Source organism: Mesorhizobium sp. ESP7-2 (genome assembly GCF_020164715.1).
In the GTDB taxonomy this organism is placed as follows: Bacteria; Pseudomonadota; Alphaproteobacteria; order Rhizobiales; family Rhizobiaceae; genus Mesorhizobium.
Map to the genome: position 1 here is coordinate 1 of NZ_JAIUGQ010000048.1, position 45,270 is coordinate 45,270.

The 45,270-nt window shown below is 62.0% G+C and carries 41 protein-coding genes and 4 pseudogenes; 36 read left to right on the top strand and 9 right to left on the bottom strand.

The features are described 5' to 3' along the window. Positions 1–145: 145 nt before the first annotated feature. Entirely contained in the window at positions 146–1,456 is a 1,311-nt protein-coding gene (locus LB543_RS29575) for a tyrosine-type recombinase/integrase (protein WP_140762967.1), read from the bottom strand. Between the two features lie 689 nt (positions 1,457–2,145). Here LB543_RS29575 and LB543_RS29580 point away from each other — a divergent pair. Beyond that, positions 2,146–3,249 (top strand): ArdC family protein, encoded by a 1,104-nt coding sequence (locus LB543_RS29580; RefSeq protein ID WP_224616666.1) that lies wholly within the window; start codon positions 2,146–2,148, stop codon positions 3,247–3,249. 397 nt (positions 3,250–3,646) lie between these two features. On the opposite strand, the gene LB543_RS29585 is transcribed toward LB543_RS29580, so the two are convergent. Next, positions 3,647–3,796, bottom strand: a complete 150-nt coding sequence (locus tag LB543_RS29585; protein ID WP_181178824.1) for a hypothetical protein — start codon at positions 3,794–3,796, stop codon at positions 3,647–3,649. Here LB543_RS29585 and LB543_RS29590 point away from each other — a divergent pair. The 12 genes and pseudogenes from LB543_RS29590 (at position 3,795) to LB543_RS29645 (ending at position 12,663) form a co-directional block, all read left to right on the top strand. Next, on the top strand, positions 3,795–4,121 hold the full coding sequence (locus LB543_RS29590; protein ID WP_140811804.1) for a DUF736 domain-containing protein: 327 nt from the start codon (positions 3,795–3,797) through the stop codon (positions 4,119–4,121). The two genes, LB543_RS29585 and LB543_RS29590, sit on opposite strands and share 2 nt — an antisense overlap. 186 nt (positions 4,122–4,307) lie before the next feature. Further along, a complete protein-coding gene (locus tag LB543_RS29595) occupies positions 4,308–4,568 on the top strand; it encodes a DNA -binding domain-containing protein (protein ID WP_181182966.1) in 261 nt (86 codons plus the stop codon). 140 nt (positions 4,569–4,708) lie between these two features. Beyond that, on the top strand, positions 4,709–5,050 hold the full coding sequence (locus tag LB543_RS29600; RefSeq protein WP_224616667.1) for a transcriptional regulator domain-containing protein: 342 nt from the start codon (positions 4,709–4,711) through the stop codon (positions 5,048–5,050). Further along, complete coding sequence (locus LB543_RS29605) at positions 4,932–5,474, top strand: DUF2285 domain-containing protein (RefSeq protein ID WP_140811806.1); 543 nt, start codon at positions 4,932–4,934, stop codon at positions 5,472–5,474. The genes LB543_RS29600 and LB543_RS29605 overlap by 119 nt, the downstream gene beginning before the upstream one ends. A gap of 129 nt (positions 5,475–5,603) precedes the next feature. Next, positions 5,604–5,885: a helix-turn-helix transcriptional regulator gene (locus LB543_RS29610; protein ID WP_140811807.1), complete on the top strand. Its 282-nt coding sequence runs from the start codon at positions 5,604–5,606 to the stop codon at positions 5,883–5,885. A gap of 97 nt (positions 5,886–5,982) precedes the next feature. Continuing rightward, on the top strand, positions 5,983–6,501 hold the full coding sequence (locus LB543_RS29615) for a DUF2840 domain-containing protein (RefSeq protein WP_140811808.1): 519 nt from the start codon (positions 5,983–5,985) through the stop codon (positions 6,499–6,501). Continuing rightward, the gene (locus tag LB543_RS29620) at positions 6,498–7,043 is read left to right on the top strand and encodes a S26 family signal peptidase (RefSeq protein WP_140811809.1); all 546 of its coding nucleotides are present in this window, start codon (positions 6,498–6,500) and stop codon (positions 7,041–7,043) included. Before LB543_RS29615 ends, LB543_RS29620 begins: the two co-directional genes overlap by 4 nt. Positions 7,044–7,111: 68 nt before the next feature. After that, positions 7,112–7,447 (top strand): DUF736 domain-containing protein, encoded by a 336-nt coding sequence (locus tag LB543_RS29625; protein ID WP_140765246.1) that lies wholly within the window; start codon positions 7,112–7,114, stop codon positions 7,445–7,447. Between the two features lie 45 nt (positions 7,448–7,492). Then, positions 7,493–8,224 carry a lytic transglycosylase domain-containing protein gene (locus tag LB543_RS29630; protein WP_411908797.1) on the top strand — a complete coding sequence of 244 codons (732 nt, stop codon included), beginning with the start codon at positions 7,493–7,495 and terminating at the stop codon, positions 8,222–8,224. 243 nt (positions 8,225–8,467) lie between these two features. Next, positions 8,468–10,208 (top strand): annotated as a pseudogene (locus LB543_RS29635) (relaxase/mobilization nuclease domain-containing protein). Between the two features lie 23 nt (positions 10,209–10,231). After that, the gene (locus LB543_RS29640; RefSeq protein ID WP_140811811.1) at positions 10,232–12,217 is read left to right on the top strand and encodes a conjugal transfer protein TraG; all 1,986 of its coding nucleotides are present in this window, start codon (positions 10,232–10,234) and stop codon (positions 12,215–12,217) included. 5 nt (positions 12,218–12,222) lie between these two features. Continuing rightward, a complete protein-coding gene (locus LB543_RS29645; RefSeq protein WP_140811812.1) occupies positions 12,223–12,663 on the top strand; it encodes a CopG family transcriptional regulator in 441 nt (146 codons plus the stop codon). Between the two features lie 205 nt (positions 12,664–12,868). Here the strand turns inward: LB543_RS29645 and LB543_RS29650 are convergent, their stop codons facing one another. Continuing rightward, positions 12,869–13,897, bottom strand: coding sequence for a HipA domain-containing protein (locus LB543_RS29650; protein WP_224616668.1), 1,029 nt, complete (start codon positions 13,895–13,897; stop codon positions 12,869–12,871). Positions 13,898–14,488: 591 nt separating this feature from the next. On the opposite strand from LB543_RS29650, the gene LB543_RS29655 reads away from it, so the two are divergent. Continuing rightward, positions 14,489–15,277 (top strand): DeoR/GlpR family DNA-binding transcription regulator, encoded by a 789-nt coding sequence (locus LB543_RS29655; protein ID WP_140811815.1) that lies wholly within the window; start codon positions 14,489–14,491, stop codon positions 15,275–15,277. A gap of 84 nt (positions 15,278–15,361) precedes the next feature. Continuing rightward, positions 15,362–17,836 (top strand): FAD-dependent oxidoreductase, encoded by a 2,475-nt coding sequence (locus LB543_RS29660; RefSeq protein ID WP_140811816.1) that lies wholly within the window; start codon positions 15,362–15,364, stop codon positions 17,834–17,836. Between the two features lie 48 nt (positions 17,837–17,884). On the opposite strand, the gene LB543_RS29665 is transcribed toward LB543_RS29660, so the two are convergent. Beyond that, on the bottom strand, positions 17,885–18,754 hold the full coding sequence (locus LB543_RS29665; RefSeq protein ID WP_140811817.1) for a LysR substrate-binding domain-containing protein: 870 nt from the start codon (positions 18,752–18,754) through the stop codon (positions 17,885–17,887). 258 nt (positions 18,755–19,012) lie between these two features. Between LB543_RS29665 and LB543_RS29670 the strand changes: the two genes are divergently transcribed. From LB543_RS29670 to LB543_RS29715, 11 genes and pseudogenes are all read left to right on the top strand, one after another. Further along, positions 19,013–20,212 (top strand): 2-aminoethylphosphonate--pyruvate transaminase, encoded by a 1,200-nt coding sequence (locus LB543_RS29670; protein WP_140811818.1) that lies wholly within the window; start codon positions 19,013–19,015, stop codon positions 20,210–20,212. Positions 20,213–20,236: 24 nt separating this feature from the next. Further along, positions 20,237–21,493: a phosphonoacetate hydrolase gene (gene phnA, locus LB543_RS29675; protein ID WP_140811819.1), complete on the top strand. Its 1,257-nt coding sequence runs from the start codon at positions 20,237–20,239 to the stop codon at positions 21,491–21,493. Positions 21,494–21,678: 185 nt separating this feature from the next. Continuing rightward, a complete protein-coding gene (gene phnY / locus LB543_RS29680; protein WP_140811820.1) occupies positions 21,679–23,136 on the top strand; it encodes a phosphonoacetaldehyde dehydrogenase in 1,458 nt (485 codons plus the stop codon). 71 nt (positions 23,137–23,207) lie between these two features. Next, positions 23,208–24,566: an aspartate aminotransferase family protein gene (locus tag LB543_RS29685; RefSeq protein ID WP_140811821.1), complete on the top strand. Its 1,359-nt coding sequence runs from the start codon at positions 23,208–23,210 to the stop codon at positions 24,564–24,566. Between the two features lie 2 nt (positions 24,567–24,568). Continuing rightward, positions 24,569–25,579, top strand: a complete 1,011-nt coding sequence (locus LB543_RS29690) for a C-terminal binding protein (protein ID WP_224616669.1) — start codon at positions 24,569–24,571, stop codon at positions 25,577–25,579. Positions 25,580–25,840: 261 nt separating this feature from the next. Continuing rightward, positions 25,841–26,869, top strand: a complete 1,029-nt coding sequence (locus tag LB543_RS29695; protein ID WP_140811823.1) for a 2-aminoethylphosphonate ABC transporter substrate-binding protein — start codon at positions 25,841–25,843, stop codon at positions 26,867–26,869. Between the two features lie 32 nt (positions 26,870–26,901). Further along, on the top strand, positions 26,902–28,047 hold the full coding sequence (locus LB543_RS29700; protein ID WP_140811824.1) for an ABC transporter ATP-binding protein: 1,146 nt from the start codon (positions 26,902–26,904) through the stop codon (positions 28,045–28,047). Next, a complete protein-coding gene (locus LB543_RS29705) occupies positions 28,040–28,900 on the top strand; it encodes a 2-aminoethylphosphonate ABC transporter permease subunit (protein ID WP_140811825.1) in 861 nt (286 codons plus the stop codon). Before LB543_RS29700 ends, LB543_RS29705 begins: the two co-directional genes overlap by 8 nt. A 3-nt stretch (positions 28,901–28,903) precedes the next feature. Continuing rightward, positions 28,904–29,701 carry an ABC transporter permease subunit gene (locus LB543_RS29710; protein WP_140811826.1) on the top strand — a complete coding sequence of 266 codons (798 nt, stop codon included), beginning with the start codon at positions 28,904–28,906 and terminating at the stop codon, positions 29,699–29,701. 193 nt (positions 29,702–29,894) lie between these two features. Further along, a complete protein-coding gene (locus tag LB543_RS33960) occupies positions 29,895–30,023 on the top strand; it encodes a hypothetical protein (protein WP_263498875.1) in 129 nt (42 codons plus the stop codon). Between the two features lie 91 nt (positions 30,024–30,114). Further along, positions 30,115–30,912, top strand: a pseudogene (locus LB543_RS29715) (Tn3 family transposase); the annotation flags it as partial. Between the two features lie 20 nt (positions 30,913–30,932). Here the strand turns inward: LB543_RS29715 and LB543_RS29720 are convergent. Both LB543_RS29720 and LB543_RS29725 read right to left on the bottom strand, forming a co-directional pair. Then, complete coding sequence (locus LB543_RS29720) at positions 30,933–31,382, bottom strand: YidB family protein (RefSeq protein WP_318013020.1); 450 nt, start codon at positions 31,380–31,382, stop codon at positions 30,933–30,935. Positions 31,383–31,621: 239 nt separating this feature from the next. Then, a pseudogene (locus LB543_RS29725) lies at positions 31,622–32,507 on the bottom strand (MBL fold metallo-hydrolase). Between the two features lie 306 nt (positions 32,508–32,813). Between LB543_RS29725 and LB543_RS29730 the strand changes: the two are divergent. Next, positions 32,814–33,983, top strand: a complete 1,170-nt coding sequence (locus LB543_RS29730; RefSeq protein ID WP_224616670.1) for a beta-glucosidase — start codon at positions 32,814–32,816, stop codon at positions 33,981–33,983. Between the two features lie 82 nt (positions 33,984–34,065). Here the strand turns inward: LB543_RS29730 and glf are convergent, their stop codons facing one another. Together glf and LB543_RS29740 are read right to left on the bottom strand one after the other, a co-directional pair. Continuing rightward, entirely contained in the window at positions 34,066–35,226 is a 1,161-nt protein-coding gene (gene glf / locus LB543_RS29735) for a UDP-galactopyranose mutase (protein ID WP_140811828.1), read from the bottom strand. Positions 35,227–35,228: 2 nt separating this feature from the next. Beyond that, positions 35,229–36,401, bottom strand: coding sequence for a glycosyltransferase (locus LB543_RS29740; RefSeq protein WP_140811829.1), 1,173 nt, complete (start codon positions 36,399–36,401; stop codon positions 35,229–35,231). Between the two features lie 277 nt (positions 36,402–36,678). On the opposite strand from LB543_RS29740, the gene LB543_RS29745 reads away from it, so the two are divergent. The 7 genes and pseudogenes from LB543_RS29745 to LB543_RS29775 all read left to right on the top strand — a co-directional run bounded on the left by LB543_RS29745 (position 36,679) and on the right by LB543_RS29775 (position 40,411). Continuing rightward, positions 36,679–37,665: a hypothetical protein gene (locus tag LB543_RS29745; RefSeq protein WP_224616671.1), complete on the top strand. Its 987-nt coding sequence runs from the start codon at positions 36,679–36,681 to the stop codon at positions 37,663–37,665. 176 nt (positions 37,666–37,841) lie between these two features. Further along, positions 37,842–37,937: pseudogene (locus LB543_RS29750) on the top strand (catalase); the annotation flags it as partial. A 50-nt stretch (positions 37,938–37,987) separates the two neighbouring features. Continuing rightward, entirely contained in the window at positions 37,988–38,197 is a 210-nt protein-coding gene (locus LB543_RS29755; RefSeq protein ID WP_181182968.1) for a hypothetical protein, read from the top strand. Between the two features lie 127 nt (positions 38,198–38,324). Then, the gene (locus LB543_RS29760; protein WP_140811830.1) at positions 38,325–38,570 is read left to right on the top strand and encodes a hypothetical protein; all 246 of its coding nucleotides are present in this window, start codon (positions 38,325–38,327) and stop codon (positions 38,568–38,570) included. A gap of 7 nt (positions 38,571–38,577) precedes the next feature. Beyond that, positions 38,578–39,189, top strand: coding sequence for a hypothetical protein (locus LB543_RS29765; protein ID WP_140811831.1), 612 nt, complete (start codon positions 38,578–38,580; stop codon positions 39,187–39,189). Then, the gene (locus LB543_RS29770) at positions 39,186–39,578 is read left to right on the top strand and encodes a phage holin family protein (RefSeq protein ID WP_140762585.1); all 393 of its coding nucleotides are present in this window, start codon (positions 39,186–39,188) and stop codon (positions 39,576–39,578) included. The genes LB543_RS29765 and LB543_RS29770 overlap by 4 nt, the downstream gene beginning before the upstream one ends. After that, positions 39,575–40,411, top strand: coding sequence for a DUF3618 domain-containing protein (locus tag LB543_RS29775; RefSeq protein ID WP_140811832.1), 837 nt, complete (start codon positions 39,575–39,577; stop codon positions 40,409–40,411). Before LB543_RS29770 ends, LB543_RS29775 begins: the two co-directional genes overlap by 4 nt. Before the next feature lie 47 nt (positions 40,412–40,458). Here the strand turns inward: LB543_RS29775 and LB543_RS29780 are convergent, their stop codons facing one another. Further along, positions 40,459–41,541: a sensor histidine kinase gene (locus tag LB543_RS29780; RefSeq protein WP_140762590.1), complete on the bottom strand. Its 1,083-nt coding sequence runs from the start codon at positions 41,539–41,541 to the stop codon at positions 40,459–40,461. A gap of 358 nt (positions 41,542–41,899) precedes the next feature. Here LB543_RS29780 and LB543_RS29785 point away from each other — a divergent pair, with 358 nt between their 5' ends. Next, entirely contained in the window at positions 41,900–43,831 is a 1,932-nt protein-coding gene (locus LB543_RS29785; protein ID WP_411908798.1) for an AI-2E family transporter, read from the top strand. Positions 43,832–44,044: 213 nt separating this feature from the next. Then, positions 44,045–45,196 carry an alpha/beta hydrolase family esterase gene (locus tag LB543_RS29790; RefSeq protein ID WP_140811834.1) on the top strand — a complete coding sequence of 384 codons (1,152 nt, stop codon included), beginning with the start codon at positions 44,045–44,047 and terminating at the stop codon, positions 45,194–45,196. Positions 45,197–45,270 lie beyond the last annotated feature (74 nt).

Here is a 45,270-nt window from a genome sequence, read left to right on the forward strand (position 1 = left end):
AGTCGGGATGCGCTAACACATTGTTTTTTCTGGTCGGAGTGGCAGGATTTGAACCTGCGACCCCCTCGTCCCGAACGGGCGGGTTGACCAGCAAAAGCCCGGATTTCCGCCATTTCTGATGGCGTCCGAAGGCCAATGTTCACGTTTATTTCCGGTATATCTGTGGGGTAACTGTGGGGTAGGCGGAAACGTTCTCCTTCTGTGCTGTGAGCATTCTGCCTGTGGTTTTGGGCAGGTTTCGCAACCGCGACTTGGAGACGATTGCCTCGGCGGCTTGGGCCTGAAAATCGGGGTGATGATGGCCATAAGTCTGAATGAGCACTTGAACGCTCATGCCGAGGTATCCGGCCGCCGCCCAGGGGTCGGAACCCTGCTGCATTAGCCAGGTAGCCGCCGTGTGGCGGAACACGTGCGGGGTGATATCGGTGCGGAAGACGCACCGGACGCTACCGTGCGGTGTCGCAACCTCCTCGTACCAGCCCAGTCCGGCCGCCTCGACCACCGCGCGGAAGGCCTTCTTGATCGACTGCACCGGTTTGCCATTCCACTCGACCACATAGTCATGGGCGACCATGCGGCCAATGCTGGCGCTTTTTCCGCGGCCCTTGGTTTTGATCTCCAGCGGTGTGCTCGCCCAGCGGCGCACATGTGCCAAGAGGCGATCAGGCAGCCTGACGGGCGGTTGACGCTTTTTGGTCTCGCGGCGACCGCTGGCGCGGCGGTAGAAAACGCCGCGTTCGATGTCGACATGTCCCGCGCCTTCTGTTCTCCGGACGGCTGCGCCGCAGATCGCGGCGGAGCGCGTGCCAGTGTAGAGAGCGACCAGGATGAAGCGCGCGACGTGGCGTGCGGTGCGACGATCGCTTGGCCTTCCCTTCCACGACTGGCGCATGCGCCACGCGGCGCGAAGCAGGGCGGCTGCCTCGTCACGGGTCAGCCAGCGGTCGCGCGGTGCTGCTTTCGCGGGCAGCACAATTGCTGGCGCAGAACTTACATAGCCCTCCCGATGATAATTGTTCAGCGCCGCTCTCAAATCCTCCAGCTGACGCCTGGCGGCAGCGCCGTTGCCGTGTGCCTTGGCGTAATCGCGGCACATCTTGCCATCGATGTCACCGATTTTTGTGTCGCCAAACCACGTTAGCACAACGATCAGCCGGTCGGCGGTTTCTTTCGGCTTGGCGTGCGACGGCGCGACGTCGGTAAGGTATACACTTACGGCGTCAGCTACCGGGACCGTGGCGGGATCACGACCGCGCTCGCGGGCCGGCCGATATTTTTCCGTGATGTGACTGGCGAGCCGCTTTTCAGCGCGTTCGCGGTCGCCAGTGCCGCCACAAGCGCTGATGAAGGTTGCGCCATCGCGGATGAACCAGCCGGCTGCGTTGCGCAGCTTTCCGTCCGCCCTTCTGCTTTCGGCACGCCAGACGAGGCGCGCCCCTTTCGACGTCCGCGGCATAGCTCTCTCATTTTTGCGATCGCCGCCAAAGTGACGTATTCCTTGCCTGCGATCAACTCTGTCTGAAGACGGCCAGCATCTCGTTCTTTTCGCAGACCTGCCGCCCCCATAGAGCCGTCCGGAAAGGCGATATCGGCAGCTATGTTGAGCCGTAGCGGCGTATCGTCGTCCAACTGCTCTTGGATCGTCATGGCTTGCCTTTCCGCACGCGCAGAAGAATTAAGCTGCGCGCAACTGTTGAGGACTATGCCTCTGCGATGGATCCGACACCGATCAGTAAGCCGCTCGATCGCGCGATCTGGCCGGCAGTCGACCCCGACCATTGGACAATCGCTCTCGACCCTTTGGCGAAGGGACCGGTCCGAGACGACTTCTCACCGCGAGGCGATTATCTGACCGGAAATGTAAGGGCATGAGAGCGATCTGTGAACGGGATCAAATCGCTCGTGCGGTGATTGGGACCCTCTGGCGTTAAAAACGGCGGGATCCACCATGATGTGCGGGCAGTCTCGCGATGCGACGAGTGCCGGCACTCAGGCCTCCGGCCTCATGAGGTGCCTCGGGGGTGGGCTCCCCTCCTGCTGGGGATTCCCGATCTTCGAAAATCGAGAGTGAGAGTGCGAGCGGTTTTTTCGTGACGGGTAGAGAGCCGGAGGAGAGGCCTCCGACGCCCGTCGCGGAGAACCGCGATGTCCTATCAAAGCAATCGAGCCCGCGTCGTTGCCGACCGGACCAACCTCTATGACGACATCACCAACAAGATTATCGCCGAGTTGGAGGCAGGTCGTTTCCCTTGGGTCCAGCCGTGGGGGACCGCCGCCGCGAAGGCGCCGCTGTGTTTGCCGAAGAACGCCAGCACCGGCAGAGCCTATAGTGGGATCAACGTGCTCATCCTCTGGGGCGCCGTCATCGAGCGCGCCTATCGGACGCAAAGCTGGCTGACCTTCCGACAGGCACAAGTGCTCGGTGGGAATGTCCGGAAAGGCGAGCATGGCACCACTATCGTCTATGCGGATCGCTTTATCCCGAACGATGAGAAGAAGCGCGCTGGCGAGACCGGCGAGGATGCCAGGGCGGTTCCATTCCTCAGGCGCTTCACTGTCTTCAACATCGAGCAATGTGAAGGTTTGTCCGAGGAAGTGGAAGTTTTGCCGCCACTCCCGGACGCCGGATTGATCGAGCCTCGGCTCAAGGCGCTGATCAAAGGCACCGGCATCGAATTCCGTATCGGCGGGAACAATGCCTTTTATGTGCCGGCAAGAGACTACGTTCAGGTGCCGCCCCCGCAAGCCTATTTCGAGCCGATCAACTGGCATCGCACAGCGCTGCATGAGCTTGGTCATGCCACAGGTCATGCCTCACGCCTCGCCCGCGATTTCTCCGGCTCCTTTGGGACGAAGAAATATGCGTTCGAGGAACTCGTTGCCGAGATCAACGCAGCTTTCTGCTGCGCCGCGCTCGGCATCGTGCCCACGGTACGGCATGCTGACTACATCGGCTCCTGGCTCGAGGTGCTGCGCGAAGACAATCGCGCCATCGTGCGCGCCGCCAGCCAGGCCAGCAAGGCGGCCGACTGGCTTCTCGGCCATTTGACCGAGGATACCGTGCTGCCGAGATTCCGTCGGCTTCGCCACCGAGGATTTTTCGGCGCTGCGCTATGTCCGCGACCAGTTCCAGGCGACCGGCCTCTACGAGGAGTTCGACCTGCTCGCCGATCCCGACGAGCCGCGCGACCTGTTCGGCATGCTGCTCAGAGCAGCGATGCAGCCGGCGGCTTGAGCAGCGTCCTATAGGCAAGGTCAATCGCTCGCTCGGTGGTAGGGCCAGCTTCGTCGATTTATTGCCGCTCAAGCCGCCCATCGTCATCTCCTAATGCCCGCTTGGTCAAAGAGCGGCTTGATCGCAACGGGCGACGAGATCGCAGAGATTGCGGCGAGGCGCTCGGCGCGTCACTGGCAAATCCGACTAGGAGGCGTGGAAGCTTCCCGTGGTTGATGCCGATTGCGCTCACGTGGCTTTCTCTCTGAAGTCGGACCCAAGGCAGCCTTATCTCCTCGCCCAATCCTGTCGTTACGAGCAACACCGATAGCGGTCTCTTCGATTGGTGTTTCTGGTCTGAAGGACGGCTTCGCCTCGGTCGCCTGTGACGCAACGGCACATCGCGACTTTCTTCCCCTGCCGGCTGCGCCGTCATTCCTCGCGCAACAACAAAGTCGCTCCCGTGCCGTCCTCCGCTTCGCTTCGGCCCTTGGTGCGCCGGCGATCGCCTTCGGCCTTGCGACCACCATCGAGACCGCAATGGTGCGGCTCGAAGCAGACAGGATCAAGGAGAACTATCATGGCTACCATCGGCACCTTCAAGAAGTCCGGCAACAACGAGTTCACCGGCGAAATCATCACCCTCAGCGTCCAGGCCCGAGGCGTCCGCATTGTCCCCGAAACCCGCGCCAACGGCGAAAACGCCCCCAGCCACCGCGTCTTCGTCGGCCGTGCCGAGATAGGCGCCGCCTGGTCCAAGCAGTCCAACGAGGGCCGCGACTATCTCGGCCTCAAGCTCGACGATCCGAGCTTCACCGCCCCGATCTTCGCCAACCTCTTCAATGACGAGGACGGTGAGGGCTTCAGCCTGATCTGGTCCCGCCCAAGCCGCCGCAACGCGGAATAGGGACCCCCATCAGAGGTTCCGCCCGGACCGTCCGGGCGGAACCTCACCCGCCAAATCAAAGCCGCGGAGACCCGGGCGGCGGCGATGCCGGCATAGCATCGTGTGATGCTCTCGTAGCGGCTCCGCAGCCACAGTGACATCTGTAAGAATTGTGTTTTACGTCTCGCCGGTGGGGGAGTGCACATCATGATTGAGCCGTTCGACGACACCGCGCCAACGGGCGACGAACTCACCGACTACGATCGCCGCCACATCAAGCTCTACATGCGCTTGTTTGACGCCGACTCCGACGGCGCCGATTGGCGCGAGGTGGTCAGGATCCTCTTCGGGATCGATCCGAAAGAGGAGCCGCGGCGCGCGCGACAGGTTCATGACAGCCATCTGGCGCGGGCGCGCTGGATGACCAGAACCGGCTACCGCCATCTCCTGCGCAAGACCGACACCTAAGGGAACACCGACACCTAGGGAACATTGTCGCCCGGGTGATGCTGAAAAAGCATCACGCGATGCCTCTCCAGAGTCTTCCGCTAATCGCAATCGCCCGGAATCGATTCAGGCACGACTTGCAGCCTGATGAGGACCGCACGATGAAGCCGGATACGTCGCGTTGGCGGGACAACACCAGCTACGACTTCTTCGACAGCTTACCAGTCGAAGGGCTGGCCTGGGAGTGTCTGCGCCGTTGGAATTCGTATCAACGGTTCTACGTGGCGCTGGCCCGTTCGGGAGCAGAGACGCAGCCGTTTCCAACAGAAGCGCAGAAACGCTGGGGGTTGCGATTTCGCAGCTCGCCCCGACCTGTCCGCATTGATGCAAGACGTTCTGTGGTCGCCTCTTGCCGACCCCGCGGTGCTGGCCCTGGTGCCTTCACCGGATTTCCTGTCATCCGACCCTCCCATGGCGCTCACAGGGATCAGTGCTCGCCATGACAGTCCGCAGGGGTCGCACGCCATCCATGACAGTTGCATCGCAACACAGCTTCTCCTCTTTCCAGGCGGCGAAGCGAGTTGTCCCCGCGCGGCTTTGATACCGCTGGATTCCGAGACCTTGGGGCGGGTCGAGGCTCTGGTCCGTTTCTGGCGCGGCTATAGCAGGCGGCCTGTGCCACGCGATACGCGAATGACTGTTCAGCAGAGGCGCCGTCTGCGCTTGATGATGCGGGCCGCCGACGGTAGCACGAACGGCGCCAGCTATCGTGAAATCGCGAGCGCTTTCTATGGGATGGGGCGTGTTGCCTCCAATCCCTGGAAAACCTCGTCGCTTCGCAGCGCCGTGATCGGTCTGGTCAAGGGCGGAAAAGCCATGATCGCCGGCGGCTATCTGCAATTGCTGCGCCATCGCAAGCGCTCCTAGCGCTCTCGGGGGTGGGAATATTGCGCCCCCCGATCTTCCCCATCCCCTGCGAAGCCGCCCTTCCGCCACAGTGGTCGCCGCCCACCGCTGAACACCAGCGGTTCTCAAAACCCTACGGAGGCTCGATACATGCGACCAGACCTAGCCGTTTTGCCGCCGCGCTTTCTGCGCACCAAGGAAGCTGCCGACTTCCTCAGCCTGTCGTCCCGCATGCTTGAGAAACACCGTACTTACGGCACCGGTCCTGGCTATCGCAAGCTCGGCGGCCGTGTCGTCTACGCCGTGGACGATCTCCAGGCCTGGGCTGAGCGCGGCGCGGTGATCTCCACTTCGGACCCACGCGGATCTGTGCTTCCGGCCAAGCGCCATCCATCAGCGGCGCCAACGCCTGCCGGACGGTTTGGGCGCTGACCTGAGCCGGCGCGAAGGCGCCGCGGGTCCACCACGCCGGCATCACTTCAGCAACCGCATCACGCGGCTCTTCCCCGCGAAATCAGGAGACAGCCAAATGGGCCCTGTCGTCGACTTCCGTTCAGGCCGATCGGTGATCAGCGCGATCGACGAAGACGGCTTGACCCACGTCGAATTGACGTGGGTCAAGAAGAAGATCGAGTACTGGATCCGCTTCGGTTCGGTCGCCCAGGAGAAGATTCTCGACCGCCACCGGCGCATTGTCTCGTTTCATTCTGGCACCGTTTTTGCCTTCGTTCGCTGGGCCGCGAACGACTTCGGTAGGATCATTTCCCGCATCGACATCGTGCGCGCTGTTGCCGAAGGCGAAGCACACCAGACGCTGCCTTTCGTGCGACCTGGCGGCGACATCCTGCTCAGGTCTGAGGGCTGGCCCAGGGTGGAGCGGGTGTTGCAGATGATCGATGGCATCGAGCAACTCGGCATCGATCCGGAAGCGGTCTCGACTGATCACTGGCGCCATGTCCACAACCGATTGACTGCGGGACAGGAGCCACGCGCCTATACGTTGGATCTTCACCGCGCCCACTTGCTCCGGCGGCGGGTCCAGCCATGACGCGGCCCGCAATCTTCCTCGCGACGGTGCTGGCGACGACGGCCATGCTCTGTCCCGCGTTCACCGCGGTGTCGCCAAGGCTCATCTGGAACGCTTCAGCCAGCACGCCAATCGGCCTGTACATGATCGAAGGCGGGGTGCCGCTTTCGGCGAACGATCTCGTTGCCGTTGAGCCGCCCGAACCGCTCGCAACATTGCTTGCCGACCGTGGCTATTTGCCGAAGGGCGTGCCGCTCATCAAGCACATCCTTGCGGTTTCAGGCCAAACCGTGTGCCGGAAAGAGCTGGTCATTTCAGTCGATGGCACCGACGTCGGTATGGCGCTCAAACGCGATCGCGCCGGTCGCGATCTGCCGGATTGGCATGGCTGCCGGCGCATTCCCGTCGGCGCCGTTTTCCTGATGAACAGCCATGTCCGCGACAGCTTCGACGGACGCTATTTCGGCCTCCTTCCCACCGATCACATCATCGGCCGCGCGGTTCCGCTGTGGACGGACGAGCAGAACGACGGCCGCTTCCAATGGCGTGCGCCAGCGCGGTGAGCGCGCCACTGGCGGTGCCCTCGGTGCCGTCTGATCGTCGCCGCGACAACAAAGACAGGAGACAAGAAATGCCACAGATCGGCGAGTTCATCAGCCATCAGACCGGGTATTCGGGACGAATCCGCACGCTCAGCCTGAACCTCGAGATTGCGATCGTCGCGGCCGAAGCGAACGAGACAGACAATGCGCCCGACTATCGTGTGCACGCCGGTGGCGAAGACGGCATCGCAATCGGCGCCGGTTGGAAACACTCCAGCGAAAAGGCGGGAGAGTTCATATCGCTGCAGATAGACGACCCGACTTTCGCGCAGCCCATCCGCGCCTATCTGTTCCAAAACGGCGCTGACAAAAAATCTTGGTCTTTGCAGTGGTCGCGTCTGCGTGACCGCGTCGAGAAGGACTAGGCGATGTTGGCGCGCCGTCGGCCGACGAGCCAATTGCGAACGCCTGTGTTGACTCGCGCTATCCGACGTTCAGCTCTGTTAGTTCTTGCCGGGCTCTGCTTCAACTGCGTCGTTCCCGCAATTGCACCGGCGCACAGCCCGCCAGTCGCCACGTCGACGGCGCGCGGTCCCTACGAGACCCACATAGCGGAAGCGGCGCGCCGCTTCCGCCTTCCAGCGGCCTGGATCCGTGCCGTGCTTGGCGCCGAGAGCGCCGGCGATCAACGCGCCACATCGCGCAAGGGTGCCATGGGTCTGATGCAGATTGTGCCCAACACCTGGTCCGACCTGCGCGCACGGTATCGCCTTGGCCGCGATCACTACGATCCGCACGACAACATCATCGCGGGCTCGGCCTATATCCGCGAGTTGGTTGATCGCTATGGATCGCCCGGCTGGATTGCTGCGTATAATGCCGGCCCAGGCCGCTACGAGGCGTCGCTGCGGGGCAGGTGGCTGCCTCGCGAGACGCGTGCTTACGTTGCCGTCGTTGCATCCGCCATACTCAACGACGGTGCACCGAAAGCTCTCAGTCCGGCAGCCACAGCGCAGCACGGCTGGAAGGACGCTCCGCTCTTCGCCGTGCAGCCTGTCAGCAAGCCGGACGATGGTTCGATGCAGCTGGAGCGTTCCCGCAATGATCCTTCGAAGGCTGTGCCTACAGAAGGATTGGCTGACGCTACGCCGCGATCGACCGGTCTGTTCGCGCCGCAAGCGAGCGAAAGGTCCGCGCAGTGAGCTTCCTCAACGCGCTTCGCACCATTTTGTGCTCCAGAGTGCCATGGCGCGCGGGGAGGGAAGATGCAGGCAACACGACCGAGGGATGGCAAGATAAAAGCCCGCACATTGTGCACCGGCCGGTCGGTTGTTTTTGGGGGATTTTCAAGTGCCATGCGCACATTGCGACCGTTCGGCGCAATGTGCATCGAACGCCCAACACTTTGTATCCTCATCCTCTTTTCCACGTTGCAGGATAGCGGCATGGCCGATGAGCGCGAGCTTCGCATTCGACCCGGACGCATTCGTTCCAACCGCGGTCAAGCTGCGAGACCGTTCATCGCACAGGCACTGGCTGCGGCGAAGAAGGCCGGTGGAAGCATCTCCCGCAGCGGTCAAATCAGTCCTGGCAATCGATCTCGCTTCGGCCGAGGCCGGATCGCCAACGTCCAGGCCAACCGTTTGTTGACCGGCCGCTCGCGCGTGACAGTCATCAAGACCCGGGTGGTTCGTCACTCCGCACGCTCCGTGCCGCTGACCGCGCATCTCAGCTACGCTGCGGCGCGAGGGCGTGACCCGTGAGAGGGAACAGCCCCGCATGTTCGGCCCCGAGACCGATGACGCGAACGTCAAGGAATTTGCCGAGCGCTGCGATGGCGATCGCCACCATTTCCGCTTCATCGTCTCGCCGGAGGACGCCACGGAAATGGCTGATCTCAAATCCTTCAGCCGCGACCTGATGAGGCAGATGGAGAAGGATCTCGGCTCGAAGCTCGATTGGGTCGCGGCAGACCACTGGAACACCGACAATCCCCATATCCATGTCATCTTGCGTGGCCGCGCCGATGACGGGCGGGATCTGGTAATCTCACGCGACTATATCAAGGAAGGCATGCGCGCGCGCGCTGCCGATCTCGTTACGCAGGAACTTGGGCCGCGTTCCGATCTCGACATCCGCCGCAATTTGCAGCGGCAGATCGAAGCCGAACGCTGGACCCAGCTTGACCGGCAGCTGCTCCGCGACCTTTCCCACACCGGCTTCATCGATCTTGCCCCATATGCTCATAGGCCACCCGACGAGTATCACGTGCAGAAGATCGGCCGCCTGCGCAAGCTCCAAGCCCTTGGACTTGCCGATCAGCTCGCGCCAGGCCAATGGGTGATTGACGAACGGGCCGAGACGACTTTGCGTGAGCTCGGCGAGCGCGGCGACATCATAAAGCGAATGCATCGCGCGTTGACCGAGCGCGGGATCGAGCGTGGTTCGGGCAATTATGTTTTGGCCGCCGAAAGCCTCGATACACCCATTGTCGGTAGGCTGCTCGATCGCGGTCTCGACGACGAGTTGAGCGGCACTGCTTATGCCGTGGTCGACAGCGTTGACGGACGCACGCACCACATCAGACTTGGCGATCTGGAGGCAACCGGCGACGGGCCGCCGGGGTCGATCGTCGAACTGCGCACGTTCGAGGATGCGAGAGGCCAGCGGCGGGTCGCGCTCGCCGTCCGCTCCGATCTTGGTGTGCAAGAACAAATCACGGCAACAGGAGCAACCTGGCTCGATCGCCAGGCCATCGCGCGCGAGCCTGCCGCCTTGAGCGCAGCCGGCTTCGGCGCCGAGGTTCATCAAGCCATGGAACAGCGGGCCGATTACCTGGCCGGCGAAGGCTTTGCGAAACGTCTCGGCGGGCGCGTCGTTTTCAGCCGCGACCTGATCGAGACGCTGCGCCGCAGGGAACTCGAACGGGTTGGTGAGAAACTTGCAGCCGAGACCGGCCAGCCCTTCAATCGCGCCGCCGGCGGTGACTATGTAGCGGGCGCCTATCGCCAGCGGATCGTCCTGGCCTCGGGCCGCTTCGCCATGCTCGACGACGGCCTCGGCTTCCAGCTCGTGCCGTGGACGCCCTCGCTCGAAAAGCATCTCGGCCAGCATGTCTCCGGTGTCGCTCGCGATGACGGCGGCATCGACTGGAACTTTGGTCGCAAAAGGGGACTCGGCCTCTAACGCATCCAAGAAAGGACCCTGCCATGTCCGCCACGAAAATCCTTTGGGGCCAGATACTCACTGTCTGCTTGATAGTGCTGTTGACGATCTGGACGGCGACGCAATGGACGGCATGGAGGCTGGGCTTCCAGGCCCAACTCGGTCCGCCCTGGTTCGAGCTCGCCGGTTGGCCCGTGTACTATCCACCCGCTCTGTTCTGGTGGTGGTATTTCTACGATGCCTACGCCGCTGACATCTTCGTGGAAGGCGGGTTGATTGCCGTGTCCGGCGGCTTCCTTTCGATCATTGTCGCGATCGCCATGTCGGTGTGGCGCGCACGCGAAGCCAAGAATGTCCAGACCTATGGTTCGGCGCGGTGGGCGGACAGGAAGGAGGTGGAGACTGCAGGGCTGCTCGGCGCCGACGGGGTGGTGCTCGGGCGCTATGACCGCCACTACCTCCGCCACGATGGGCCCGAGCATGTGCTGTGCTTCGCTCCGACCCGGTCGGGGAAGGGTGTCGGCCTAGTGGTGCCTTCGCTGCTAACCTGGCCGGGGTCGGCGATCGTCCACGACATCAAGGGTGAGAACTGGCAACTCACCGCCGGCTTCCGCGCCGTGCACGGTCGTGTGCTGCTTTTCGATCCGACCAATTCGAGATCGTCGGCCTACAATCCTCTCCTGGAAGTTCGCCGCGGCGAATGGGAGGTTCGCGACGTCCAGAACATTGCCGACATTCTGGTTGATCCGGAAGGCAGCCTTGAGAAGCGCAACCACTGGGAAAAGACCAGCCACGCGCTTTTGGTCGGCGCGATCCTTCACGTTCTTTACGCCGAGAAGGACAAGACCCTGGCCGGTGTCGCCGCCTTCCTCTCTGATCCGAAACGCCCGATTGAGACTACGCTGGCGGCAATGATGAAGACGCCTCTCGGCGAGGCGGGTCCACATCCGGTCATTGCGAGTGCGGCGCGCGAACTACTCAACAAATCCGACAACGAACGCTCCGGCGTGCTTTCCACCGCGATGTCCTTCCTCGGTCTCTACCGTGACCCTGTCGTGGCAGAGGTGACCCGGCGCTGCGACTGGCGGATCAGCGACATCGTGGGCGGCAAACAACCGGCAACGCTCTATCTTGTCGTGCCTCCCTCGGACATCAATCGGACCAAGCCGCTCATTCGTCTTATCCTCAACCAGATCGGGCGTCGCCTGACCGAGGACCTGCATACGAAGACCAGCCGTCACCGGTTGCTGCTCATGCTGGACGAGTTTCCGGCACTTGGCCGCCTCGACTTCTTCGAGTCGGCCTTGGCCTTCATGGCAGGCTACGGGCTGAAGAGCTTCCTCATCGCGCAGTCGCTGAACCAGATCGAGAAGGCCTACGGCCCGAACAACTCGATCCTCGACAACTGCCATGTTCGTGTGAGCTTTGCCACCAACGATGAACGGACAGCCAAGCGTGTGTCCGACGCGCTCGGTACGGCAACCGAAATGCGGGCGATGAAGAACTATGCCGGCCATCGGCTGTCGCCCTGGCTCGGACATCTCATGGTGTCGCGGCAGGAGACGGCCCGCCAGTTGCTGACCCCTGGAGAGATCATGCAGCTTGCCCCGACCGACGAGATCGTGATGGTGGCGGGCACTCCGCCGATCCGGGCGAAGAAGGCACGTTACTACGAAGATCCCCGTTTTCGGGACCGCGTCTTGCCGCCACCCGAACTGGCCCGATCCGAAAAGGGCGATCTTGACGACTGGACCCGATTGCCGGCCCCAACCAGCACAGAGGTTGCCGAAAGTGCAGGAACGCCCCCGCAGGACGACGGAGATCCAACGGAGTCCGAGCGGCGACTGCAACCCGAACTCAATCGTTCGCGTCCAGTAGAAAAAATGGCTCCGATCGACAATGAGTTCGAGGTCGAGCCGCCCGACGACAGCGACGAAGACGAAGCTGTCCGCAATCGACGCCTGGCTCGCCTCATGCAGGGCGTGGCGCGGCAGGTTTCGCTCGATCCCGATGACGGCATGGATTTGTAGGCGCCATGACCAGTCGAAAGAAGAAAGTGCAGATCTCTGTCTATCTCGATCAGGCGGTCATGGGGATGCTTGCGGACTACGCGGCGCGGCGTGAACAGTCCCAGTCCATGATTGCGGAGGCCGCCATCGCGTCATTCCTGTCGCCGGATGCCGATGAGCGTCGCGAGGCGGCGATCGTCAAGCGCCTCGACCAGGTCGACAGGCGGGTCGCCCGGCAGGAGCGCGATATCGGCATCGCGGTCGAGACACTCGCCGTGTTCGTCCGCTTCTGGCTCGCGACCACGCCAGCCTTGCCGGAACCCGCCGCCCAGGCGGCCCGCGCCAAGGTGGCCGAACGCTACGAAGCCTTCGTCACGGCCTTGGGCAGGCGCCTGGCGAAGGGCCCGAAACTGCGCCAGGAGATTTCGGAGGACGTCAATCCGATCGACGATAATGGCATGCAATGAAGGGCGATGGGTGTCTTCGTCATCATCATGGCGGCCGGCACCGCGAAGGGCAACGTCGGCGACGATGCCGATGATGATGATCAGCACAACGATGAGCAAAGCTCGCAGCCGTGACGCCTTTGGTCATCGTCACGCCATCAACGATGATTGTATCTACGTGGATTGAGGCGTTCGGTCGCTTTGCATTTCTTCTTTGCCGACTTGATCAACTTGCGTCAGCAAGCAAAAGCGCTCGCTTGCCTATTGCCGACCTGACTGACCCGACAAGCTGTTCGGGAAAGCCGCGCCGCAATTTGGAGATCACGGCCTCGGTCTGCTTCTCCGCGTTTGCGGCAATGTCTTCGAAAATCCTGCGCATGACGGGCGTCCCCACGCCCGCAACGTCAGCGGTCTGCATGAAGTGGCGGGGCATAATCTCATGCACCGAATAGTGCCGGCTCTTGCCGACTGACATTGCCAGCTTGAATTTCTTGCGGGGAATCTGTCCGGCATCAAGGCTGGGCTGCGCTGTCAGTACGTCGTAGAGGGGCGTCATGCGAAACCGTCCGCCAGGGCTGAGAAAGATACTGAAGTTCTTGGCATGGCCGTCGGTTGCGCCAATCAGCCAGAATATTATGCAAGCGCGCAAGAAGACGGCGATGTCGTCTTCAGGCGTGTCACTGCCCTTCAGAAGCTCGACAATCTGAGCGATGCCAGGACCGCCCTCGGACTGATATTTGCGCGTGGGCGGCACTGATAGCGCTTGGCAGATATCCTCCTGCGGCAGGCGCAGGAGGCGGCCGTCACGGGCCCACAGCCTGTCGAAGCGCTCGACGATCAGCGTGCGGCGCTCCCCGAAATCAGCGATCTCTGCCCGGGCCGCAGGAACGCCGAACGCCTCGAGCAGCTTGAGGCACAGATACTCGTTCTCAACGCTATTGGATAGGTCGATGCCGTTGGGCAACCGGCCGATCTGCGGTTTCAGGATGTGGGTGGTCGCGGCCGTGCCTATCGGCTTGAACCAGCGTCCGTCAGTGTGCAAGAGCGCCGTCTTTTCCTGGGCACCTGCGATCGAGATGCGGAAATCCTCGTCCTCGCCAAGACCGAGAGGAGCGGCAGCGAGGTTCTTGATCATCTCGGCGATCTCTCTGTTGCTGACCGGCTTGCCATCGCTGCTGCCGGTATTGCCGGGATCGATGCCATCGGGCAGAAACTGCAGCGCGCCGACGCAGTCATGACCGACGGCGGCGAGCATGCTGTAGGCGTCAGTGCCTTCCGCGCCGACTGCGATCGGGGAAGAATTGACCGTCCCTCAATGACGAATGACAGCGAGGCTGGGTGCGGAAAGACTCATCGCCATCGCGCCAAAATTGCGCCAAGGGCGCCGGTGATGTGATCTTTTCGCTGCTCAGTGAAGACGCCGTTTCCGGATCGCTGCTGCCGGGCAGTAAACGACCCCCCTTCCAACCATATACAATGGCCGACCGTCGCCGACTGGCCCGGAGCTGTTGACGACGAAACACAAAAGCCGCCACTCCAGGTTCGCCCTTTGTACCTCGAAAGTCGCATAAAAAGGCAGTGTGGAATTCTGACGTTCAGTCGGAAGCCTCGCCATCACGGTGTCATCGAAGCCCTGGTGACGTCGGTCCGATAACGATCGCCTGCTTGTTACCGAATACCATCGTTGCGGCCGAAACACGACCAGGCTATTGCTTAGGGAGCCGATCCAGCAGTGCGCGGACGTGTATGGCATTGTGATGGAACATTCGGCAGCATCCGCCCCGAAGGTAACTCGCGCGCAACGCCACATCTTGCAACATGGCCGTCCCTCCGTCAAAGTGGCGCCATGTCGGTATCGCAATCTGCAGCGGGGCGCGCACTTGCGCCGCGCCGCCACGATGAAATCCTGAGACGTCTCGCTGCAGTCGGCTCGGTCGGGATCACCGATCTTGCCAATTTCTTCCACGTGTCGCGGGAGACGATCCGCCGCGACCTGAAACATCTGGCCGATCGAGGTCAGCTCGACATCGTCCATGGCGGGGCCACGCTGTTCGAGGCGACCGAACCGGCGCTCAACGAACGCAGCCAGGAGAATGCGGCCGGCAAGGCCGTGATTGGTCGGACCGCGGCCGGCCTTGTCGAGGATGGCATGGTGGTCTTCCTCGATTCAGGCACCACCACACTCGCCGTTGCGCACGCGCTGCACCGCCGGCAAAGCCTGACGATCTGCACGACCAGCTTGTCGATCGCGCTGCATATGTGTCGCCAGCCCAATGTGCGCGTTCATATGCTGGGCGGTGAGATCGACCCGGCCGAAGAAGCGGCCATCGGTATCGATGCGCTGGAGGCGATCAGCCGCTTTCGTGTTGACGTAGCATTTCTTGGTGGCGGCGGGCTGTCGCCTGACGGCGAGGTCACCGACTTCACGCGCAACGGCGCCGAGCAGCGCTCGCGCATGGTGGCCACGGCCAGTAAGGCTTATTTCGTGCTCGACAATTCGAAATTCGGGCGTCTGACGCCGCTGCGCATTCCACGCTTCGAACTGGCGGCAGGCGTCATCGTTGATGTACCGCCGCCCTCCTCCACCATCGAGGCGCTGGAGCGCAAAGGGCCAAAGCTCATAGTCGGCACTTAATGTGATTATTTGTTGCATTTTGTGTTGATATCTGTGCCACTTTCGTTATGTTGACCCCCATCACCTTTGGGAGATCGTTTCATCGTGGCGCAGGAATTCCCGATTCAGGCTCGAATCGTCATCGTCGGCGGCGGCATCATCGGTTGTTCGGTCGCCTATCATCTGACCAAACTGGGCTGGAGCGATGTGGTGCTGCTCGAGCAGGGGCAGCTCAGCGGCGGCACCACCTGGCACGCGGCTGGTCTTGTCGGCCAGCTGCGCAGCCATTCCAACATGACCAGCCTGATCCGATATTCCACGCAGCTCTACAGCGAACTGGAGGCCGAGACCGGTCTTGCCACGGGCTGGAAGAATTGCGGCTCGTTGTCGGTGGCGCGCACCGCCGACCGCATGACGGTGTTAAAGCGCACGGCCGCGTCGGCGCGTGCCCAAGGGGTCGAGATCGATGTCATTTCGCCCCGCGAAGCCGCCGAGCTGTGGCCGGTCATGGCTGTCGACGACCTCGTCGGCGCCGTCTGGCTGCCCGGAGACGGCAAGGCCAATCCGACCGATCTCACGCAATCGCTTGCCAAAGGCGCGCGCCATGGTGGCGCCAAGATATTCGAGCGGGTCAAGGTCACCGGCATCAGTGTCAGGAACGCCGTCGCCTGCGGTGTCGAGACCGACCATGGCGACGTCGCCGCCGAGATCGTCGTCAATTGCGCCGGCCAATGGGCGCGCAAGGTCGGGCTGATGTGCGGCGTCTCGGTGCCGCTGCATTCGGCCGAGCACATGTACATCGTCACCGGCCGGATCGAAGGCGTGCATCCGGATCTGCCCGTCATGCGCGACCCCGATGGCTTCATCTACTTCAAGGAAGAGGTTGGCGGCCTGGTCATGGGCGGCTTTGAGCCGCATGCCAAGCCGTGGGGCATGAAGGGCATTCCGGAGAATTTCGAATTCGCGCTGCTGCCCGACGATTGGGACCAGTTCGAGATCTTAATGGAAAACGCGCTGGTGCGCGTGCCGCAACTGGCGCAGGCCGAAGTCAAGAAATTCTATAACGGTCCCGAGAGCTTCACGCCCGACAATAATTTCCTCCTCGGCGAGGCGCCGGAGTTGAAGAATTTCTATGTCGGCGCCGGGTTCAATTCGATGGGCATTGCCAGTGCCGGGGGCGCCGGCAAGGCGCTGGCCGAGTGGATCGTCAACGGCGCGCCGACCATGGATTTATGGCCGGTCGACATCAGGCGCTTTGCCTCGTTCAACAACAATCCACGCTGGCTGCATGACCGCGTCGAAGAGACGCTCGGCCTGCACTACGCCATGCCATGGCCGAACCGCGAATTGGACACCGCGCGGCCCTTCCGCCGCTCTCCGCTTTACGACCGGCTTGCCGCTAAGGGTGCCTGCTTCGGCTCCAAGATGGGGTGGGAGCGCGCCAATTGGTTCGCGGCACCAGGAGAGAAGGCCGCGAACGACTATGCCTTCGGCCGCCAGAATTGGCACGAGGCGGTGCGGCGCGAGATGAAGGCGACGCGTGAAGCCGTCGCTGTCTTCGACCAGACCTCCTTCGCCAAGCTTCTTGTCCAGGGCCGCGACGCCTGCGCCGTGCTGAACCGCATATGCGCCGGCGACATCGATGTGCCGGTCGGCACGTCGGTCTACACGGGCGTGCTCAACGTGCGCGGCGGTTACGAAAGCGATCTCACCGTGATGCGGCTTGGCGCGGAAAAGTTCCTCATCGTCACCGGTTCCGCGCAGGCAGTCCACGACGCCGACTGGATCGTCAAGAACATCCCGGCGGGCGCGCATGCCGTCCTGACCGACGTCACCTCCGCCTATGCCGTGCTCGCCTTGATGGGGCCGCGTTCGCGCGACCTCTTGGGCAAACTTTCATCGGCGGATCTTTCCAACACCGGCTTCCCCTTCGCCACCATTCGCGAAATCGATATCGGCTACGCCACCGCCTATGCCAACCGCATGACCTATGTCGGTGAGCTCGGCTGGGAACTGATCGTGCCGACCGAATTCGCCGTCGGCGTCTACGAGGCGCTGCATGAGGCCGGCCGTGAATTCGGCTTGGCTGACGCCGGCTATTACGCGCTCGACGCCTTGCGCATCGAAAAGGGTTTTCGCGCCTGGGGTCGCGAACTGACGCCTGACATCAACCCCTGGCAGGCGGGGCTTGGCTTTGCCGTCGCGATGGACAAGCCGGGCGGTTTCATCGGGCGTGATGCGCTCGCCGCCGCGAAGTCCTCGGCACCGACCAGGCGCATCGTGCTGTTCACAACAGACGATGCCGAGCCGATGCTGTGGGGCGGCGAATTGATCCTGCGCGACGGCAAACCGGTCGGCGAGGTCCGCTCGGCCGCTTATGGCCATACGCTCGGCCGTTCGGTGGCGCTCGGGCTGATCGAGCACGAAGCGGGCGTCGACGCCTCGTTCCTGAGCAGCGGTCATTTTGAGATCGATCTGGCCGGCGTGCGCCACACCGCCACGGCGCATCTGCGCAGCCCCTACGATCCGAAGTCGGAGCGGGCGAAAGCCGATGCGGTGGAGATCAAGGTCGCGGCCTAAAGTGATCCCGAAAAATGGGAACCGGTTTTCGGACGAGATCATGCTCAACTAATCCGCCGACATCGAGCGCGCCATGTCGAGAAAGGCGCGCACGAGCTTGCCGCCGCTGCGCTCGCGCAGGCAGATCAGCGCCTCGTCCATCAAGGTCTCGGGCGCATCGATGGTGATCGGGACGAGCCGCGAATCCTGGCCGAATTCGGCCGCCGAGACAAAGCCGATGCCGGCGCCGGAGGCGACGATCTCGCGCACGGCCTCGCGGCCCTCGGCCTCGATGACCGGCCTGAGCTCGATCTTCGACGCAGCGGCGAGGTCTTCCAGCTTCTGGCGCGTCTTCGAGCCACGCTCGCGCATGACCAGTGATTCCTGCGCCAGCTGTTTGAGCGTCAGCGATTTCTTCCCCGACAGCGGATGGTCGATCGAGGTGAAGGCGATGATCGGCGTCGAGTTCAGTTTCAGCACCTCGAAATCGCGCCCCGCAGGCACTTCGCCCAGCACGCCAATGTCGGCATCGTAGCTGTAGAGGCTGCTGATCACAGTCTCGGTGTTGCCGGCGCGCACCGAAACCTGCACGCCAGGATAGCGGGCCCGGAAGCTGCCGAGGATGTGAAGCAGATGGTGCGCTGCATCGGCCACGATGCGCAGCGTACCGGAACGCAGGGCGCGTGACTCGGTCAGGAGCTCGAGCGCCTGCTGCTCGGTATCGAACATGCGGTGGGTTATTTCGAGCAGTTTCTGGCCGGAATGGGTCAGCGTAACCTGCTTCTTGTTCCGGTTGAAAAGCAGGACGTCATACTCTTCCTCGAGCTTGCGCACCTGGTCCGATATCGCCGGCTGGGTCAGGAACAGCGCTTCGGCCGCCCGCGAAAACCCACCGGAGATCGCCACCTGATGAAAAGCTCGCAGCTGAACGTAGCGCATCCTGTGTGCCTTTCGGGTCGCGAAGTCGCCTGCACTTTATCATAAGCCTTGGTAGTCAAAAGGCCGGAATAAACGATTCCCCTGATGCCTGGGATGAACTTCCTATGTTCACAACCGCGTCATGAGCAGCATGCAGCCTAAGCCCATACGCTCAGCGTCTATCGTTCCAATCGATACATCGATACAAAATAGCGATTTTACAAATATGTCGTCTGGGCCAACAATGGCGCCACATCAAAAGACCTGTCGGAGGACATCATGCTCGCCGAGACGAAATTTGCCGCGGAGCCGCTGGCCAGGCCGGCCCTGGGAGAGCCTTATCTTTTGACCCCCGGGCCGCTCACCACGGCCTATTCGGTCAAGCAGGCGATGCTGCGCGATTGGGGATCGTGGGACGGCGACTTCCGCGCCATGACATCAGACATGCGCCGCCGCCTGCTGGCGCTGACCGGCGACGGGAAAGGCGAGTTCGACTGCGTGCCGATGCAAGGCAGCGGCTCGTTCTGCGTCGAGGCGATGCTGGGCTCGTTCGTGCCCAGGGATGGCAAGGTACTGGTGCTAGCCAACGGCGCCTACGGGCTGCGTGCCGCACAGACCATGCAGTATCTTGGCCGCGACTATACGCTGATCGACAAGGGCGACTACTTGCCGCCGCGCGGTGACGAGGTGGCGGCCGCCCTCGAGGCCGATCCTGCGATCACGCATGTCATCGCCATTCATTGCGAGACCAGCTCCGGCATTTTGAACCCGGTCGCAGAGATCGCCGAGGCCGTCCATGCCAAGGGTCGCAAGCTGCTCGTCGATTCCATGAGCGCGTTCGGCGCCGTCGCGCTCGACGTCAACGAGATCCGCTACGAGGCAATGGTCTCGTCCGCCAATAAATGCATCGAGGGCGTGCCAGGCTTCGGCTTCATCATCGCCCGCAAGAGCGAGTTGGAAGCCGCCAAGGGGCGCAGCCACTCGCTGTCGCTCGACGTCCACGCGCAATGGGCGCACATGAACAAGACCGGCCAGTGGCGCTACACGCCGCCGACGCATGTCGTCGCCGCCTTCCTTGAAGCCTTGCGCCAGCACGAGGCCGAAGGCGGCGTCGCCGGCCGCGGTGCCCGTTATGTCAGGAACCGCGACGTCATGGTGGCGGGCATGCGCGAACTCGGCTTCGAGACGCTGCTTCGGGACCGCTGGCTGTCGCCGATCATCGTCACCTTCTTCAACCCCGCTCACACTAACTTCGCCTTCGATCGCTTCTATGAGTTGATGAAGGACAAGGGCTTCATCATCTATCCCGGCAAGCTGACGGTCGTGGATTCCTTCCGCGTCGGCTGCATCGGCCAGATGGACGAGCATGTCATGCGCCGCGTCGTCGAGGCGGCAGCGCAATCGCTTGATGAAATGGGCGTCGACACCGCCGCTCCACCCGCCGCGGCAATCGCCGAGCGTGCCAAACTCGCCGCCTGAAGCGGCCGATTTCGAGGATACCAGATGAACCAGATGTCTCCGATCAACGTCGCGGTCAACGGCCGCACCTACGCCTGGCCGCGCGTGCCGGCCATCGCCATCTGCCTTGATGGCTGCGAGCCGGCCTATCTCAACGAGGCGATCAAAGCCGGGTTGATGCCGGCCCTGGTCAGGATCAAGGAGAAGGGCACGGTGCGCTTTGCTCACTCGGTCATTCCGAGCTTCACCAATCCCAACAACCTGTCGATCGCCACCGGTCGCCCGCCATCGGTGCACGGCATCTGCGGCAACTATCTCTACGAGCGCGAGACCGGCAAGGAAGTGATGATGAACGACCCGCGCTTCCTGCGCGCGCCGACCATTTTTCAGGCCTTCTACGATGCCGGCGCCAAGGTCGCCGTGGTCACCGCCAAGGACAAGCTGCGTGCGCTGCTCGGCAAGGGCCTCGCCTTCGGCGAGGGCCGCGCGCTATGCTTCTCGGCCGAAAAGTCGGACACCACCACCGTGGCCGAGCACGGCATCGACAATGCCTCGAAGCATTTCGGCCTGCCGGTGCCGGAGGTCTATTCGGCCGAATTGTCGGAATTCGTCTTCGCCGCCGGCGTCCAGCTGCTCAAGGAATTCCGCCCCGACGTCATGTACCTGACGACGACCGATTATGTGCAGCACAAATACGCACCGGGTGTGCCCCAGGCCAACGCCTTCTACGAGATGTTCGACAAGTACCTGACCGAGCTCGATGCGCTGGGCGCCGCGATCGTCGTCACCGCCGACCATGGCATGAAACCCAAGCACAAGGCGGACGGTTCGCCCGACGTTGTTTATGTCCAGGACTTGCTCGACGAATGGCTGGGCAAGGACGCCGCGCGCGTCATACTGCCGATCACCGACCCCTATGTCGTGCACCATGGCGCGCTCGGCTCCTTTGCCACCGCCTATCTGCCTGATGGCGCCGACCAGGCCGACATCATGGCACGGTTGGCCAAGATCGACGGCATCATGCTAGTCGTCGACAGCCCTGATGCCTGCGAGCGTTTCGAGCTGCCGGCCGACCGCATCGGCGACATCGTGCTGATTTCGACCAAGAACAAGACGATCGGCACCAGCGAACACCGCCATGATCTCGCGGCGCTGAACGAGCCGCTGCGCTCGCATGGCGGACTGACCGAGCAGGAAGTGCCGTTCATAGTCAACCGCGTGCTGCCGGACCTGCCGAACGAACCCACGCTGCGCAACTTCGACGCTTTCTACTACGCGACCATGGCGGCGGCGGTGGCTTAGGCTGGGCCAGATGTCGACCCCCACTCCATCGAGCTTCGAGTTCGACAGCCTTGGCTCCCTTCCTCTCCCTCCGGAGGGGGGAGGTGGCGCCGCAAAGCGACGGAGTGGGTGAAGCCATTGCCGAGGCGCGATGCCGCTGCCTCCGAAAAATCAACACGGCCCTCTGAGCGCCCGGAAACACCGACATGACCAAGCTTGACCCTGCCATCAAAGTTCGCCACGAGCCGATGCGCATTGCCGGCAAGAAAGTCGATGCCGACAGCGTGGTCGAGGTTCGTTACCCCTGGAACGACACCGTCATCGGCACAGTTCCGGCCGGCCGTGCCGAGCATGCCCGCCAGGCGTTCGAGATCGCCGCCGGCTACAAGTCGAAGCTGACGCGCTACGAGCGCCAGCAGATCCTGTTCCGCACAGCGGAAGCGCTGGCGTCGCGCCGGGAAGAAATATCCGATCTGATTACGCTCGAGCTCGGCATCTCCAAGACCGACTCGCTCTACGAAGTCGGCCGCGCCTATGACGTGTTCACGCTTTCGGCGCAGATGTGCATCCAGGATGATGGCCAGATATTCTCCTGCGACCTCACTCCGCATGGCAAGGCGCGCAAGATCTTCACCACGCGCGAGCCCTTGAAGGCGATTTCGGCGATCACGCCGTTCAACCATCCCCTCAACATGGTCTCGCACAAGGTGGCCCCTGCCATCGCCACCAACAATTGCGTTGTGGTGAAGCCGACCGAACTGACGCCGATGACGGCATTGCTGTTGGCCGACATCCTTTACGAAGCCGGCCTGCCGCCGGAAATGCTGTCTGTTGTGACCGGCTGGCCGGCCGATATCGGCAACGAGATGATCACAAACGACAACATCGATCTCATCACCTTCACCGGCGGCGTGCCGGTTGGCAAGATGATCGCGCGCACCGCCGGCTACAAGCGTCAGGTACTGGAACTCGGCGGCAACGATCCGCTGATCATCCTCAACGATCTCTCCGACGAGGATCTGGCCAGGGCCGCCGATCTCGCCGTGGCGGGTGCTACCAAAAACTCCGGCCAGCGCTGCACGGCGGTCAAGCGCATCCTGGTCCAGGAGAGTGTCGCCGATCGCTTCGTGCCGTTGGTGCTGGAGCGGGCGAAGAAAATCCGCTTCGGCGACCCGATGGACCGCTCGACCGACCTTGGCACCGTCGTGCACGAGAAGGCGGCGGCATTGTTCGAAGCCCGCGTCAACATGGCTACGGAGCAGGGGGCTGAAATCCTTTACAATCCGGGCCGCCAGGGCGCGCTGCTGCCGCCGATCGTTGTTGATCGCGTGCTGCACACTTCCGAACTGGTTATGGAAGAGACCTTCGGGCCGATCATCCCGATCGTGCGCGCGCCGGACGATGACGAGGCGTTGATCGCGCTGTCCAACTCGACCGCCTTTGGCCTGTCGTCGGGCGTCTGCACCAACTCGTTTCCCCGCATGCAGAAATACATCGCCGGCCTGCAGGTCGGCACTGTCAACATCTGGGAAGTGCCGGGCTACCGCATCGAGATGTCGCCCTTCGGCGGCATCAAGGATTCAGGTAATGGCTACAAGGAAGGCGTCATCGAGGCGATGAAGAGCTATACCAATGTGAAGACGTTTTCGCTGCCCTGGTCATGACCAGGCGCGACTGACGAACAGAAAACAGGGGGAGCGGCCGTCGCTCCCTCATTCGCGTTTCGGAGAGGGTTATGGCCGCGATATCCGAGCTTGTGCATACAGAAGGCGATTCCAACACCACGGCGGCGCGCGGCCGCTGGGATGCCGGCCAGGACGATCCCCGCATTCGCGGCCTGCTCGATCGCGACGCGGCCGCCTTCATGCATCAGAGCCTGTCCAGCCCCTGCCTTTCGACGATCGCCAAGGCCGAAGGCATCTGGATCGAGGACACAGCCGGTCACCGTTTCATGGATTTCCATGGCAACAGCGTGCATCACCTTGGTTACGGCCATCCCAGGTTGGTCGCCGCGATCAAGAAGCAGCTCGACGAGCTCTGCTTCGCGCCGCGCCGCTTCACCTGCGAGCCCGCTGTCGAACTGGCCGAAAAGCTGGCAGCACTTGCGCCCGGTGATCTCGGCAAGGTGCTGTTTACTACTGGTGGCTCGGACGCCATTGAGGTGGCGCTGAAGATCGCGCGCGCCGCGACTGGCCGCTTCAAAACAGTATCGTTCTGGGATGCCTTTCACGGCGCCGGCTTCGGGGCGGCGAGTGTCGGCGGCGAGGCGACCTTCCGCTCCCACATCGCCGGACCCATGATGACCGGCACCGAGCACGTCGCGCCCTGGGACGGCTATCGGTGCCCGTACGGCCACGATTCGCTGGAAGGATCCGGGCTCGCCTGCGCCAACATGATCGCTTACGTGCTCGGCCGCGAGCAGGATGTGGCGGCGGTCGTTGCCGAGCCGATGCGCGCGACGCCCAATCCGCCGCCGGCCGGCTTCTGGAAGCGGGTGCGCGAGGCCTGCGACCGGCACGGCACGCTCCTGATCTTCGACGAGATTCCGACTGGCCTCGGCAAGACCGGAAAATTCTTCGCCCACGAACATGACGGTGTGACGCCCGACATCGTCGTCCTCGGCAAATCGCTCGGCGGCGGCATCCTGCCGATCGCCGCCGTCATCGCGCGTCGCGACCTCGACGTCACCGGCGGCTTTGCCATCGGTCACTACACCCATGAGAAAAATCCGGTGACGACGCGTGCCGCGCTGACCACCATCGACATCATCCTGGAGGAGGGACTGGTCGAGCGCTCGGCCGAGCTTGGCCGGCATATGCTTGGACGGATGCAGGACCTGATGGCGCGTTCGTCCCATGTCGGCGATGTCAGAGGCAGGGGACTGATGGTCGGGGTCGAACTCGTCGAGGACCGCGCCTCGCGCCAGCCGACACGCGACCTCGCCGAACGTGTCTTCTATGCCTGCCTGGAACAGGGACTGAGCTTCAAGGTCAGCCAAGGCAATGTGCTGACACTCTCGCCGCCTTTGGTCATTTCGAAGACCGATCTCGACCGGGCACTCGACATCGTCGAAGCCGCGGTGTTGGCGGCCTGACCATGAAGGCCGTCCGCACAGACCGGGAACTCGAATGTCCTGGCATTGACGTCGGCTTGCTGGCGAAGGGCGTCGACCTGGTGACGCTGCCGGACGGTCTTCCAGAAACCGAGCTCATCGAGGCGGTTGCCGACGCCGACCTTCTCTTGATGTGCTACACGCCGATCACCGCGCGGGTGATCGATGCCGCTCCCAAGCTGAAGGGCATCGTCAAATATGGCGTCGGCATCGATGCCATCGACATCCCCGCCGCGATGCGGCGCGGCGTTCCCGTGGTCAACGTACCCGAATATGCCGAGGAAACCGTTGCCGAAGGAGCCTTCGCGCTGATGATCGCGCTGGCCAAGCGGCTGCCGGCGATCACGCAGGCAATGTCGCGCGACGGCTGGATCTGGCCCGAACAGCGCTGGCTGGGGCGAGACATTTCCGGCGCCACATTGGGGCTGGTTGGCTGCGGCAAGATTGGCCGCAGCATGGCGCGCATGGCCGGGCAGGGGTTTCACGCTCGGGTTCTTGGTTTCGATCCCTGCGTCGATCCGGCGACGATGCACGCCGGCGGCATCGAAAAGGTCGACGATCTCCAAGCCATGCTGCGGACCTGCGACTTCGTTTCCATCCATTGTGTGCTGAACGACAACACGCGCGGCCTGATCGGCCAAGCCGAACTCGCTTGCCTCAAGCCTTCCGCCATCATCGTCAACGTCTCACGCGGTGCGCTGATCGACGAGACGGCACTGATCGAAGCGATCGTTGCCGGACGCATAGGCGGCGTCGGGCTCGACGTCTATTCGGTCGAGCCTTTGGCAAAGTCGGGCCATCCGATGAGCGCATTGTTCGGCCGCGACAATGTGATCCTCTTTCCGCATCTCACATTCTTCACGCACGAAGCGATGCGCCGGCTTGAAGAAGACACGCTCGCCCGCTGCTTCGAAATCCTCGACGGCCGTCCGGTGACAGTCCGCTCGTTCGATCCTCGTCTGCGGGCGCAGACGGCAGGCGTTTTATTCTCCTGATTATCCCAGCGTTTTAGGGCTCGGGAGCTTGCTTGGCATAAGTCTCGAAGGCTCGAAATGCGTCCACGACGTGCGACAGTTCTGTGACAAATATCAGAGGAAGTTTGTCTGTCATAAAATAAATAGATTTTACTTATCGATCCCCAGTCATCAGAGTTGTCACAACGACGACATCCAATCGGCTCAACGTCCGGCAGAGACCGATGCCGATTGGTCCTAGTGCATCGCAGAATGTGCCTTAAATCAAAAGGGGAACTGGTCATGAAATCACGAAACGCAACCATGGTCGCGGCCTTCGCCGCGTTGCTCGCTTCGGCCGCTCTCGTCGGACCGGCCCTCGCCGACGGCGTCGTCACCATCTATTCCGCCGATGGCCTGCATGATGGCAATGGCAGCTGGTACGAAACCGAATTCGCCGCCTTCACAAAGGCCACCGGCATCACCGTTCAGTATATCGAGGCAGGCTCGGGCGGCGTCGTCGAGCGCGTCGCCAAGGAGAAGTCGAACCCGCAGGCCGACGTGCTTGTGACCTTGCCGCCTTTCATCCAGCGCGCCGCCGTAGACGGCCTGCTGCAGGATTACAAGCCCGAAGCCGCATCCCAGATCGACGGTGGCACCGACAAGTACCGGCCGCTGGTCAACAACTACATGGACTTCATCTACAACAGCGCCGTGCTGTCGGAAGCGCCGAAGACCTACAACGACCTGCTCGACCCGAAGTTCAAGGGCAAGATCCAGTATTCGACCCCCGGCCAGGCCGGCGATGGCACGGCCGTCATGCTGCAGATCATCCATGCCTTTGGCGGCGAGGACGCCGGCTTCGCCTTCATGAAGAAGCTGCAGGACAATAATGTCGGCCCGTCCGCCTCCACGGGCAAGCTGACCGCGCTGGTCAACAAGGGCGAACTGCATGTCGCCAATGGCGATCTGCAGATGAACATGTCGCAGATGGCCGACAATCCGAACATCAAGGTGTTCTGGCCCGCTGGTCCGGACGGCACCCGCTCCACCTTCGCCTTGCCCTACGAAATCGGGCTGGTCGCCGGCGCGCCTAATGCCGACAACGGCAAGAAGCTGATCGACTTCCTGCTCGCCAAGGAAGCACAATCGACTGTAAGCTCGGTTGCGCTCGGCATGCCGGCCCGAAAGGACGTAAAGCCCGATGATGCCAACTTTGCCAAGGCACAAGAGGCGATGAAGGGCGTCACCATCTGGTCGCCGAACTGGGACGAGGCGCTGAGCAAGCTTCCCGACTACGTCAGGAAGTGGAACGAGGCGACCGGAAGCTGACACCCGAGGGCAGAAATCGGGAGGACCATGCCATGTCGGCCGCAGCCTTTACTGGTACCAGTGTCATGGACATCGACGCCGCGAAAATTCGCGGCGCCGGCTCCAACGTCCATTTCGACAAGGTCAGCGTCGCCTACGGCGCGCATGTCGTCCTGCACCCGCTGACCCTGGATATCGCGCCCGGTGAAATCCTGGCGTTGATCGGCCCCTCCGGCTCGGGCAAGACCACCGCCTTGCGGGCCGTTGCTGGTTTCGTGCGGCCGGCAAGTGGCCGCATCCGCATCGGCGCCACCGATGTGACCGACCTGCCGCCCCACGAACGTGGCCTCGGCATGGTGGTGCAGAATTACGCGCTGTTTCCGCATATGCGGGTCGAGGACAACGTCGCCTTTGGCCTGCGGGCCCAAGGCGCCGACAAGGCGCTGATTGCCGAGCGGGTCAAGGATGCGCTCGGTACTGTCGGCATGGCGACTTTTGCCCGGCGTTATCCGCGCGAACTCTCGGGTGGCCAGCAACAGCGCGTGGCGATCGCCAGGGCATTGGCCGTGCGGCCGCGTGTGCTGCTGCTCGACGAGCCGCTGTCGGCGCTCGACGCGCAGATCCGCCGCAACATGGTCGAGGAGATTGCCCGCCTGCACCGCAGCCTGCCGGGCCTGACCATCCTCTATGTCACCCACGACCAGACCGAGGCGCTGACGCTTGCCGACAAGATCGCCATCATGCGCGACGGCTGGGTCTGTTCGCACGGACCGACGACGGAACTCTACCGCCGTCCGCCGAACCGGTTCACCGCCGAGTTCCTCGGCCGCGCCAACCTTCTGCCGGTGACGGTCGCCGAGGGCGCCGGGTCGAAGGGCCTTGCCACGGCAAGGCACGGCGACGCGGTGCTCAGGGGTGCCGGCCGCGACGAGAAGGCTGGCGACAAGAGCCTGCTCTGCATCAGGCCGCAGCACCTTAGCCTGACCGCCGACAGCGAGCATACCAACCGCATCGTCGGCACATTGATGGAAGTGCACTGGCAGGGCGAACTCACTCATCTCGTGCTGGATGTCGAGGGCACACCGGTTCGTGTCTCGGCAACGAGATTGCCGGTCGCCTTGCCCGAGCCCGGCGCCCAGGTGCCGCTGTTCTTCGCTCCCGCCGATACCTCGCTTCTGCCGGAAGACGCCGGTGTCTGAGGCGATCGCCATCGGTTCGCCGGCCACCAGCAGGCGGGAACCCGGCAAATTCTGGATCGTGCCGCCGGCGGCCCTGCTGGCGCTGCTGTTCTTCTATCCGCTGGCGCTTATTGCCCGGCAGGCATTCCTTGACGATAGCGGCGTCGCCAATGCCGCCGAGATCATTCGCGTCCTGCATTCGCGGTTCTTCCTCAACGCGCTGATCAACACGGTGACGATCTCGGTCGCGGCGACAGCCGGATGCCTGGCCGTCGGCCTCGTGCTGGCGCTGATCCTGGCCTTCGTGCCGTTTCCCGGCAGCGGCTTCATCGCCCGGCTGATCGACACGTTCATCGCGCTGCCGACTTTCCTGGTGACGCTGGCCTTCACCTTCCTCTACGGGTCCGCCGGCATGCTCAACACCGGGCTGATGGAGGCCTTCTCGCTGCCGCTGCCGCCCGTCGATTTCCTCTATTCGACATGGGGCGTGGTGCTGGCCGAGGTCACGGTCTACACGCCCTTCATCCTGCGGCCGCTGCTTGCCGCCTTCTCCCTGGTCGATCGCGGCCAGATCGAAGCGGCAAGCGTGCTCGGCGCCAGGCCGTTCCGCATCGTGCACCAGGTCATCCTACCGGCCGCGGTTCCGGCGCTCATCGCCGGCGGCAGCCTGTGCCTGCTGTTGACCGTCAACGAATTCGGCATCGTGCTGTTCATCGGCGCCAAGGGCGTCATCACGCTGCCGTTGCTGATCTACGGCAAGGCGATCCAGGAGTCGGCCTACCAAGTCGCCTGCATCATCGCCGTGGTCAACATCGCGCTGTCGCTCGGCCTGTTCGGCCTTTACCGTTTCGCCGCCGCCCGGTTGGGGGTCTAGCCAATGCTGGTCTGGTCGCGCCCTGGTCGCATCGTGCTGTGGATGCTCTTCGCGCTGATCTTCGGCGTGCTGTTCCTGGCGCCGCTGGCGATCATCCTCCTGTCCAGTCTCGCCGACCAGTGGAACGGCGTGCTGCCCAATGGCCTGACGACGGAGCATTACACCGATGTGGTCAAAGGGTCGGCCTGGAACTCGGTCAAGGCCAGTCTGATCACCGGCTTCCTGGCCGGTGCGCTGGCATTGGTCAGCGGCACATGGGCGGCACTGTCGCTTCGCCTCCAGGGGCACTCCTTGAAACGGCTGCTCGGCCTGCTGTTTTTCATCCCCAGCGCCGTGCCTTCGGTGTCGGTCGGGCTGGGCCTGCTGGTTGCCTTCAGTCATCCGCCGCTGCTGCTCAACGGCACGATCGCGATCGTCATGATCGCCCATTTCGTGCTGATCTCGGCCTTCACCTTCGGCAATGTCTCGGCCGGTCTGGCACGGCTATCGCCCGACTTCGAACAGGTGGCCTCGAGCCTTGGCGCGCGGCCGGCCTACCGGCTCTGGCACGTCACGCTGCCTCTGCTCGCGCCTTACCTTGTCGCCGCCTTCGGGCTGAGCTTCGCGCTCTCCATGGGCGAGCTTGGCGCGACCGTGATGGTCTATCCGCCAGGCTGGGTGACGCTGCCGGTGTCGATTTTCTCGCTCACAGATCGCGGCGACATCTTTGCCGGAGCGGCGCTGACCATGATCCTGGTGGTGGCAACGCTGGTCCTGCTCCTCGGACTCGAGCGCGTCACCGCACGCGCCACCGGTTCGTAGCAAATTGAATTCAGCGAGATTGCGATCGGGAGAAGCAAACCGTCGAAGCGGACTATCTGCACCTATTTCGACGAGAATTTTCTTCAATCTTGCCCCGTTCGAGCAGATCGAGGGCCTGTACAGGTGCCTCGACGACGATCCGTTTGGCCGCGCGCTCCTGCGGCGATACAGCGACCGGTTCCCCGGCAGCGCGATGTTGACGGCAGGCAGCGGCTGCACCGGCCATTACCGGGCGATCAGGATGTGGGAAGCGGCGGTGAACGAGGCCGGCACGATCGAGCGCGCGACGCGGTCATCGGGGCGCTCGATCATACCCGGATAGGCGAGGGGCCGGCGGTCCGGCCGAAATGGTCCCCGGCCAGCACCACGTTCGCATGAACATGTACATCGCGCAGGCGCAGCGCGGCCGCTTCACCGCCCTGCAGTCTGCCAATGACTATGGCCAGAACGCATTGGAGGTACTCGATCAGGAAGTCGGACGGCACCGGTTGCTGCGGATGAAGCCTGAGCTTGAGTCGATGGTCGAGGACAACGAGGCGGCACCTTTGGCCCTGGCGGCCGAACAGTATGCAACCGTGCACAAGTATGCCGGTGCTTTTCTGCGGACGCTCACATTCCAATCGGCGCGGCGACACGATCCGCTTCTTGCGGCAATTTCGCTGCTGAAACGCCTGTATGCCGAGAGGCGTCGGACGCTCCCGGATCGCGTCCCAGTCACCCACCTCAGCCAAGCCGATCTACGGCTCATCTTCGAACAGGGAAAGCCTGATCGCCGTGTCTACGAGATTGCAACGCTCGCGGCTTTGCGAGACAGGCTTAGATCTGCAGACATTTGGGTCGACGGCAGCCGATCCTTCCGGCCGATCGATGAGCCCCTGATGCCGCGGTCGGCATTCACCACAATGAAGGAAGAGGATCGGCTCGGATTGGGCGTCCAGCGTGATGGCGCGGCTTGGCTCGCCGAAGCGCGGCAGATGCTCGACTTCAATCTGAAGCGCCTGGCGCACAGAGCACGGTCAGGGAAGCTCGAAGGTGTTCGCCTTGAAGCCGGGACGTTGATCGTCACACCGACCGCTGGCGAAGTTCCTGCCGCCGCCGAGGAACTGAATGCCGAGATCAGCGATATGTATCCAATGGTTGAGGTGCCGGATCTCCTGAGGGAAGTGCACGATCGGACTGGTTTTGCCGACCAATTCACGCATCCTAGGACACATTGTCGAGCAAGGTCGACTTATCCCAAGCCTTGTGTTGATTCAGGCAGCCATTCACCATTCGGCGTCATTTCGTTGACTGTCTCGGGTAGGTCCCGCGTAATCCTTCTGATTAGCTCCTCGCGCGAAAGACCCGTCTGCACCGACATGGACATCAGTGTACCTTCGTCCATCGCCGCTTCGACGAGCCTTGGCTCGATTGGTTGGTTTGGGCCGTTGCCAACCCACGAGTCGACTTTAGATCCTGCGCCCAGCTCCCTGAATCGGTCGAGGATCTGACCAAGGTCAGCCCTCGACACGCCATTAGTTATCTGAGCCAGAATTCTGCGTTGCGGATCGTTTGGGTTAAGATACCCCGCTCCCGGAATCAATTCACAGACTTTGTCGCGACTTCGGTATGCCAAAACGCGAAGCATCGCGATCGCCAGTCTTCCCAGATTTGCCATTTGGTCTCCTCCGCGGTTTGGCATGAGCGAGTCGTGGCGAATGCCGACGCGTTCGGGCTCGAATAACTGCCGGTCGGCTCGCCGCCGGAGAGGACGCGTCCTTCCGGCGCTTGGCTGCCGCCCTGCGTCGATCGAACCTCCTAACCGGCGCCTCCCGGGTTTGTTCCGCTTGTCGGAGTTTGTCGGTGAACGATGCAGGGGCGCCCGACTCGACGGGAAACTCTACCGGTCGAGAGATAGAGTCGGCCCAATCTGACCTATTTTCAGAACGATGGCGGATCGGTTGCCCTAGCTATCTGGGACGCTGGCTCGCGCACGAATTTCATTTTCGGCGGCACGGCCAACTGCCTGAACCGATCAGCCAGGCTGTCGAGAGCTTGACGCATGCCCACGCCCGCAGCCGCCGTCCCGTGTCCGCTGATGACCATCTGCGGCTTCAGTGCGGCCATGTGCTTCACCGATCTTTCCGCCGCATCCCAGTCGGGCGTGAAATAGCGTGGCGGACCGTGCATCTCGAGATCCTGAACGGCGACCTCATAGACCCACTCCTGACCCGTGGTGATGAAAGCGTCCCCCACGATCAGCGAGCGGTCTTCCTCCCGCCAGAGCGAGATATGCCCCGAGGCGTGTCCCGGCGTGTGCAGCCATTGCCATCCGGGCATCCCGGGGATCCATCCGTCGGCAGGCAAGGACACCAAGCGGTCGCCAAGATCGGATCGGGCCGCATGGAAAGAGCGGCGAAAGCAATGCCATCAGTCCAACCCCCCACAGGGGTCCGGTGGCGGATAGAACATGGTTCCGTCCAGATAACGCTCGAGCGGGTGTGCGAAGACAGGCACGTCCCACGTATTCGCAGGTCCAGAACCGTTCCCACATGGTCGAAATGGCCGTGAGTCAAGATGATCGCGGCCGGCCGCGTGTCAGTCCCAAAGCGCTTTCCGCGACCGCAAGGATGCTGCTCCGGGACGTCGGCAACCCTGTATCGAGCAGCACCCATTTGCGATCTCCGCTGCCCGGTGCGCCGAAGAACACGACATTGACGATTGCCAATCGCAAATGGCCCAGATCTGGTGCGATACTCCAAGCGCCGTCGCCACGATCCTCCCGCCTGGCGCGGTCGATATCGGAAAGTCGAATTTGAACGGTCATATGATCCCGTGCCTCTGTTGTTTGCGAGCATCCGGCCGAGCTGATCGATGCCGGTGGTACATCCCCGAACTTGGCTCCGGCCGCCTTGTTCCTGATTTGCCTTCGCCACTCAGCTACCGGACGGTGGACCACCGGAACAAAGACACGACCAATCGGTTCGGCACTACTCGGTCATGTAAGAATGACGGGTATGCCGAACTGAGCAGGGGGATGCTGCTTGCCCGATCGGATGCGTTTTCGCCAAGGCAGTTCTCGCTCCGAACAATCCGGCCGAGTGCGAAGCCGACTGACCAAAGGAGACTTCGAATGAACGAGGCGGCACGCACGAAGGGCCAGGAGGTGGATGCTTCGGTTTCCGGTGCTTGGCGCTTTGCCAGTTTTTTCATGGCGGGCTTTGAATGCTCCTCGCATCGGCGCAAGGACGGCGTTCGCCTCGACCTTATTCGTGCGACCTCGCATAATTTGCATGCCCTGGGCGACTACCGCGGCTGCGCCGAACTCGGCCTTCGCACCATCCGCGACGGGTTGCGCTGGCACCTGATCGAAACCGCTCCCGGAACTTATGACTGGTCAAGTTGGGTGCCTATGGTCGAGGCAGCCCAAACGGCAGGTGTCCAGGTCATCTGGGACATCTTCCACTACGGATCCCCAGACCACGTCGATCAGGGGTCGCAGCATTTCATCGATGCCTATGCCTCATTTGCGGCCGAGGCCGTGAGGGTGCACCGCTCGATTACCGGAACATCGCCTCTGTTGTGTCCAATCAACGAGATCTCCTTCTTTGCCTGGGCTGTTGAGGTCAGCTATTTCCCGCGCGTGGGGCCGAACAAACGGGGATGGTTCAAGCGGCATCTCGTCAAGGCCGCCATCGCGGGTGTTCGTGCAATGCGGGAAGTCGACCCGGCATGCAGATTTGTCTGGGCCGAGCCGCTCATCCATATCGCGCCACGCGACCGGACCCGAGGCGAAAGGCGCCGGGCCGAAAACGCCCGATTGGGACAGTTCGAGGCTTACGACATGTTGCTGGGCCGCGTCGAACCTGAGTTGGGCGGGAGCGAAGATGTTGTCGACGCCGTTGGCCTGAATTTCTACCCGCACAATCAATGGTACATAAATGGGCCGACTATTCCGATGGGGCACCACGAGTACCGTGCTCTGTCGGAAATGTTGATGGAGGCCGCTCATCGATACGGCAAGCCGATGTTCATCGCAGAGACCGGGTCGGAGGGATCCGGCGGGCCGGCCTGGCTCCACTATGTCTGCGACGAGGTGCGTGCGGCGATGAGCCTCCAAGCGCCGATCGAGGGTATTTGCCTGTACCCGATAACCGCCTACCCCGGGTGGGATAATTCCCGACATGCGGAGGTGGGGCTGTTTTCGGTCATCCAGGCGGATGGCACGCGACGTCTGTGCCAGCCAATCGCGGACGAACTGGTCCGTCAGCAATATCTGTTCGCGCCGAATCTGACGCGCTGAAGGTGTGGCCGGCAACACCAAGGGGAGGGCGCCTGCCCGCCCCGCGGTGCTGGATGAGTTCTTTGCGGTTCCCCAGCCGCCTTTAGCCCTTATGTGCAGGGGAACTTATTGCCAAGTCCGCCAACGTCTTTCCCGGGCTTGCCCATTCCGGGACGCTTTTTTGGATGCGATCGAAAGTAGCCAGAGCCTGTCCGACCACCTGATCCATGTTGTAGTAGCGGTATGTTGCCAGGCGTCCGACAAACCACACGTCCGAACAGGTTGCGGAGAGTGCTTCATAGCGCTTGTACAGCGCTTCGTTTTCGGCCCGCGGCACCGGGTAGTACGGATCTCCGATATCCGTGGGGTATTCGTAGGTCAGGCTGGTCCGCGAGTTCTGCTGGCCGGTGAGATGTTTGTACTCCGTGATGCGAGTGTAGTCTTGCGTCTGCGGATAATTGACGACGGCAACCGGCTGAAACTGTTCGCAGTCCAGTGTAACGTGCTCGAAACGCAGCGAGCGATAGGGAAGATGCCCGAGCTGCCACCCGAAATATTCATCGATTGGTCCGGTATAGATCAGGCGCCTGAACGGAATCTTCTCACGAATTTCGCGGAAATCGGCATGCAGCATGATCTTGATGTTCGGGTGATCGAGCATGCGTTCGAACATCCTTGTGTATCCGCCGGCCGGCATTTTCTGGAAGCTGTCGCTGAAATAGCGGTCGTCATGGTTGGTCCTGGTCGGCACTCGTGCTGTCACAGATTTACTCAGTTGGCTGGGATCGACGCCCCATTGCTTCCTTGTGTAGCCACGGAAGAATTTTTCGTAGAGCTCGCGTCCGACGGTACTGACGACGACGTCCTCCGCCGTGCGAACATCCTCCACAGTCTCGCGTCGGGACGCAAAGAAATCCTCCAACTGTGCCGAGGTCAGGTCCAGACCGTAAAGGCGGTTGATCGTGTCGAGATTGATCGGGATCGGAACGAGCTTCCCGTCCACCGCCGCCAACACCCTGTGCTCGTATGACCGCCATTCGGTGAACTGCGACAGATACCCCACGATCGCCTGACTGTTCGTGTGAAAGATATGCGGACCATAGCGGTGGATGAGGATGCCGGCTTCGTTGTAGCAATCGTAGGCGTTGCCGCCGACATGGCCGCGGCGATCGACCAGCAGAACGCTCTCGTGACGCTGCGAGGCTATTCTTTCGGCAAGCACGCTGCCGGCAAAACCCGCCCCGACGACCAGCCAATCGAACATGGCTAAGCACTCCTGCGAAGAGGGACGACCTTTTTGCCTTGATAGGCGCGCTCAATGTGAGCTGCCATGGCGTTCCATGTTCGCTCCCACGAGGTGTTCGCAAGGTAGGCGTCGACTTGCTGCATAAGCATTTCACGCGGCCGTAAAAGAACGGAGCGCAGCTTGATTTCCAGATCATCGGGGTCGGCGATTTCCACCAGTCCAGCGGCGCCGTAGCTGCGCACCACGTCGACGATCGCCGTCGAGATCACCGGCAGGCCCGCCGCCAGGAACTCCGGCGTCTTGGTAGGGCTGATGAACCGGGTCGCTTCATTGAGTGCGAACGGCATCCAGCCCGCATCCCAATGGCGCAGGTAGTCGGGCAGATCGCGGTAACCTTTCCCGCCCAGCCAGTGAAGATTCTCGGCCTGGGGCAGGTCTGCGGGGTCGATCTTGACCACCGGGCCGAGCATGACGAAATGCACGTCCGGCATGGTCTCCGCCGCTTGAGCCACGAGATCGACATCCAGCCGCTCGTCGATTACGCCGAAATACCCTACCCTCGGGTGAGGGATTCCGGTCTGATCGGCTGGGTCCTTGCCCGGCTTCCTTGCCTTATGAAAGTGGCTCACATCGATGCTGCTCGGGAAGGGATAGATCGCATGATGCAGATGACGTTTGTTCTCGAACAGGCTTAGGCCGCCTGTAAAAACGCGATCGGCGCGGCGCAGAAGTGCCTTTTCCAGTTGGCCGAGTTCGGGTGGTGCATTCTTGAACGCGGAGAGTTCGTCCATGCAGTCATAGACGCATACGTCCGGCACAAGGTATTCCGTGAAGCGAAGAGCCATTGGTGTGTAATACCAAGCGATAAGCCGGCTGTGCGGCATAGAAGCGATTGTCTGCTGAACAAATCTCCGCTGCACGGCATCTGCTTTCGTGGCGGACGTGCCGAGCGGGAGCACTGGTGTGACAATCAGAATGTTTGGCGAGGCCTCGCTTTTCCGTATCACCGGCTGCGGCAGTTCTTCGAAAAGGGGTTCTTCAAAGTAGACCACTCTCTGCTGCATGGACGCGAGAGTGAGGATATGCTGCGGTCTTTGATGAACGAAATTCCACCTTAAATGGGAGAAGCAAACCAGAAGATTTTGCCTGCCAGCATGTTTACTAGCGGTTGCCCTGCTCAAGGCTGCTTCCATTGAGATATTCCTTTTTATAGACGGTCGTTTATGTTGCGACTAACATTTGTTAATCGTGAATGACGAAGAATTAAACTTCGGTTTCAGCTCCTAACTTTCGTGCAGGTGAGTTGTTCCAAGTTGAAACAAACAGCCTCGGTCGCTGCTTTGGATGGGCGCTGGCTGCGCGGGGGAGAATGGCAGCCGGAGGGGACGGGCCATCGGAAGGCTCCCGATCAGGTTTGCTGGTAGAGAACCGCCCTTGCCGTATTTGTGTTGAACTCGCTGGCTATAAAATATGCGGGATATCCAAATTGATTCGCCTGCATCGCTGGGGATCCAGGGCAAGGCAAATTCCGGGACTGAGATGAAGATCACCTTCGATACCAACGTGTTTCCGCTGTTTCATCCGCAGAGCGTGGATGACCTCAAGGACCCATGCCCCGTCTTCGATGGCAGGCTGTGGCATGTCTTCGGTTCAAGCGGGACGGTAACGACCGAGACGTGGAGAATCCTGCACGCGACGGCGCCCGACCTTTATGGGCCTTGGACCGAGCACGAAGCGATCGAGCTTCCCATCAACGGGACGGGGGTCGCGGCTCCGGGCGTCATCCACGAAAGTGGCGTCTTCCACATGTTCATCCAGACCGAGTTCATGAAATCCGGCGGCCGTTGCGAGCATGCGGTTTCCAACGACGGCTTCCATTGGGTGGTTCTCACCCCGGCCATTCTCGCCATCCCCGACACGGAGGAGGATGGAATCTACGATCCACACCCCGCGGTCATCGGCGGCAAGCGCTATCTCGCTTACTCTGCCATGCCAAAATTCAACAGGGTGCCGCAGCCCGACATCTATCTCGCACGCAGCCAGTCCGACTCGTGGTTCGGTCCCTGGAAGCGGATAGGCAAGATACTCGATCATGCTGATGTTCCTCATCACAATACGAGAGAGGATCCCGACTATGAATGGGGCATAGAGGGTGCGCAGCTGGTCGAGTTACCAGATGGCCGCGTGCTTCTGAACGCCACTTGCTTTCTCCCAAATGGCCTTCGTGGGAACCGTCAGCGCGTATTTTTCGCCATCGCGGATGACGTCGCCGGACCCTACGTGTCGATCGGCCCGGTGCTCGAACCAGGCCAGCCCGGAGAGAATGGTCATTCGACAGTGATGATAGAAGGCAGCCAACTTTCACTGTTCTACCAAAGCCGGGTTGCCGCGACCGATCACCGGTGGCGTTACGGCTTGGCCAGATGTGACGTCGCTCTGTTTTCCAAGGTTGCCTAATCCCGGGCCGACGGTCAGCGCCACCGCGTTCGACCGGCCGGCACGGCCCCGCGTCGTGGCAATTGAGCTCTGCTGACAGGGGGGCGATCCGCTGCCAGTTCTTTCGGAATTAAACGGCTGCCCGGGCGGAATGCGTCCAGGCTGAGGTTCGGCTAGCTGCAAACAAACAGTCGGCCATGTATCACACCGACAAGAAATTGCAGTTCCCGGTTCGAGTCGAGGCGTCGAACCCACTCTTTGCTCCCGCCTTACGGCAGGCCATAGACGGAGTGCGCCGATGCTCTCGCCGCCCCGGCCAAGCCCTGGTGCGCAAATTGGGCAGATGTTCGACAGGAAGGCAGCCGAATGGGTAAAATCGCAGGCAGGAAGCGGCGGCGAAAGCCACCGCTTCCGCTTTGTCCCGTTCGCACTCGAGGGTGGCGGCCTCCCGTCAAGACGCCTCCGGCTGACGAAGCCCGGCGAAGACATCGCGAATGAGCTGCGGCAGGACGTCGAACGAGTAGCCGACGTGCGTCACTCGAGCGGCGTGTGATAATGCGTCCCAAGGGATCGATGTTGATGGTCGGTATGTTGGCCAGTGCTCGCTGGAGAAGCCAGCGCACGCTGTCTTTCCGCGATGGCGTGCTGCCGGCGACGATGTCGAGCGAGGATTCATCTACTTGGCGATCGGCAGCTGTGCTGGAGAACTGGACCGAGGCCCCGCGGCAACGCCGCTCTTGCCTGCGGTGTCCGGACCAAGCTTCCCCTGCATCGCCCTTGAATCGCAAAAAGCTCTTCGTCAACGGAACATCGCAGGTTCCATGAAGTTGGGCAGCACGGAGGAACGTGCAATGAACAGTGTCATCTATCTTATCGGCCTCGTCGTTGTCGTGCTCGCGGTCCTCTCCTTCCTCGGTTTTCACTAGGTGATCCATGCAACGCAATGACGGCCAGGGCCGTAAACCCGCAGATTTCGACAAGGCGACAAGTGACGTTTCCGACAGGGTTGGCCGGGAAAAAGAGCGCGCGAGCGAGTTGCTTCACGATGCGCGCGACGAACTGACCCGCAAGACTGGCGGCTACGCAAAAGAAGCCACGCAGGTCATGTCGGACAAGGCAGAGGAAACGCAGCGCGACATCGGGTCGAGCTTGGCGGCGTTGGGCGGCGCGCTACGGGCGGCCAGCGATCACCTAGCCAACCATGATGAAAGGACAGCATCGAAATTTGCCTTGGAGGCCGCTGGCGGACTGGAGCGGCTTTCCTCCTCGTTGAAACAAAAACCGTTGGGGCAGGTGCTTGAGGATGTGCAGTCCTTCGGCCGGCAAAACCCCGGTGTCCTGCTCGCTGGCTCCGTATTGGCTGGATTGGCGCTTGGACGGTTCATCAAAGCCTCCCCACCGACAAGCCCCGAGGCATCTCGGAGTGCCTCGGGAGAAGCCAACTCGCAGACCGTTCGATCTGCTGATCGGTCGACAGACGGCTCCCGAGGATATGGCCGCCCCGATGACGATCTGGCCACGCAGCACGCGGAGCAAGACAGATGAACACGCAGGACAATCCCAGCCTCGCGACCCTGGTGACCGACTTGGCCCAAAACGTCACCACGCTGGTGCAAACCGAAGCCAGGCTTCTGCGGGCGGAGCTTTCAGAAAAGCTCACCAAGACGGGAGCTGGCGCCGCCGAGGTGCTGGGCGGAGCAATCTGCCTGCTCGCGGCTCTGATCGTGCTGCTGCAAGCACTGGTCATCGCATTGACTCGGGCAGGGCTGGGCGCCGGGTGGTCCTCACTGCTGGTCGGCGTGGTGGTAGCGATTCTTGGCGTTATCCTGCTGCGCACGGGGACGGCAAGCATGGCGCCTTCCGAACTTACTCCCGACCGGACGCAGGAACAGCTCAGGCGCGACGCGAATGTGATCAAGGAACAAGTGAGATGACCGAGAAATCCGCAGCCGAACTTGAACGCGAGGCGGAGGCCGCGCGCGCCAGGGTGGTGGAAACCGCCGAATCCATTCGAGGCAAGATGACACCGGGACAATTGCTGGATGAATTCACCGGGATCTTCTCCGGAGGAGAGAGTTCGGCCATGCTCAACAACCTGAGAACCCAGGTCCGGGACAATCCTTTGCCCGTGACCATGGTGGGCGCCGGCCTGGCTTGGCTGATGCTGGGCAGTGGTCCGTCGAACGGCAGCAACCGCCCGGCCAGTTATGCGACGCCTACACCGCCCAGTGGGCGCTACGAGGCGGAGGGCGGCGGCTTGGGCAGCCCGCTCTCCGACGCTGCTGGATCGGTCTCGTCAGCCGCAAGCAGCGTTGGGAGCACCATATCGAGCGGGGCAAAGGGCATCGCGGAGGGACTGACGAGCAACGCCGCTGATGCAGGATCGGCGGCTGGCGACATGGCTGCGAAAGCCAGCCGCTCGGCGCATGAGCTATTGAATGATCAGCCCCTGGCCGTTGCGGCGGTCGGTCTCGCCATCGGCGCCGCGATAGGCGCCATGTTGCCCCATACCGCAATCGAGGATGAGCAACTGGGCGGATATCGCGAGAAGCTTCGCGACACCTCGGAGGGCATGCTCGAGCAAGGCCTCGATCAGGCCAAGCAAGTTGCCGCAGAGGCCTACGAGACGATCAAGCAGGAAGCTGGACGGCAGGACACACAAGCAGGCACGGTGGCCGACCAAATTGGAGATGTCGTCCAATCCGCGGCTGACTCGGCGGAGCGGTCCGTACGTGAACGGATTTCTCCGTCAGAGCAAAAATCCTAGGTGTTCTAGTTCCCACGTGGGAGCAGACGAACCATTTGGGTTGCAATCTATGCTGCCGCGGCAGAGCGCTTGAACACAATGGTGACTCGGGTGCCCGCGTCAGCGCTGGAAGTCACGTCGAACTCAGCCTTGGCGTTCTCTGTCAGCGATTGGGCGATGAGCGCGCCGAGCTTGCCCTGCTTGGGCCAGCTCTCGCCTTCCGGCAACCCGATGCCGTCATCGGCGACGACGACACGGCAGCCATCGTCGTTAACGACGCTGTGCAGGGTGATCGTGCCGCTGTCACGCCCGCGAAATGCATGTTTGAGCGCGTTGGTCAGCAGTTCGTTGACCACCAGGCCAGCAGGCATGGCAACGTTGACCGAAACCGGGTAGGTATCAACCTTCATGTCGAGGCGAATGCCCTCGACAGCATGCGACGCCATTACGGCGGACGCGATCTGGCTCAGATAGACGCCGAGATCGACTTCCTCCTTGTGCTCCTCGCCCGACAGCGTCTTATAAAGAATAGCCAGGGCGTCGACGCGGCCGGCCAGTCTTTCGAAGCGCTCGCGGTCCGGCTCGGTCGCATTGCGCGTTTCGAGGCGTATCAGGGCGGTAATCATCTGCAGATTGTTCTTCACCCGGTGCTGCAATTCCCGCAGTAGCGTGTCCTTCTCGCGGACGCGCTCTTCGATCGTCCGCGCACTTTCGGCCTCGCCATGGACCGAGACGTCGACCAGTGCGACCAGCCGGAAGCAGGCTTTGCCGCCGTCATCCTCAATGACGTTGGAATAGACGTCGACGATTGCAGGGTTGTCCTCGGCCCGCTCAAGCCGGAACGTACCGACGAAATCGGTCTCTTCGACCACCGCACCGGACAGCGCGCGGTCCTTCTGCTGGTGGAGGCCAATACCGGAAAGTGCCGCCCAATGCTTCTGGGCGAGCGCGGCCGCCTTCAGGCCGGAGAGCTTCTCGAACTCCGGATTGGCATAGACCACACGTTCCAGCCCACCGAGATCCGAAACGGCGATTGCAATCGGCACTTGGTCGAGAAACTTCTTGAACTGTTCACTTTCCAGCGCGCTGGCAAGGTCCGGCGTTTCCAGCAGCTGCCCGACCGTTTCCGCCATATCTGAATCCGATGTCATCTGCTGCGTCCAGAGTTTTCTAGACTGCACCAATATCAGTGAAGCGATGCGCGAGCTATCGCCAAAGCGGCACTTTCAGCGGCATCAGGAGTAGGCCGGTACCAGCCTGGTCTCGCGCAACGGCAGCGCCATGGTGAAATGCAGGCCATCGCGAAGATAGTTCAGCTTGATTCTGGCATTGCATTGCCGGCCACCAGATGCAGAAGATGTCCTGATTGCATCATTCGCAAAAACCCACTGCAACCATTAGTCTCTGCTAACGTTGCAGGCCAACTGACCAGGCGCCCCTATCACTGAAGGGCAAGGTGGAGGGGTTATTGTGGGGATTGATCGTAACGGCAGATATCCCTTCTCCGGACTGCAAAGTACCCTTTCGGTAGCACATCGGCGCACCGCGTTGCCGACCGTCGCGACGGTCGTAGTCACCGTGGCCGCTCTGTATTTCGGGCGCGAGGTTTTCCTGCCGATAGCGATTGCCCTGCTGTTGACCTTCGCACTCGCCCCGATGGTTTCCGCGCTAAAACGGGCCGGCGTGCCCAGGGTCGCGGCTGTCGTATTGAGCGTCCTTGGCGCCTTCGCAGCGCTGGCTCTGTTCAGCTTCATTGTCGCCTCGCAGGTCAACGAATTGGCGCACAATGTATCGCTTTATCAGGCAAACATTCTAACCAAGGTTCGCTTGCTGAAGGAAAGAGGCGTGGGGGGAGGGATCATTGCCAGGTTGAGCGATGTGGTCGAGCGTGTCGGCCAGGAGATTGATAGACAGGAACCTGCGCTGCCCTCAGCGGCAGACACGCCAAAGCGCGAACCGGTGCCAGTCGAAATCGTCGCGCGCGAAAGGCCGCTCGAGGTGCTCCAGAGCATCGTCGGCCCTTTGATCAGTCCCCTGGCATCTGCCGGTCTGATCATAGTCGTTGTCGTCTTCATGCTCTTAGAACGGGAAGATCTACGGGATCGTTTCATCCGGCTCGTGGGCTACGGCGACCTTCATCGAACGACTCAGGCACTGCAGGATGCCGGAAGGCGAGTCGGTCGCTATCTGCTGATGCAGATGGTGGTCAACGTCGCCTATGCAGTGCCAATTGCAATTGGGCTCTGGATACTCGGCATCCCTAACGCCTTGCTCTGGGGCTTGCTAGCACTTGCACTTCGCTTTGTGCCCTATATCGGCCCGATCATCGGTGCTTCCCTACCTTTATTCCTAGCGCTCGCCGTGGCTCCCGGATGGTCGCTCCTGTTGTGGACAGCGGCGCTGTTCGTCGTGATGGAGCTGATCACCGGCAATGTCATAGAGCCTTGGCTTTACGGGTCGCGCACAGGCTTGTCGCCGCTGGCGATCATAGTCGCTGCAATCTTCTGGACCTGGTTATGGGGGCCACTCGGGCTGGTCCTGTCAACGCCCCTAACTGTCTGTCTAGTCGTGCTCGGTCGGCACGTTCCGCAGTTTGAGTTCCTCGACGTGCTGTTCGGCAACGAGCCGATGCTTGAACCCCACGCGCGGCTTTATCAGCGTCTGCTCGCCGGCGACCCAGAAGAGGCCACAGACCATGCTGAGGAGTTTCTTGAAGAGGGCTATCTGGTCGAATTCTACGACAAAGTGGCCATTCCAGCCTTGCTGCTAGGCGAGCAGGATCGTGTTCGCGGCGTAATGGGCGAACCGCAAAGACGTCAGGTGGCGGCAAGCGCCCAGACTCTGGTGGCAAACTTGGTGGATAGCGCGCAGCAGGAGGCCAGCGAGGAAGAGGAACCGGCCTTGGCCGACGACGCCGAACCGAGCGACACCAAGGGCGGCGAGGATGAGATCGAACTGCCTGATGGCACCGATATCACCGTGCTGTGTGCAGGCGGGCGTGGCGAACTCGATGACGCTGCGGCCGCCATGCTGATGCAGGTGCTGGAAGTCCAGGGTGCGGAAGCATCAATGGCCAGCTTTGCCGATTTGGAGCCAAACGCTCTTCGCCGCCTCGAACTTGGCAGCTTCGACACCGTTGTCGTCAATTTCCTCAACCAGGATTCGGTCAAACACGCTCGCTTCCTTGTTCGTCGCCTGAAGCGCGCAAAGGCGGCGCTACGGGTAGGCGTGGTGTTGTGGTCCGGGCCAGGCAATGACGACAACGACGCATGCGAGAAGCTTGCCACTGGCATCAACGCCGATTTCGTTGCGGATGGCATGATCAGTGCTGTGCTTGGTGCGCTTTCCAAATCCGCGCCAGTCGGGCTCAAATCAACGGCGAAACGCCGTCGCCCTCCGCCTCGTCGGAAGAGGGCCCTCTCGGCCACTCCGACCGAGTGATCTCCACAATATTGCCATGACGCGGGCGATCTTTACCTGTCCATCAGCCCTCTGACTGTCGCAGAAGGGTGCTCAAGACCTGTCCATCAGCCACGGCGGCGGTGACCAGCCAAGCGTCTCTTCGCTTCTGCGTTATCACAGCAACGATATCGCTGCAAAGACGTTACACGCTGTGCCGTCTAAACCCGGACGTCAAAAACAAGGGACGGCCTCATGCGGAAAGTGTCAGATACGATTGCGCGCAGCGCGGCGATTCGCGCCCGGCAACCTTCTCCTCTCCCGGATTTCCGTTCCGACCGCCTCTCGAACCTCACCGGTTTCGGGTCCAACCCGGGCGCGTTGAACGCCAGGATCTACCTTCCAAAGGGTCTGCCAAAAGGTGCGCCGCTCGTCGTCGTGCTGCACGGCTGCACCCAGAACGCGGCTGCCTACGACCACCATTCCGGCTGGTCCCGCCTCGCCGATGAAGCCGGCTTCGCGCTGCTCTTTCCCGAGCAGCAACGCGCCAACAATCCTAACCTTTGTTTCAACTGGTTTCTCCCTGCCGATGTCAGGCGCGGTTCGGGCGAGGTGCTTTCGATCCGCCAGATGATCGAGACGATGGTGGTCATCCAAGGTCTCGACCGAAAACGCATCTTCATCACGGGTCTCTCGGCCGGAGGGGCAATGGCGGCTGCCATGCTCGCGACCTATCCGGACGTGTTCGCCGGCGGCGCGATCATTGCGGGGCTTCCCTACGGCAGCGCGACGACCATTCCGGAGGCGTTCGATCGCATGCGCGGCCATGGCGGCCGGTCGGATAAGGATCTGCAAGGCGCTCTCCGCAGCGCATCCGATCATCGAGGACCTTGGCCAAGGATATCGATCTGGCACGGGACCGCCGACCGCACGGTTGCGCATTCCAACGCGGAAGCAGTCGCGGCGCAGTGGCAAGGCGTTCATGGCCTCGAAAAGACACCTACAAGATCAGAGGTGTCAGGGCGGCATGCAAGGCGTCTTTGGCTCGACCCCGCGGGAGAAGTGGCCCTTGAGATAAATAGTATTGCCGGCATGGGCCACGGAGTCCCGCTGGCCAATGACGGTTTCAGCGCGCCAGGGCCATTCATGCTCGATAGCGGCATCTCTTCCACACGGGAGACCGCTCGGTTCTGGGGGATCGTGGCAACGGAAAAGAGCGTGTCCACGAGATCGCGGCAGAAAGTGGTCGACGGCGAGAGGCTGCTAATCCGTACACCGTTGCCAGATATGGAGCAGTCTCCGGACCCAAATGCCGTCAAGCAGTTCCCGCGTCATACGAAGCCGGCTGCACCGGGGGTGATGACGATCATCGAGGACGCCCTCCGGGCTGCGGGATTGATGCGTTAGAGCGGGATGAGATTTATGGGAGTCGTGGGATTCCCAAATCACTGCGGTTCTGATTCAACCTTCATGCTGGAGCA

Coding starts and splice junctions, on each gene's coding strand:
- LB543_RS29665 (WP_140811817.1), bottom strand. CDS start 18,754: ATGCGCTACGTTCAGCTGCGAGCTTTTCATCAGGTGGCGATCTCCGGT.
- LB543_RS29765 (WP_140811831.1), top strand. CDS start 38,578: ATGCAACGCAATGACGGCCAGGGCCGTAAACCCGCAGATTTCGACAAG.
- LB543_RS29695 (WP_140811823.1), top strand. CDS start 25,841: ATGAAATCACGAAACGCAACCATGGTCGCGGCCTTCGCCGCGTTGCTC.
- LB543_RS29685 (WP_140811821.1), top strand. CDS start 23,208: ATGGCCGCGATATCCGAGCTTGTGCATACAGAAGGCGATTCCAACACC.
- LB543_RS29645 (WP_140811812.1), top strand. CDS start 12,223: ATGACCAGTCGAAAGAAGAAAGTGCAGATCTCTGTCTATCTCGATCAG.
- LB543_RS29605 (WP_140811806.1), top strand. CDS start 4,932: ATGCAAGACGTTCTGTGGTCGCCTCTTGCCGACCCCGCGGTGCTGGCC.
- LB543_RS29575 (WP_140762967.1), bottom strand. CDS start 1,456: ATGCCGCGGACGTCGAAAGGGGCGCGCCTCGTCTGGCGTGCCGAAAGC.
- LB543_RS29595 (WP_181182966.1), top strand. CDS start 4,308: ATGATTGAGCCGTTCGACGACACCGCGCCAACGGGCGACGAACTCACC.
- phnA (WP_140811819.1), top strand. CDS start 20,237: ATGAACCAGATGTCTCCGATCAACGTCGCGGTCAACGGCCGCACCTAC.
- LB543_RS29655 (WP_140811815.1), top strand. CDS start 14,489: ATGTCGGTATCGCAATCTGCAGCGGGGCGCGCACTTGCGCCGCGCCGC.
- LB543_RS29775 (WP_140811832.1), top strand. CDS start 39,575: ATGACCGAGAAATCCGCAGCCGAACTTGAACGCGAGGCGGAGGCCGCG.
- LB543_RS29790 (WP_140811834.1), top strand. CDS start 44,045: ATGCGGAAAGTGTCAGATACGATTGCGCGCAGCGCGGCGATTCGCGCC.
- LB543_RS29780 (WP_140762590.1), bottom strand. CDS start 41,541: ATGACATCGGATTCAGATATGGCGGAAACGGTCGGGCAGCTGCTGGAA.
- LB543_RS29640 (WP_140811811.1), top strand. CDS start 10,232: ATGTCCGCCACGAAAATCCTTTGGGGCCAGATACTCACTGTCTGCTTG.
- LB543_RS29710 (WP_140811826.1), top strand. CDS start 28,904: ATGCTGGTCTGGTCGCGCCCTGGTCGCATCGTGCTGTGGATGCTCTTC.
- LB543_RS29755 (WP_181182968.1), top strand. CDS start 37,988: ATGTTCGACAGGAAGGCAGCCGAATGGGTAAAATCGCAGGCAGGAAGC.
- LB543_RS29745 (WP_224616671.1), top strand. CDS start 36,679: ATGCGGGATATCCAAATTGATTCGCCTGCATCGCTGGGGATCCAGGGC.
- LB543_RS29700 (WP_140811824.1), top strand. CDS start 26,902: ATGTCGGCCGCAGCCTTTACTGGTACCAGTGTCATGGACATCGACGCC.
- LB543_RS29615 (WP_140811808.1), top strand. CDS start 5,983: ATGGGCCCTGTCGTCGACTTCCGTTCAGGCCGATCGGTGATCAGCGCG.
- LB543_RS29590 (WP_140811804.1), top strand. CDS start 3,795: ATGGCTACCATCGGCACCTTCAAGAAGTCCGGCAACAACGAGTTCACC.
- glf (WP_140811828.1), bottom strand. CDS start 35,226: ATGTTCGATTGGCTGGTCGTCGGGGCGGGTTTTGCCGGCAGCGTGCTT.
- LB543_RS29585 (WP_181178824.1), bottom strand. CDS start 3,796: ATGATAGTTCTCCTTGATCCTGTCTGCTTCGAGCCGCACCATTGCGGT.
- LB543_RS29730 (WP_224616670.1), top strand. CDS start 32,814: ATGAACGAGGCGGCACGCACGAAGGGCCAGGAGGTGGATGCTTCGGTT.
- LB543_RS29770 (WP_140762585.1), top strand. CDS start 39,186: ATGAACACGCAGGACAATCCCAGCCTCGCGACCCTGGTGACCGACTTG.
- LB543_RS29625 (WP_140765246.1), top strand. CDS start 7,112: ATGCCACAGATCGGCGAGTTCATCAGCCATCAGACCGGGTATTCGGGA.
- LB543_RS29610 (WP_140811807.1), top strand. CDS start 5,604: ATGCGACCAGACCTAGCCGTTTTGCCGCCGCGCTTTCTGCGCACCAAG.
- LB543_RS29580 (WP_224616666.1), top strand. CDS start 2,146: ATGTCCTATCAAAGCAATCGAGCCCGCGTCGTTGCCGACCGGACCAAC.
- LB543_RS29690 (WP_224616669.1), top strand. CDS start 24,569: ATGAAGGCCGTCCGCACAGACCGGGAACTCGAATGTCCTGGCATTGAC.
- LB543_RS29650 (WP_224616668.1), bottom strand. CDS start 13,897: ATGCTCGCCGCCGTCGGTCATGACTGCGTCGGCGCGCTGCAGTTTCTG.
- LB543_RS29720 (WP_318013020.1), bottom strand. CDS start 31,382: ATGCCAAACCGCGGAGGAGACCAAATGGCAAATCTGGGAAGACTGGCG.
- LB543_RS29600 (WP_224616667.1), top strand. CDS start 4,709: ATGAAGCCGGATACGTCGCGTTGGCGGGACAACACCAGCTACGACTTC.
- LB543_RS29740 (WP_140811829.1), bottom strand. CDS start 36,401: ATGGAAGCAGCCTTGAGCAGGGCAACCGCTAGTAAACATGCTGGCAGG.
- phnY (WP_140811820.1), top strand. CDS start 21,679: ATGACCAAGCTTGACCCTGCCATCAAAGTTCGCCACGAGCCGATGCGC.
- LB543_RS33960 (WP_263498875.1), top strand. CDS start 29,895: ATGTTGACGGCAGGCAGCGGCTGCACCGGCCATTACCGGGCGATCAGG.
- LB543_RS29670 (WP_140811818.1), top strand. CDS start 19,013: ATGCTCGCCGAGACGAAATTTGCCGCGGAGCCGCTGGCCAGGCCGGCC.
- LB543_RS29620 (WP_140811809.1), top strand. CDS start 6,498: ATGACGCGGCCCGCAATCTTCCTCGCGACGGTGCTGGCGACGACGGCC.